The sequence below is a fragment of the Rhizobium sp. LEGMi-198b genome (genome assembly GCF_054114205.1).
The window spans coordinates 287,939-345,609 of sequence record NZ_JBSYVH010000005.1; the positions used below are offsets into that span (position 1 = coordinate 287,939).

The 57,671-nt window shown below is 59.7% G+C and carries 45 protein-coding genes and 5 pseudogenes (1 of these 50 cut by a window edge); 27 read left to right on the forward strand and 23 right to left on the reverse strand.

Translation table 11 applies throughout. The annotated features are described in order from the left end of the window. Nucleotides 1-412 precede the first annotated feature (412 nt). Nucleotides 413-1,900, forward strand: coding sequence for an efflux transporter outer membrane subunit (locus ACXHXG_RS20565; protein ID WP_457900502.1), 1,488 nt, complete (start codon nucleotides 413-415; stop codon nucleotides 1,898-1,900). Between the two features lie 512 nt (nucleotides 1,901-2,412). On the opposite strand, the gene ACXHXG_RS20570 is transcribed toward ACXHXG_RS20565, so the two are convergent. The 4 genes from ACXHXG_RS20570 to glmS form a co-directional block, all read right to left on the reverse strand. Then, nucleotides 2,413-5,583, reverse strand: coding sequence for an efflux RND transporter permease subunit (locus tag ACXHXG_RS20570; protein ID WP_457900503.1), 3,171 nt, complete (start codon nucleotides 5,581-5,583; stop codon nucleotides 2,413-2,415). Next, nucleotides 5,583-6,656 carry an efflux RND transporter periplasmic adaptor subunit gene (locus ACXHXG_RS20575; protein ID WP_457900504.1) on the reverse strand — a complete coding sequence of 358 codons (1,074 nt, stop codon included), beginning with the start codon at nucleotides 6,654-6,656 and terminating at the stop codon, nucleotides 5,583-5,585. The genes ACXHXG_RS20570 and ACXHXG_RS20575 overlap by 1 nt, the downstream gene beginning before the upstream one ends. 427 nt (nucleotides 6,657-7,083) lie before the next feature. Beyond that, a complete protein-coding gene (gene msuE / locus ACXHXG_RS20580; RefSeq protein ID WP_283054493.1) occupies nucleotides 7,084-7,614 on the reverse strand; it encodes an FMN reductase in 531 nt (176 codons plus the stop codon). Between the two features lie 71 nt (nucleotides 7,615-7,685). Next, nucleotides 7,686-9,512 carry a glutamine--fructose-6-phosphate transaminase (isomerizing) gene (gene glmS, locus ACXHXG_RS20585; RefSeq protein WP_457900505.1) on the reverse strand — a complete coding sequence of 609 codons (1,827 nt, stop codon included), beginning with the start codon at nucleotides 9,510-9,512 and terminating at the stop codon, nucleotides 7,686-7,688. A 494-nt stretch (nucleotides 9,513-10,006) separates the two neighbouring features. Between glmS and ACXHXG_RS20590 the strand changes: the two genes are divergently transcribed. Then, complete coding sequence (locus tag ACXHXG_RS20590; protein WP_457900506.1) at nucleotides 10,007-10,723, forward strand: hypothetical protein; 717 nt, start codon at nucleotides 10,007-10,009, stop codon at nucleotides 10,721-10,723. 214 nt (nucleotides 10,724-10,937) lie between these two features. On the opposite strand, the pseudogene ACXHXG_RS20595 reads toward ACXHXG_RS20590, so the two are convergent. From ACXHXG_RS20595 to ACXHXG_RS20605, 3 genes and pseudogenes are all read right to left on the reverse strand, one after another. Continuing rightward, a pseudogene (locus tag ACXHXG_RS20595) lies at nucleotides 10,938-11,402 on the reverse strand (Hsp20/alpha crystallin family protein); the annotation flags it as partial. A 33-nt stretch (nucleotides 11,403-11,435) separates the two neighbouring features. Then, entirely contained in the window at nucleotides 11,436-12,521 is a 1,086-nt protein-coding gene (locus ACXHXG_RS20600) for an extracellular catalytic domain type 2 short-chain-length polyhydroxyalkanoate depolymerase (protein ID WP_457900507.1), read from the reverse strand. A gap of 785 nt (nucleotides 12,522-13,306) precedes the next feature. Further along, entirely contained in the window at nucleotides 13,307-14,383 is a 1,077-nt protein-coding gene (locus ACXHXG_RS20605; protein WP_457900681.1) for a type I restriction endonuclease, read from the reverse strand. Between the two features lie 431 nt (nucleotides 14,384-14,814). Between ACXHXG_RS20605 and pmtA the strand changes: the two genes are divergently transcribed. Further along, a complete protein-coding gene (gene pmtA / locus ACXHXG_RS20610) occupies nucleotides 14,815-15,405 on the forward strand; it encodes a phospholipid N-methyltransferase PmtA (RefSeq protein ID WP_457900508.1) in 591 nt (196 codons plus the stop codon). A gap of 11 nt (nucleotides 15,406-15,416) precedes the next feature. Here the strand turns inward: pmtA and ACXHXG_RS20615 are convergent, their stop codons facing one another. Continuing rightward, on the reverse strand, nucleotides 15,417-15,653 hold the full coding sequence (locus tag ACXHXG_RS20615) for a VOC family protein (protein ID WP_283060782.1): 237 nt from the start codon (nucleotides 15,651-15,653) through the stop codon (nucleotides 15,417-15,419). Between the two features lie 228 nt (nucleotides 15,654-15,881). On the opposite strand from ACXHXG_RS20615, the gene ACXHXG_RS20620 reads away from it, so the two are divergent. The 5 genes and pseudogenes from ACXHXG_RS20620 to ACXHXG_RS20640 all read left to right on the forward strand — a co-directional run bounded on the left by ACXHXG_RS20620 (nucleotide 15,882) and on the right by ACXHXG_RS20640 (nucleotide 24,367). Continuing rightward, on the forward strand, nucleotides 15,882-16,049 hold the full coding sequence (locus tag ACXHXG_RS20620; protein WP_457900509.1) for a hypothetical protein: 168 nt from the start codon (nucleotides 15,882-15,884) through the stop codon (nucleotides 16,047-16,049). Between the two features lie 190 nt (nucleotides 16,050-16,239). After that, nucleotides 16,240-17,151: a DUF3991 and toprim domain-containing protein gene (locus ACXHXG_RS20625; RefSeq protein ID WP_457900510.1), complete on the forward strand. Its 912-nt coding sequence runs from the start codon at nucleotides 16,240-16,242 to the stop codon at nucleotides 17,149-17,151. Between the two features lie 202 nt (nucleotides 17,152-17,353). Next, on the forward strand, nucleotides 17,354-17,953 hold the full coding sequence (locus ACXHXG_RS20630; protein WP_283060788.1) for a DUF1419 domain-containing protein: 600 nt from the start codon (nucleotides 17,354-17,356) through the stop codon (nucleotides 17,951-17,953). Nucleotides 17,954-18,244: 291 nt separating this feature from the next. Beyond that, nucleotides 18,245-23,334 (forward strand): annotated as a pseudogene (locus tag ACXHXG_RS20635) (N-6 DNA methylase). 511 nt (nucleotides 23,335-23,845) lie between these two features. Then, nucleotides 23,846-24,367, forward strand: a complete 522-nt coding sequence (locus ACXHXG_RS20640; RefSeq protein ID WP_457900511.1) for a hypothetical protein — start codon at nucleotides 23,846-23,848, stop codon at nucleotides 24,365-24,367. A gap of 11 nt (nucleotides 24,368-24,378) precedes the next feature. Here the strand turns inward: ACXHXG_RS20640 and ACXHXG_RS20645 are convergent. After that, nucleotides 24,379-24,807: pseudogene (locus tag ACXHXG_RS20645) on the reverse strand (transposase); the annotation flags it as partial. Nucleotides 24,808-25,320: 513 nt separating this feature from the next. Between ACXHXG_RS20645 and ACXHXG_RS20650 the strand changes: the two are divergent. From ACXHXG_RS20650 to ACXHXG_RS20690, 9 genes and pseudogenes are all read left to right on the forward strand, one after another. Beyond that, entirely contained in the window at nucleotides 25,321-27,096 is a 1,776-nt protein-coding gene (locus ACXHXG_RS20650; RefSeq protein ID WP_457900512.1) for a ParB/RepB/Spo0J family partition protein, read from the forward strand. Nucleotides 27,097-27,188: 92 nt separating this feature from the next. Next, a complete protein-coding gene (locus tag ACXHXG_RS20655) occupies nucleotides 27,189-27,665 on the forward strand; it encodes a hypothetical protein (RefSeq protein WP_457900513.1) in 477 nt (158 codons plus the stop codon). A gap of 57 nt (nucleotides 27,666-27,722) precedes the next feature. Next, nucleotides 27,723-27,938, forward strand: coding sequence for a hypothetical protein (locus ACXHXG_RS20660; protein ID WP_283061039.1), 216 nt, complete (start codon nucleotides 27,723-27,725; stop codon nucleotides 27,936-27,938). Between the two features lie 245 nt (nucleotides 27,939-28,183). Further along, nucleotides 28,184-28,774 carry a hypothetical protein gene (locus tag ACXHXG_RS20665; RefSeq protein WP_283060794.1) on the forward strand — a complete coding sequence of 197 codons (591 nt, stop codon included), beginning with the start codon at nucleotides 28,184-28,186 and terminating at the stop codon, nucleotides 28,772-28,774. Between the two features lie 300 nt (nucleotides 28,775-29,074). Next, nucleotides 29,075-29,773, forward strand: a pseudogene (locus ACXHXG_RS20670) (ArdC family protein); the annotation flags it as partial. Between the two features lie 164 nt (nucleotides 29,774-29,937). Further along, a complete protein-coding gene (locus ACXHXG_RS20675) occupies nucleotides 29,938-31,362 on the forward strand; it encodes a tyrosine-type recombinase/integrase (protein WP_457900514.1) in 1,425 nt (474 codons plus the stop codon). Then, nucleotides 31,359-33,146, forward strand: a complete 1,788-nt coding sequence (locus ACXHXG_RS20680) for a hypothetical protein (RefSeq protein WP_457900515.1) — start codon at nucleotides 31,359-31,361, stop codon at nucleotides 33,144-33,146. The genes ACXHXG_RS20675 and ACXHXG_RS20680 overlap by 4 nt, the downstream gene beginning before the upstream one ends. Beyond that, complete coding sequence (locus ACXHXG_RS20685; protein ID WP_457900516.1) at nucleotides 33,143-35,314, forward strand: integrase; 2,172 nt, start codon at nucleotides 33,143-33,145, stop codon at nucleotides 35,312-35,314. Before ACXHXG_RS20680 ends, ACXHXG_RS20685 begins: the two co-directional genes overlap by 4 nt. Nucleotides 35,315-35,632: 318 nt before the next feature. After that, nucleotides 35,633-36,532: an ArdC family protein gene (locus ACXHXG_RS20690; RefSeq protein ID WP_457900517.1), complete on the forward strand. Its 900-nt coding sequence runs from the start codon at nucleotides 35,633-35,635 to the stop codon at nucleotides 36,530-36,532. 12 nt (nucleotides 36,533-36,544) lie between these two features. On the opposite strand, the gene ACXHXG_RS20695 is transcribed toward ACXHXG_RS20690, so the two are convergent. After that, entirely contained in the window at nucleotides 36,545-37,468 is a 924-nt protein-coding gene (locus ACXHXG_RS20695) for a LysR family transcriptional regulator (RefSeq protein ID WP_457900518.1), read from the reverse strand. Between the two features lie 91 nt (nucleotides 37,469-37,559). On the opposite strand from ACXHXG_RS20695, the gene ACXHXG_RS20700 reads away from it, so the two are divergent. From ACXHXG_RS20700 to ACXHXG_RS20720, 5 genes and pseudogenes are all read left to right on the forward strand, one after another. Then, nucleotides 37,560-38,474 carry a DMT family transporter gene (locus ACXHXG_RS20700; RefSeq protein ID WP_457900519.1) on the forward strand — a complete coding sequence of 305 codons (915 nt, stop codon included), beginning with the start codon at nucleotides 37,560-37,562 and terminating at the stop codon, nucleotides 38,472-38,474. Between the two features lie 76 nt (nucleotides 38,475-38,550). Further along, a complete protein-coding gene (locus tag ACXHXG_RS20705; RefSeq protein WP_457900520.1) occupies nucleotides 38,551-39,468 on the forward strand; it encodes a DMT family transporter in 918 nt (305 codons plus the stop codon). A gap of 40 nt (nucleotides 39,469-39,508) precedes the next feature. Beyond that, a pseudogene (locus ACXHXG_RS20710) lies at nucleotides 39,509-39,724 on the forward strand (zincin-like metallopeptidase domain-containing protein); the annotation flags it as partial. 611 nt (nucleotides 39,725-40,335) lie between these two features. Beyond that, nucleotides 40,336-40,647 (forward strand): DUF736 domain-containing protein, encoded by a 312-nt coding sequence (locus ACXHXG_RS20715; protein ID WP_283060797.1) that lies wholly within the window; start codon nucleotides 40,336-40,338, stop codon nucleotides 40,645-40,647. An 804-nt stretch (nucleotides 40,648-41,451) separates the two neighbouring features. Continuing rightward, a complete protein-coding gene (locus ACXHXG_RS20720) occupies nucleotides 41,452-41,625 on the forward strand; it encodes a hypothetical protein (protein WP_283060798.1) in 174 nt (57 codons plus the stop codon). Nucleotides 41,626-42,164: 539 nt separating this feature from the next. On the opposite strand, the gene ACXHXG_RS20725 is transcribed toward ACXHXG_RS20720, so the two are convergent. From ACXHXG_RS20725 to traC, 5 genes are all read right to left on the reverse strand, one after another. Further along, nucleotides 42,165-42,422: a WGR domain-containing protein gene (locus tag ACXHXG_RS20725; protein ID WP_283054764.1), complete on the reverse strand. Its 258-nt coding sequence runs from the start codon at nucleotides 42,420-42,422 to the stop codon at nucleotides 42,165-42,167. Between the two features lie 226 nt (nucleotides 42,423-42,648). Beyond that, on the reverse strand, nucleotides 42,649-42,912 hold the full coding sequence (locus tag ACXHXG_RS20730; RefSeq protein WP_457900521.1) for a hypothetical protein: 264 nt from the start codon (nucleotides 42,910-42,912) through the stop codon (nucleotides 42,649-42,651). A gap of 20 nt (nucleotides 42,913-42,932) precedes the next feature. Next, on the reverse strand, nucleotides 42,933-44,831 hold the full coding sequence (gene traG, locus ACXHXG_RS20735) for a Ti-type conjugative transfer system protein TraG (protein WP_457900522.1): 1,899 nt from the start codon (nucleotides 44,829-44,831) through the stop codon (nucleotides 42,933-42,935). Beyond that, nucleotides 44,824-45,039, reverse strand: coding sequence for a type IV conjugative transfer system coupling protein TraD (gene traD, locus ACXHXG_RS20740; RefSeq protein WP_457900523.1), 216 nt, complete (start codon nucleotides 45,037-45,039; stop codon nucleotides 44,824-44,826). The genes traG and traD overlap by 8 nt, the downstream gene beginning before the upstream one ends. A 4-nt stretch (nucleotides 45,040-45,043) precedes the next feature. After that, nucleotides 45,044-45,340: a conjugal transfer protein TraC gene (traC, locus tag ACXHXG_RS20745; protein WP_457900524.1), complete on the reverse strand. Its 297-nt coding sequence runs from the start codon at nucleotides 45,338-45,340 to the stop codon at nucleotides 45,044-45,046. A gap of 257 nt (nucleotides 45,341-45,597) precedes the next feature. Between traC and traA the strand changes: the two genes are divergently transcribed. From traA to ACXHXG_RS20765, 4 genes are read left to right on the forward strand one after another with little or no spacing between them, the layout of a single operon-like run. Continuing rightward, nucleotides 45,598-48,909: a Ti-type conjugative transfer relaxase TraA gene (traA, locus tag ACXHXG_RS20750; RefSeq protein WP_457900525.1), complete on the forward strand. Its 3,312-nt coding sequence runs from the start codon at nucleotides 45,598-45,600 to the stop codon at nucleotides 48,907-48,909. A gap of 59 nt (nucleotides 48,910-48,968) precedes the next feature. Then, nucleotides 48,969-49,460 (forward strand): conjugative transfer signal peptidase TraF, encoded by a 492-nt coding sequence (gene traF / locus ACXHXG_RS20755; RefSeq protein WP_457900526.1) that lies wholly within the window; start codon nucleotides 48,969-48,971, stop codon nucleotides 49,458-49,460. Further along, nucleotides 49,450-50,613, forward strand: a complete 1,164-nt coding sequence (locus ACXHXG_RS20760; RefSeq protein WP_457900527.1) for a conjugal transfer protein TraB — start codon at nucleotides 49,450-49,452, stop codon at nucleotides 50,611-50,613. Before traF ends, ACXHXG_RS20760 begins: the two co-directional genes overlap by 11 nt. A gap of 16 nt (nucleotides 50,614-50,629) precedes the next feature. After that, a complete protein-coding gene (locus ACXHXG_RS20765) occupies nucleotides 50,630-51,238 on the forward strand; it encodes a TraH family protein (protein WP_457900528.1) in 609 nt (202 codons plus the stop codon). Between the two features lie 268 nt (nucleotides 51,239-51,506). On the opposite strand, the gene ACXHXG_RS20770 is transcribed toward ACXHXG_RS20765, so the two are convergent. Continuing rightward, on the reverse strand, nucleotides 51,507-51,743 hold the full coding sequence (locus tag ACXHXG_RS20770) for a helix-turn-helix domain-containing protein (RefSeq protein WP_457900529.1): 237 nt from the start codon (nucleotides 51,741-51,743) through the stop codon (nucleotides 51,507-51,509). 249 nt (nucleotides 51,744-51,992) lie between these two features. Here ACXHXG_RS20770 and ACXHXG_RS20775 point away from each other — a divergent pair, with 249 nt between their 5' ends. Continuing rightward, nucleotides 51,993-52,307 (forward strand): transcriptional repressor TraM, encoded by a 315-nt coding sequence (locus tag ACXHXG_RS20775; protein ID WP_283060809.1) that lies wholly within the window; start codon nucleotides 51,993-51,995, stop codon nucleotides 52,305-52,307. A 3-nt stretch (nucleotides 52,308-52,310) separates the two neighbouring features. On the opposite strand, the gene ACXHXG_RS20780 is transcribed toward ACXHXG_RS20775, so the two are convergent. From ACXHXG_RS20780 to trbJ, 7 genes are all read right to left on the reverse strand, one after another. Then, nucleotides 52,311-53,015, reverse strand: a complete 705-nt coding sequence (locus tag ACXHXG_RS20780) for an autoinducer binding domain-containing protein (RefSeq protein ID WP_283060811.1) — start codon at nucleotides 53,013-53,015, stop codon at nucleotides 52,311-52,313. Nucleotides 53,016-53,162: 147 nt separating this feature from the next. Next, nucleotides 53,163-54,461, reverse strand: a complete 1,299-nt coding sequence (trbI, locus tag ACXHXG_RS20785; protein WP_457900530.1) for an IncP-type conjugal transfer protein TrbI — start codon at nucleotides 54,459-54,461, stop codon at nucleotides 53,163-53,165. 10 nt (nucleotides 54,462-54,471) lie between these two features. After that, a complete protein-coding gene (trbH, locus tag ACXHXG_RS20790; protein ID WP_457900531.1) occupies nucleotides 54,472-54,909 on the reverse strand; it encodes a conjugal transfer protein TrbH in 438 nt (145 codons plus the stop codon). Between the two features lie 3 nt (nucleotides 54,910-54,912). Further along, entirely contained in the window at nucleotides 54,913-55,725 is an 813-nt protein-coding gene (gene trbG, locus ACXHXG_RS20795; RefSeq protein ID WP_457900532.1) for a P-type conjugative transfer protein TrbG, read from the reverse strand. Nucleotides 55,726-55,740: 15 nt separating this feature from the next. Beyond that, complete coding sequence (locus tag ACXHXG_RS20800) at nucleotides 55,741-56,403, reverse strand: conjugal transfer protein TrbF (RefSeq protein ID WP_457900533.1); 663 nt, start codon at nucleotides 56,401-56,403, stop codon at nucleotides 55,741-55,743. Nucleotides 56,404-56,427: 24 nt separating this feature from the next. Then, a complete protein-coding gene (gene trbL, locus ACXHXG_RS20805) occupies nucleotides 56,428-57,606 on the reverse strand; it encodes a P-type conjugative transfer protein TrbL (protein ID WP_457900534.1) in 1,179 nt (392 codons plus the stop codon). A gap of 4 nt (nucleotides 57,607-57,610) precedes the next feature. After that, a protein-coding gene (gene trbJ, locus ACXHXG_RS20810; RefSeq protein WP_457900535.1) for a P-type conjugative transfer protein TrbJ crosses the window boundary here: on the reverse strand, nucleotides 57,611-57,671 show its 3' end. Its footprint extends 743 nt past the window's final position; only the last 61 of its 804 coding nucleotides appear in the window; its start codon lies off the right edge, out of view — the gene reads right to left on this strand; it ends in the stop codon at nucleotides 57,611-57,613.

The following is a 57,671-nucleotide window of genomic DNA, read 5'->3' on the forward strand; positions in this document are numbered from 1 at the left end:
GCCATTATCAAGCGCAGAAGAAGGATGAAGCCGAAGAAAGGGCGTCGCATGCATGTGCAGATGAGGTGACATTCGGCGTGGCAATTCGTTATCGCTTGACGATCCCATCCTCGCCCAGAGGTGAGCACTTGCGAGAGATTTGCAAGTTGGGGAAGAGTCATGTGCTTGCTGGCGGCGTGCGCGTAGCGCGAGGCTCTCATGGACGCCGGCGTGTCGATCGTTGCCTTGTCCGTCGAGCGGCTCCGCTCGTCGATGTCCTGTTACAACCGACCCCCTCCAATTTTTGTCTGAACCTCAACGGCCTACAGTTCATCAGGATGACTAAAGGCGGAAGAGATCATCGAAGCGCCGACACACGTGGTGTCACGTTTCCCTAAGACAGTGATCATGTAATTCAATTGTGGGTAATGTGATGGTATCCATTCGTACTGCCGCCCCCGCCCTGCTGCTTCTTCTGGCAGGTTGCATCAGCGGCCCCGATCATAAGCCACCGGAAATGCCGCTCGCGGCCAAGTTCTCGGAGGGCGGTACGAAGATCAACGGCGACGTCTCGAGTTCACAATGGTGGACCGCCTTCGGCGATAGGAAGCTGAACGGCTTGGTTGAGCAGGGACTTGCAGAAAACCTCAATATCCAGCAGGCGCTGGAACGCATCAATCAAGCGCAGGCGCAGGTCGTCTCGTCCGCAGCTGGCGGAATGCCGAGCCTCCTCCTGTCAGGCGGTCATAAGACCAGCGGCGAAAAGGGCAGCCAGCGCAACAAGAGGGAAACGGAAAATACCACCGGCGGCGATGCCACGGCTTCGTGGCTGCTTGACCTCTGGGGCCAATACCGCCGCGCCAAGGAAAGCGCCAACGCATCGCTGGATGCGGCCTATTCCAACGTCGACGTGGCTCGCCTGACCTATCTGCAGGATCTGGCAAACAGCTACGTCAATGTCCGCTACTATCAGGCCCGCGTCTCGATCGCACGGGACAACCTGAAGTCTCGCCGCGAAACGCTTGAACTCACCAAGTTCCAGCTCGATGCCGGCGCCGTTTCCCGCCTCGACGTCGTCCAGGCCGAAGGTCTCGTCAACTCGACGCTTTCTGAAATTCCGGGCCTCGAAATCAGCTACCGCCAGGCGGTGCATCATATCGCGACCCTACTGAACGTGCCGTCGCAGACCATTATCGCCCAACTGCACGGTGGCGGCAGCCAGCCGGTATTCCGCGGCCGCGTCGATACGGGCGTCCCGGCTGACCTCATCCGCAACCGGCCCGACATCCGTGTCGCCGAGCGTAACCTTGCCGCTGCGACCGCTCAGATCGGCGTGGCAGAGGCCCAGCTCTTTCCGACGATCACGCTCGGCGGTTCGATTTCGCCGTCCTATACCCATACGAAGTCGAACAACGGCAGCCTAACAAAATGGTCGTTCGGCCCAAGCCTGTCGCTGCCGATCTTCGATGGCGGCGCGTTGCGCGCCAACGTGAAGAGTGCCGAATCCACCAGCCGCGAACAGTATATCGTCTGGAAGCAGACCGTGCTGTCTGGTGTCGAACAGGTCGAAAGCGCCCTGTCGGCCGTCAGCCGCGCTGCTCAGACGGTTGCCGCTCTGCGGGCGCAGGTGAAGTCCTACCAGGAAGCCCTCGACCTCTCGACGGTAAGCTATAAGGACGGCGCCTCTTCTCTGCTCGACGTTCTCGATGCGCAGCGTTCGGTTTCGAACGCACAGGAAAGCCTCGCCGAGGCCGTTCAGCAGAGCGCGCTCGACTATATCTCTCTGAACGTCGCGATCGGCGCCGGTTATGTTCCTGCCGAAAAGCCGACTGTTGCTGCAAGGCCGGCCACGGTCGTTAAGGTCGCTGCCGAGAAGACACGGAACTTACCCGACCAATTGGCCTTGCGCGTGGTCGACTGAATTTAGAAGCTGTAGCCCCTTACTCAGCTCCAGCGCATCCGTTGCTTTTCACCATTCCCTAGACGACCAGAATTGACTGCGGGTTCGGCAACGGTGGCTGCGGCGCGCAGTCGGTGCGACAGGGTCCACGTACTTGATAATGCCACCATGGTTCGGGGGCTTTCATTGCCCCCCATGGGCTGCGGTTCTCGAGCGCCGCGGCGACCTGGGCTTAATTAGCGTCGTGCAACAATGAAGAGACGAGGAAACGGCAGAAGGACCGTACCATCATCCATGACTGGGTAATGCTTCTTTGCGGACTCTGAAAATGCCGGCGGTGTCTCCTTCCCGTAGACGTTGTCAAACGATAGCGGCCTTGTTTGCGCTTGACCGCGTGAAGCAAAATATCAACTCACCGACAGCGATAAGCCGGCCGATTGGCTGAACCACAGAGTCGAAGAGTCGCGTAAAGGCCGATGGCGAGATTTGATCGACAACGAAAAGCGTATGTCAAAAAACACCTGCAGTCCCGATCAAGGCGTGGGTTCGATGACTTTATGCTGAGATGAGATCATCTCGATGGATTTCCCCGTGTCGCCGCCGAGATCGCCCGGCAAATTACTGAACTCCGTCTCTCGCCAGTAGGTCGCGTGGCGCCGAAGCGCCCGGCGACTGAACGATTTGAGCAAATTTTGCAGGTCGTCGACGAAGGTGAAGATGACCGGGATAATGATGAGGCTGAGCAGCGTCGATATCATCACGCCACCAATCACAACGATGGCCATTGGCTGCCGGAAACTTGAATCTCCGCCCGTGAGGCTGAGCGCAGCCGGCAGCATGCCCGAGGCCATGGCAAGGGTGGTCATGACGATCGGCCGCGCGCGCTTGTGGCAGGCATCGACGAGCGCATCGAACCGGGACATGCCTTGGCGACGCGACATGATCGCATATTCGATGAGCAGAATGGAGTTCTTCGTCACCACGCCCATGAGCATGAGAAGGCCGATGACGGCGGGCATCGAGAAACTGGTGCCGGTTACCACAAGCGGCACCAGCGCACCGCCGAGCGAGAGCGGCAGGGCCATCAGAAGTGTCAACGGCTGGAGGAAATCGTGGAACAGCAGGACGAGCACGGCATAGATGCAGAATACGCCGATCGCCATCGCGAGGGCAAAGCTCTGGAACAGCTCGGAGCTGCGCTGAAGTTCACCGTGTTCCACCAGGGTAACGCCCGGCGGCAGATGCTGGAGCGCCGACAGCGCTTTCGCCTCGCGGTTGACATCGCCCAAGATGCGGCCGTTGAGTTCGACGGAAACGGTGACATTGCGCACGCGGTCGATACGATCGATCTCCGAAGGGCTGCCGCCGATGCGGATATCGGCGATCGATCCGAGATCGACATTGCCGTTGGTGCCGGCGACGCGCATGTTCTTGATGTCGTTGAGATTGGTTCGCGTCTCAGGCGAGAAGCGGACGACGATCGGGATCTGCCGCTGCGGCAGGTTGAGCTTCGGCAGATCGGAAGAATATTCTCCGTTCGTCGCCACGCGCACGGCGCTGGCGATCGCATTCGACGTCACGCCAAGCGCTGCGGCGCGGGCAAAATCGGGCGTGATCTGGATCTCCGGCGCCTGCCTGGCCGCTGTCGATGTCACAGCGCCGATGCCCTGCAGCGTGCGCAGTTGCTCCTCCAGCGCTGTGCTTGCGCTGTCGAGTGCATTGGCGTCGTCGCTGGCAAGGGTGAACTCGAGCTTGGTGCCGTTGCCAATACCGACGGCGACTCGCACGCCGGGGAGGACGGAGAGCGCCTGTCGGATCTCGTTTTCGATCTCCGACTGCTTGCGGTCGCGCTCATCAATGGGCGTCAGCGTGGCGACGATCGCGGCAGACCCGACACTGATCGAGGAGGCCTTCCGACCACCGCCGGAGGATGCCGAGCCGACAGCCGCATACACATGCGTCACGTCGGGAACCTGACTGACGATATCTGCGGCCTTCCTGGTTGCGGCGTCGGTCTGCTCGACAGTGGCACCGGGCTGCAGGGTGAGTGTGATCTGCGCGCGTGCGTCGTCAGCGGCCGGCAGGTATCCCGTTCTTAAGAGGGGGATGATGGAAAGCGAAAGTGCGACGACGACGGCAGTCACGGCGACCGTGGTCTTCCTGTGATTGAGAGCTGCCTGCGCAATCGCCATATAGGCGCGCATGATACGGCCATCCTTCTGCTCCGACGGATGGGCCTTCATGAAATAGGCCGCCATCATGGGGGTGAGCAGACGGGCAACGACAAGCGAGGCAACGACGGCGACTGCCGCTGTAATGCCGAATTGACGGAACAGGAGGCCCGGTATGCCACTCATGAATGCCGTCGGCAAGAAGACGGCGACCAGCGTGAAGGTGGTCGCGATGACCGCAAGGCCGATTTCGTTGGCAGCCTCCATCGCGGCATCGATCGGCCGCTTGCCCATTTGCAGGTGGCGGGCAATGTTTTCGATCTCGACAATCGCGTCGTCGACGAGGATTCCGACCACCAGCGACAGTGCCAGCAAGGTGACGACGTTCAGGCTGAAGCCTGCCAGGTACATGACGAGGAAGGTCGGGATGACCGACAAGGGCAGCGCCACAGCCGAGAGGATCGTTGCGCGCCAGTCCCGAAGGAAGAACCAGACGACCACGATCGCCAGGATCGCCCCCTCATACAGCATGTGCATCGAACCATCATAATTGTCGAGAATTGACCCGATCATGCTGTAGACTGCATGGATCTGCACGTTCGGATGCGCCGCTGCGAACTTTTTCATTGCCGTGTCAATGTCGGCTGAAACACTGCTGTCGGAAAAGCCGTTCGAACGCTTGATCTCGACCGCAATCACCGGCTTGCCGTCAAGATAGGCCATCGAAGAGCGCTCCGCGAAGCTGTCGGTAACGGATGCGACATCGTCGAGCCGGACCTGCTGCCCATTGGCGAGAGGTATAGTGAGTTCCCTCAGAGCCTCGACCGACTCTACGGCGCCGAGCGTGCGCAATGTCTGACGAGAGCCGCCGACCTCGCCGAGCCCGCCGGACGTGTCGGCTTGGACGGCCTTCAACTGCGCCGAGACGGTGGCAGCGGTGACCCCGAACGACGCCATCGTCGCCGGATCGAGATCGACATGAACCTCGCGGTCGATCCCGCCGATGCGGTTGACCTGCCCCACGCCGGGCACCGACAGCAGCGCTTTGGTCAGATCATTGTCGACAAACCAGGACAGTTCGGTCTCGTTGAGAGCGGTCGAGCGGACGGCATAGGTGACCAGTGCGGAACTCTGGACCGTGACCTTGGTGACGCTTGGCGTTGCCATCTGCGACGGCAGATCGGCCTTGACACTGTCGACGGCATTGCGGACCTCGTTGAGGGCGGCTTCGCTGTCTTTCTCCAGCTTGAAGGAAACCTTGATCGAGACGGTGCCGTCGGTGATCGTCGTGAGAATATGATCGAGATGGCTCACGGAGGTGAGACTGTCCTCGATGGTACGGGCGACCTCCGTCTCGAGCTGCGTCGGCGCAGCGCCATCGAGCGTGGCGGTGACGCTGATGGTCGGGAGATCCATGTCCGGAAAGTACTGGACCGCCAGCTGTTTGAAGGCCAGCAGCCCGCCGGCAGCAAGCATGATGAACAGCAAGATCGCCGGGACAGGGTTGCGGATCGAGAAGGCGGAAAAATTCATCAGTTTTTCTCCGCAATCTTCACGAGGTCATTGTCCGACAGAAAGGCTCCGCCCGAGGTCACGATCTTCGACGAGGCATCTATGCCGGAGATGATTTCCACCTCGCCATTGTTGCGACGGCCGGTTTGCACGCGAACCCTGCGCACTCGGTTGTCCTCGCCGGCCGCGAAGATGTAGCTGATGCCATCCCGGAACACGATCGCCGTTTCGGGCACGGTCAAAGCCGGCGTGGTCTGCAATTCGATGTTGCCCGTGACGTAAAGGCCGGTGCGCGGACGGGCATCGGCTGGAAGCGCGACATAGACGATTGTCCGGCTCGTGTCGGTACTGACCGAAGGCCCGACAAGCCTCACCTTGCCTTCGATGGCATGCCCATCCGGCCCGTTGATCGCAACGCTCAAGCCTTCGGAAATCCGCGGCAGATAGCGCGCCGATACTTCGGCCTGCCATTCGACACGCTGCTGACGGACCATGCGAAACAGCTCGGTTCCGGTTGAGACGACGGCGCCGAGGTTGGCGGAACGCGAGGTTATGAGGCCATCATCGACGGCGGTGATGGTCGTCTGCCCGAGCTTGATCTTTTCGCTGTCGAGCGCGGCTTCCTCGGATGCCAGGCTTGCCGTCGCCGTCTGCTCGTCGGCGAAATATTCAGTGATTTTCTCGTCGGAGAGAGCCCCGGAAGAGCTGAGCTGGCGCGCCCGATCCGCATTCGCCTTGGCCTTCGTCAGATTTGCCTTGGCGGTCACGACAGCCGCCTCCTGCTTGCGAAGGTCTGCCAGCACGCTCTCCTGCGAAAGCCGGGCCAGCGTCTGCCCCTTCGTAACCACGGAGCCGACATCGACCAGGACGTCAGTGATGCGCAGGCCGCTCGTTTCGGAGGCGATGATCGCTTCCTGCCACGGTTTCAGCCAGCCGCTCGCGGGAACGGTTTCCGGCCAGTCCCGTTTTGCCGGTGTCGTCAGAGAGACGGTGAGAGCGGGTGCGGCGGCCTGTTCGGCCATGCTATTGGTGGAGGGAAGCTGGAGCGCTGCACAGGCAAGAACGGCGGCGAATAGGATAAACGGCTTTCTCAAATGGCAATTCCTCGCAGTTCACGGGTATCCGCGCCTAACTGTGGCGTCAAAAAGCTGGAATGTCGGCCATGGTGCAAAGTTGAAATGTCTGACGATCTCAAAGGTGACAAAACTGAACTGTTCGAAACATCTTTCGGGCACCGGTGATTTCGGGCTTTCCGCCATCCAAGGCAGCATGTTTTTGTCTGCGACACCGTCACAGGTCGCCAATCAGTTGCTGGATACAGCCAGGAGCGGACACGCTCGCCAACTATAAAAGGACCACCTACGGCCGCGGAGAGCCTAGCCTTTTGAGGCCACTGGCACGCGATTGGATCAGCGAAAGAGAGAGCCAAAGTTGTCTGCGAGGCGTTGAGTATCCCTGAATTGCCTCGCAAGGTTCGCTTGGGACAAGAAAGCCTGTTTCGCCGACGTTTGCCGCGTCTGGTCATCCTATTGCGCAGGCTGCTTCCTCGACAGCCCGACCGACGCGCATGCGGACGGCCTCGGAGATCACCTCCCCGTGGGCGAAGTCCTTACGGGTGGCATAGATTGCGGTCGGCATCGCAAGCGCTTCAAAGAACCCGAACAGAGGGCGCAACTGATGTTCGACGACAAGCGAATGACGCTCGCCACCGCCCGTTGCAGCGATGATGATAGGCTTGCCCCTCAGCGATGTTGGGTCGAGCAAATCGAAATAGTGCTTGAATAGGCCCGTGTAACTGCCCTTGTAGGTGGGTGAGCCTACGACCAGGGCGTCTGCCTCCAGCATCTGGTCTACGACGCCGCGTGCTTGAGCGTTGAGGTCGTCCAGCCGTTTGGCTTTCAACAGGGAAAGTCCAAGGTCATCGACATCGAAGGACTGTGCCACAGCTCGCGTTTTGAGTGCCAGTTGCCCGACGATATGGTCGACGAATGTGCGCGTCGTGGACGGCCGTGTTATGTTCCCCGAGAAGCCAAATATCTTCGTTTGCGGCATGTCGATCTCCAAATGCTCAGCAGTGATAAGTCATCTAAACTCTGTCATTCGTCCCTTACGGAAACGCCGGCCTATTCGACGGTGACTGATTTCGCCAGGTTGCGCGGCTGATCGACGTCAGTGCCCACAAACACGGCCGTATGATAGGCGAGCAATTGGACCGGCAGCGAAAAGATCATCGGCGAAATGATCTTGTCCACATTTGGAAGAACGATTGTTTGCATCGTGTCGAGCTTCAAGGCGCAAGCGCCCCTCTCGTCGGTGATCAAGATGATCCGTCCTCCGCGGGCCGCAACCTCCTGCATATTGGAAACGGTCTTATCGAAAAAGCGGTCGTGCGGTGCGATCACGATAACCGGCATGTTCTTGTCGATGAGGGCTATCGGACCGTGTTTCAGTTCGCCGGCAGCATACCCTTGCGCGTGAATATAGGAAATCTCCTTTAGTTTCAGGGCGCCTTCCATGGCCAGAGGGAAGCTGGTGCCGCGGCCAAGATAGAGCACGGCGCGGCACTTTGCCAATTCGCGCGACAGAAGCTCGATCCTTCGTTGGATGCTGTTCAGCACCTGCCCCATGACGCGCGGGATCTCGGCAAGGCGGCCGACCAGTGTTTGTTCCTCCTTCTCCGTAAGGGTGCCACGCGCCCTGCCGGCAGCAACCGCGAGCGCAGCCAGAACGGCGAGTTGGCAGGTAAAGGCCTTTGTGGACGCAACGCCGATCTCCGGTCCAGCGAAGATCGGGAACACAGTGCCGGACTCCCGTGCTATCGTCGATTCAGGCGTGTTGACGACTGCACCGGTCTTCAGGCCGTGCTCCTTGCAATAGCGTAGGCAAGCAAGTGTATCGGCCGTCTCGCCCGATTGTGAGATGAAGAGAGCTGCCGCCTGTGGCGAGAACGGAATCTCGCGGTACCGGAATTCTGACGCGACATCGATTTCGACCGGCAGACGTGCATAGCGCTCGAACCAGTACTTGCCGATCAGCCCGGCCAAGTACGCAGTGCCACAGGCGGAGATCGCCAGGCTTTGCACGTTGGCGAAGACAGTGTCGCGCCAAACCGCGACCACCCGATTGTCGCTGAAGTTGATGTAATGGCTGAGGGTCTCGGAGATGGCCTCCGGCTGGTCGTAAATTTCCTTCTCCATGAAATGGCGATAGTTGCCCTTGTCGATCATATGGGCCGCCACCAGCGAGACCTGCCGCGGTCGCGTGACGACTTTGCCGTCGATATCGAAGATACGGACGCCGGTCTTGTCGATGATCGCCCAATCGCCGTCGATCAGGTAGGTGATCTCGTTGGTGAAAGGCGCGAGCGCAATCGCGTCCGACCCGAGGAACATCTCGCCGCTTCCGTGACCGATCGCGAGCGGCGGACCATTACGGGCAGCCATGATCGTCGAAGGGTCCTCCTCGAAGAGCAGAGCCAGCGAGTAAGCGCCTCGGACGCGCTTCAGCATCGCATGCATAGCTTCGCGCCGGCCCATGCCGTCCCGGCGAAGTCTTGCCACGAGATGCGCGATGACCTCCGTGTCGGTGTCGGTTTCGAACTCGGCGCCGGCCGCGGTCAGCTCATCCTTCAATTCGGCGAAATTCTCGATTATCCCATTGTGGACGACCGCGATGCCGTCGGTTAAATGCGGGTGGGCGTTGCGTTCCGTCGGCGCGCCATGGGTTGCCCAGCGCGTATGGGCAATGCCGATTGTGCCCGACAGAGGCAGTTCTTTCAGCTTTGCCTCGAGATTGACGAGCTTGCCCTCGCAGCGCCGGCGATGGAGCGCTCCACCGTCGATCGTCGCGACGCCTGCCGAATCGTAGCCGCGATATTCAAGGCGTTTCAACGCGTCTATTAGCCGGTCCGAAACCGGATGACGGCCGACAATACCCACAATCCCGCACATACATTCTCCGCGTTTCTTCGCATGTCGGCCACAACGCACTCATGCAGTCCATCAGCCTGGAGTGAGCGAAGCTACATCTTGGATCGCCATGACAGCCGTCAGAGCTCCGTGGCAACATCGTCGTGCTGTCGCGCTAGATTTCGGTCATATTCAGCGCTTTCTAACGGCACTCGACGGATTGGAAAAATTGATTCTTTGGATCGCACCCATTTGCGTTATGGATCGTCGGATGGGTTTTTTACGCTGGGATGATGGGGGCAGCCTCAGACATAAACCGGCCGGTTTCTTGAGGCAGGAGTAACATCCATCATGATGCTCTCAGCAGCCATCATGGGTGTCAGAAATCTAGGCAAACCTCGACGTGGAGTGCGGGACGGTCTAGGACCGCTCACACAGTCTTCTAGAAAAGTCCCCCTCGAGCGTTCTTGTGGGAAAGCCTCCCTATGAATATCGAGACCTTGTCACATCAACGTCGTCACAAAGGATAACTTTTCGTGTCAATTTGCTGTTGGAAGTTCATACGGGTCATCGCATTTGCACCTGCAGCTGCGATCATGCTGGCCGCGAATACCATATTGGCGCAGGAATCATTCACCACGGTTCAATGGCCAGACACGCCAACGGCCCGGATTGAGGCACTTGCGATTCTCCAGACTTTGAATGCAAATCTCCTGAGTAACGCTAGCGCTACCTTGACGCTCGATCGCTGGTGTGCCGGGCACAATCTCGCACCGCAAGGTTCTAAGATCGTTGCCGAGCGCATACGCGGGGGAGACAAGCCCGCCGACAGCCGTATCCGAGAACTGCTGGCGGTCGGCTCTAACGAACCCATCGCCTACCGACATGTCCGCCTCGTTTGCGGCAATCGCGTCCTGTCTGAGGCCGACAATTGGTATGTTCCGGGAAGGCTGACAATGGACATGAATAAAGCGTTGAATACGAGCGACGTCGCCTTTGGAAGAGCCGTCCAATCTCTCAATTTCACCCGCACAAATCTATCTTCCAACTTGCTGTGGTCTCCTCTTCCAGAGGGTTGGGACGTGGAAAAGGAACTACCGGCACCCAAAACGGGATCTCTTACACTGCCGTCATTTCTTCTCGAACATCATGCCGTGCTGAAGCTTCAGGATGGCACTCCGTTCAGTGCGCTGGTCGAAAGCTATACGAGCAATGTATTGGACTTTCCGGCTCCACCTGTGCTTGCGCACTAAGTGCCCCTTGGTGCTACGACTACAAGCGCAGCGCTTGGGATTGGGGTTTCGTAAGACGGCCTCGCCGTTGCCGAAGTTCGTCGCGGGCGATCGGCTGGAACTTCGCGTGCGGCATGAAGTGCTCGGTCAGGCAGGGTACCTGGTCCGCGTCGTTAGGTCGCCGGGTACGTTTGTGCCCGGCGCGCTTGCAGCGGTCGGACCATTCGGTGTTGTCGATGGCGATCCGCCTGACGTTGGCTCGCTCCTTCTCGGTCTTCGGCAGCGTCACGGCAAGAAGACCGTTTCTTGAACGTTGCGGTGACCTTACTCTCATCAACCTGGCGACCTAAAGCCAGCCACGTTCGAAGCGTCCGTAATAACGCTCACTGAACCGGCGATCCTTGTCCCTCGGTTTCCGACTTGTTTTCACCGCGAAGTGTAAGCACGCCGTCTTCCAGCAGCACCTCGATATCCTCTGGATCGATGCCCGAAATTTCCGCTATCACGCGGATTTCGTCATCATTCTCCTTGATCTCCACATGCGGCCACGAGCCGCCAATCGGCGCTGTGCCACCAAACAACGATCGCGACCGAAACCGCGGAAGACTTCATGGAATAGACGGTTGACATTGCGATGAAGCGACAGGAACGGGTCCATGTCGTCAACCACGATTGAGGCAAGGCGCACGGATGTCGCCATGGCGACAACTGCATGTGTCTTGGTGCTTCGCGGTCAGGAAGCACCCAGAGCAGCGATCATCTTCATAATGGCGTCCATTTGGACGGCGCCCTTGATCGCGTAGTTGCTACCTGTAAAGCCCCACCAGTCCCAACAACCCTGGGGATTATACGGCCTCCGGAGTGACTTATCGACTTGCGGATACAGCACTACGATACCGTTGGTATCCGCCCAGTTATTCAGATAGAGCTTGGTATACCAATCGTCCCCGATCGATTGCTGCGATTGGCTGCAGCCATGGATGGACACATGCAGTTTGCAGTTGGCCCCAGGCTTGGCACAGCTGTCGGGGATAAAGACATGCCCCACATCCGCCATGCTCGACACCGGGTTGGCGGCACCGTAGAGTTTCTGGTCGAATGCCTTCAACTTCCCAGTTGGTTTGGCCGCCGGTTGGTTAAGCTTGCCATAGATGAACTGCAAAATCCCGCCAGCCTGATCGTAATTGTTGTCGTTGGCAGTATTGGGTGAATCGGTCAGACATTCGTTGATGTACGGCGTTGCATTGGTCGGGCACAAATTCCCGAAGACCTTCGAAACAAACGAGTGACCGGCAGGGTAATTGCTGACATAGACGAGGTTTGAATCGGGAACTCGGGCCAATTTGAAAAACTGGACGCTGGCATCGACGGCACTTTGCGTGACGATCGTATCGGCCGTACCGCTGAAAATGTAAATCTTCTTCGATTCAAGGTTGGAAAGTGGGTCGATGGCGCCGATACTCGAAGACATTTCCGCCGCAGCGTACAACATCGCAGGATTGGGAGGAACGCGCGGCACTTGGCCCATGCAGATACCCGTATAGGTGAGATTGCCCATAGCGCAAAAATAAGGTCCACCAGCGACAATGCCCGCCCCCATGAAACTTGATGAATACGCGACCTGCAACTGCGAGGCCATAAATGCCCCCGACGATAGGCCGGACACCGAGATGGCGTTGCGATCGATCTTCAGGTTTGGTAGCGCTTGGGTTTGTGCCACCCCGGTCAGCAGCAGCAGGCTGAAACTTGCGGTGACAATTCCTTTAACGAGGCGACAAAACCTGGTTTTCTTCCAATCCAGAACAATCTTTGCGCTCATACCCTCATACCCCTTTGCAGCAATAGCTTTGGTCGCGTCCTTGAATTAGCGAGCAGATTTGTCAGAGGAGGCTTTTCGTGCCGCTTGCGGTTTCATTGCCACTCGTCGCCAAGCCCCAGATTCGATTGCAATTGTTGCCATCTTTGACGGCCAGAAATTCGTGGCGTTGGGCACCAAGATCCGCGCTGCTAAACATTGAAGATGCCCAGCCTCGGATCCAATGTCTTGGTTCATTCCGCCACGGCTGATGTCACGCAAATGCCATGCCAACAAAAACGGCATCATCAAAATGTTGGAGTATGGCTCTCGCCCGTGCGCCGCATCCTCGACGACAATTTCGTGTGTCGCTCGCTTTTGGAGATGTGACGAATTGATTGGTTTGTTGACAGCCTGATCGGGGCGGCGCGAACGATCACTATGGGTGTGCTTTGACTGTGATCGAACTCCCGAAAATATGACAAGACTGGCATCTTTCGAATTATGCCGGTTTGAATCCGTAGGTCCCCGACCCGTTCTGCACCGGGTAATAAAACTCACTATTCGAAAGGTCTCATCGGCATTGGTGATTTCGGCCTACTCTGCCATCCTCGACAGCAAGTTCCCGTAGGCAACACCGATAGCGCTCGTCAACCATAACCGGTCGACTGGCGGTCGCGGCGAGGCTAGCTCTTTCGAGAGCCTGTTAGCCAGCTTATTAAGACCACCTAGCGGGCCGAGGTTTGAGCAATTACGGTCATTTAAAGATGATCAGCTGTTCAATGCCTCGGGCACGCCGGATTGCCTCGTTATTCCGCTGCTATCTTAGCCGCTTCGGCGGCATACTTTCGCGCGGTCGCCCTCAGCCGGTCGGTGTATTCGTAGATCTGGTCGAGCGTATCGACGATTAAGCGCTCTTCGTTTTCCCCGTCGAAGAGCCCGATGTACTTGACCGACCTGTTGAAGTGGAGGCGCGCCAACGGTTTGCGATTGTTGTTGTCGATGAGGATGGCGCAGTAGGACTTAGCGTCGCGCATGACCACACGCTTGGCGCTGATGGTTTCGCGAACGATAGCTTTTACGATCATATAGCCTTCCACTTCCTCTTCGGTCGTTATGACCTCAGGGTCCTCGGCGACGGGGACATCAATCTTCTCGATGACTTCCTGCGTCTCCGCAAGAGCGCTCGATAACCGGCTCTTCACCGTATCCATGATCACTTCGCGAAACGCGGTCCGGACGACGGCTGTCAGCATTTCCCGTACGGGAGCCGTTATCCTGCCCTCATAGACATCGTGCGAGACCATCTTTACGAATTCCTCGCTCGGCTCCTCAACAAGCTTAGAAATGACCTGCTTTATACCCGAAGTGTACTTGAGACGCTCTGCGGTGGCTAAAATGTTCGAGACGTCGAAAGTGGCCTTCTCGAACTTACGCAGCTCGGACAAAATGCCCGACTGGACGTCGCTAATGTCGAAAACCAGGAATGGTCGAGCATCGAGCTTGTTCGGCGCTTCAAGGTCGGTGTAGAAATTGAAGGTCCGGCCATTTGTGAGGATCGCGAACTTGGCATCGGTTACACTGAAGTACCGATATAGCTGGTCGAGGTGCTTGCGCTCCAACGCCACAGAAATTGGTTTGCATTCGATCAGGATTCTGATCTGGTTGTCGATCTTGATCGCATAGTCAACCTTCTCGCCCTTCTTCCCAACAGCGTCTGCGGTGAACTCTGGCACGACTTCTGATGGGTCAAAGACATCGTAGCCTAGAGCCCGGAGGAATGGGAGAACGACCGCAGTCTTCACCGCTTCCTCCGTCGCCATCGTACTGGAATGCGACTTGACGCGCTCCGCAATTGCGCGAAGACTTTCTTCAATCGAACTCATCTTCCCTCCCACGACGGTTGCATAAAAATCCGCCTTCACGCAACTTATCGCAGATTTTACGATAAGTCTTTAGCAACTACAGTGATATTTTAGTGCACCTGGGAAACTGCGTCGTGGTAAGAAGACCGGCCTTCAGCTGTTGCAGCTCCCTATGTCTGCAGCGCCGTCGTAGCGGCGGGCAATGGGGGTCAGCGACCATCAAGAACCTGCCCGATGGGATCGGAGCGTTTCGTGGGCAAGCCTTGCCGACTCTTCGCTATGGAACGCAACCACAGGGCGTCACTTGGCAGCGAAGGGTGCTCGCCACGACTTGTTTTATGAGCAACACGCGATAATCGAATGGAAAATGCCGCCAACGGGCTTGAATTCGTCGCATTTAGACGGTGTTTGTCGCTCCCGTGATTCTGATCGGGTATCAAAGCGGAGGCAAAATGGGCGTGCGGCAGCGGATGGGGTTGAAGTTCAAGGATGAGATCGAGTTCCTGAAGGGCTGGAAGCGCGACCGCACAGCTGTAGGCGCCATAACGCCGACCTCCGTTGCGACGGCAAGGAAGATGGCAAGCGTTATCGAACCTTCCTCCCGCCTTCCTGTGCTTGAACTGGGTCCGGGAACCGGCGTGATCACCAAGCAGATCCTGGCGCGCGGTGTTCGGCCCAAGGATCTCTTGTCCATCGAGTATTCGCCGGAGTTCTGTCGGCATCTTCAGCAGGAGTTTCCCGAGGTCGACGTTCGACGTGGAGACGCCTTTGCGCTGGATCTCGTTCTCGGCGCTGAGCGAGGTGCTAAGTTCGACTGCGTCATCTCCGCTGTGCCCCTCCTTCATTTGCCGCCCTCAAAACGATTGTCGCTGATCCTAGATCTTCTCGAACGGATTCCGACAGGGCGGCCCGTCGTCCAAATCACCTATGGATTGCTCTCTCCAGTCGTCGCGCTTCCCGCCGGATACGAAGTCCGTCATCTGGCTTTCATGATGCGCAACATTCCGCCGGCACAGCTTTGGACGTACCGAAAGACGAGATGACCTCGGCCATCTCATAAACATTGCTCGAACGTTTCGATCGCCGGGCTGATGACGAACGCGATCGATTTGGAAAGCGCTTCGGCGGCATTCGAGACGCGCTCTGCTCTTCGTTCGACCAGCGCCCAGATGTGGCCGACCGGATCGAAGATCGAGGCCACGCGCCGGCCGAGAATGTCCGTCTGTATCTCATCGCGGACGCGGCCGTTGAAACCCGCCCGGCATTCGAGATCGCAGCCGGCAGATCGCAAGCTGGTCGATGCAGCCGAGTGCCGTTGCGTGCTCTCCCTAACCAGTCCAATCCCGCTCTCTGTTGATGGCGTCCTGGCCCGGTTCCGGATCTTCCACGATCAACCCGCGAGGGGTCCGCCAGCCAGGCTGCGGCCGCTTCCGCTTCGCGTCACGGTGATCGCGCCCGTCCTCGGGCCTCTTAAGGCGCCATCGAGCGGGAATTGGCCCGCTCAGAAGGAGCCTCTCACATGTCGCACGACATCTCGCTCGCCCAGTCCCTCGCATCCCAGCTCTCCCGCGACTTGATGGTTCCGGTCACGCTCTTCACCGTCAACGGCGAATATGGCGTCCTGCCCTCCGACGAAATCGACGACGACGAGCTTCAGATCGTCCATGAGTACTCGCCTTGGCATTGAGCCAAGGCAGGGCCTTAGGCCTGCCGCTTGCGAGCGGCAGGCCGCAAGGGAGGCTTCGCCGCGGCCGACCTTGCATGATTCACCAAATTGCCAGCCGCGCCCTTGCGGCCTTTGCTCTTCGCGGCCGCTGAAGTGGCAAATTGGTAGAGCTGACGGATCGGAGGCGATCGCTCTCGCGATCGGAAGGAAAATGGACAGACGAGAAATAGAATCGCTGCGCGACAAGGTAAGCTGCGCCGCTGTGCTGGAGCAGAACGGGTTTGCCATCGACGTCAAGGAAAGCACCCGGCGGGCTGAGAAGTACCGCCGCAGCCTGGAGATCATCATTGTGACGCATGAAGGCCGTGGATGGTTCGATCCGCTCAGCGACGCGAAAGGCGATGTCTTCGGACTGGTCGAGCACCTTGACCGTGTTGGCTTTTCGGCATGCGTCGAGAAGGTCGCGGATCTTATAGGCTTCGAAATTTCCAAGCCTAAGTGGCAGCCCCGCATTTCAAATGACGAATCCGACCTTTCCCTTGCCGATCGCTGGCAGGTGCGCCGCCGACCCTTTCGGGGTTCATCGACGTGGCGGTACCTAAAGGACGTGCGTTGCCTGCCGGCGGATCTTTTGGGCTCGGCGATCAAACGCAACCTTCTTCGCGAAGGTCCGCAAGGCAGCATGTGGGCCGCCCATACGAACGAGGCAGGCATCGTCACCGGCTGGGAGGCGCGCGGTCCGCAATACCGAGGGTTCGCCTCCGGAGGAACGAAGGTTCTCTTTCGTCTGGGGTCGCATGCGGCGGTGCGCCTGGTCGTCACGGAAGCTGCGATCGACGCCATGAGCCTTGCGGCAATCGAGGGCCTGCGCGACGGCACGCTCTATCTCAGCACCGGCGGCGGCTGGTCGCCGACCACGGTCGCGGCACTCGGCGCGCTCGCGTCAGGGGCCAAAGTCCAGCTGGTCGCTGCCACCGACGCCAACCCACAAGGCGAGATGTTTGCCGAGCGGCTACGCGCACTTGCCGAGGAGGCGGGATGTGACTGGATGCGACTTCGCCCGCCAGAAGAGGACTGGAACGAGGTTCTGAAGCTGCGCGCGAAGCGGGGCCGCGAGAAATAGAAATGGGAGGAGGAAGGGAAAGAGGGAGAGGCGTGCCGCATGCGCGCTGCCCGCGTCAAGGGAGGCTTCGCCCGGCTAAAGCCGGCCCTGGACCCGGGAGGTCGCGATGCCGGCGGCAGGAAACGGGTCATGAAGGACTGAAGAAGATGGCGGGGTCGCGAGGACTGTGCCGCGCTTCGTCCGCCCGCGCAAGGAGCCGCAGATGACCTCTTCCATCCGCAAAGTGTTTCAGGGCGTCGTAAGCCGCCCACAGATGTTTCGCATGTTCGACCGTCATGTCCAGCGGCCTGATCGTTGGAACGGTGACACAACGCCGCTTTACGCCGGCGAATGGTTCGAAATCACCGAAGCCGAGCACGATTACATGTTTGAGATCCTGCCGCCGCTCTGGATCCGTGGCTCGATGTTCGCGATGCGGGAATTCCTGACAGGATCGGTGACATCAGTGTTCTTCGCGCTCCGCATCGAGGAAGCGATCCGGTGCTTCCACGGCTATTGCGACCTTTCAGACAAGACCTCCGTCGAAGCCATGCGTGTCGCAATCATCGACCGGGAGAGCCGCCCGATCCGCACCATGACCCGCGAAGAGCGCCTCGATCACATTTGGAGCGCGACGGCTGACGACTATCGCGGCTATGCCGATACATGTTTTCCGGCTGCGGTGCGCGGCAAGCGAACGGTGCTGCTTTATGGCGGGAAAGAGGGCAGCTTCCTTAAGCTGCTCGAAGATCTGACCGACGACGAGATCGCCGCCAAGCTGCCGGTACAGCTGCGCCATCTCCCCTCACCGATCGCGGCATAGAAAGTTTTGCCATGCTCACCTTCCCGATCGCATCGGCGCGCGCGACGACCGCGCCCGATCGACGCCTTGCTACTGGATAATTTGAGGCGATGATTGCGGCGAGCCCAGCCGCCGCGCATCGTCGCATCGTCTTCGCCTCCGACGCCATTCAGATGGTCATCCTCGAGCGCGATCAGCGCTTTGCCGACCTTACACCGGCGGCATGGACGCCGTTTCCTCCCATCCACTGCGGATCGCCTGCTGTCTTTCGCGACAGGAGGACGACACTCGCGCTATCCCAAGGAGCTTTCAATGAGCAACGATCCCTTCACCCTCGATATCTTCGCCGGCAGCCCGCTTTCGTCTGGGCTCGGCATCGGGGTCACTGCATTCGGCGGTTTTGCCGCGAATGACGACGATCCGGAACCGACGCCGTCTGCCCCTGCCCCCGCGCGTGCCCTTCCGTCTGCCATTCCAAAGGCGCAACGAACGCAGGGAGCGCCCGCCAACTTCTACCTCGAAGACGACGATCGCGGTTTGGCCGCGACCTGGAGGGAACGGGCGTGTTTGAATATCGCGGCCATTCTCACAGCCAGTGAGATCGAGAGGCAAGAAAGGCCGGCTACGCGTGATGCGCAGGCCAGGCTGATACGCTTCACCGGTTTCGGCAGCTCTGAGCTCGCCAACGGCATGTTCCGCCGCCCGGGTGAGGCCGGTTTCCGCCAAGGCTGGGAGGAACTCGCCGGTTCGCTGGAGGCGTCGGTCACGAAAAGCAACTATGCCTCGCTTGCACGCTGCACCCAATATGCCCACTTCACGCCCGAATACATCGTCCGGGCGATCTGGTCCGGCCTGCAGCGGCTCGGCTGGCGCGGCGGCAGGGTGTTGGAACCCGGTATCGGGACAGGCCTTTTTCCGGCTTTGATGCCGGTGGAGTATCGTGATTGCAGCTATTTCACCGGCGTAGAGCTCGATCCGGTCACCGCCCGCATCGCGCGGCTGCTGCAGCCACGGGCGCGCATTATCAATGCGGATTTCGCGCGGACAGATCTTCCTGAAATCTACGACCTGGCTATCGGCAATCCGCCCTTCTCCGACCGCACGGTTCGCTCCGACCGGCACTATCGCCCGCTCGGTCTCAGGCTGCACGATTACTTCATCGCGCGGTCGATCGATCTCTTGAAACCCGGCGGGCTCGCCGCCTTTGTCTCCAGCGCCGGTACGATGGACAAAGCCGATAGCAAATGCCGGGAACACATCGCAAAAGCCGCCGATCTGGTCGGCGCCATTCGCCTGCCGGAAGGCAGTTTCCGGCGGGAGGCCGGCACCGACGTCGTCGTCGATATCCTGTTCTTTCGCAAGCGCAAGGCCGGCGAACCGCCAGGCGATCTTGCCTGGCTCGATCTTGACGAAGTCCGCCCAGCCACGGCGGAGGAAGGGCCGATCCGCGTGAACCGCTGGTTCGCGCGACATCCGGGTTCGGTGCTCGGCACGCACGCGCTGACCTCCGGTCCCTTCGGTGAGACCTACACCTGCCTGCCCCGCGCCGACGAGAACATGGAAACGGCACTCAATGCCGCCGTTCAGCGTCTTCCAGAGGGCCTCTACGATGGCGAGCCGACCGAAATCGATGTCGATCTCGAAGACGAGCTGACGGAAATCCTGGACCTGAAAGCCGACAGCAACCGGGTCCGTGAAGGCAGTTACTTCATCGACAACAGGCACGGCCTGATGCAGATGGTCGACGGCGCGCCGCTCGCGGTGCAGGTCCGCAAACCCCGTAGCGGCGACGGCCCACCGGAAAAGCACGTCCGGATCATTCGCAAACTGATCCCGATCCGCGATGCCGTGCGAGACGTCCTCACAGCCCAGGAACTGACCGGCCGTGGCGCGACTGCCAAGTACGGCTGCGCATCGCCTGGTCGAGCTTCGTGCGCGATTTTGGCCCGATCAACCACACCACGGTTTCGATCATCGAGGATAAGACGACGGGCGAGGTTCGTGAAATCCATCGCCAGCCGAACCTTCTGCCATTTCGCGATGATCCCGACTGCTGGCTGGTCGCCTCCATCGAGGCCTATGACCTCGAAACCAACACCGCCAGGCCCGGGCCGATTTTTTGCGAGCGCGTCATCGCGCCCCCTTCCCCGCCCGTCATCACCTCCGCCGCCGATGCCTTGGCCGTCGTCCTCAACGAGCGCGGGGGCATCGACCTCGATCATATCGCCGAGCTCCTGCATTGCAATGCGGACGCAGTTCTCGATGCGCTCGGTGACGCAATCTTTCGCGATCCGACCGACGGTTCCTGGCAGACCTCGGACGCCTATCTTTCCGGCGCAGTGCGGACGAAGCTTGGCGTTGCGGAAGCAGCCGCTGGGCTCGATGCCGGCTACGAACGCAATGTCCGTGCGCTTCAGGTGGTGCAGCCGGCTGATCTCCGCCCGTCGGACATTACCGCACGACTTGGCGCGCCATGGATTCCGGCGATCGATATCGTCCAGTTCGTGCACGAGACGATGGGTGCGGAGATCGCAATCCATCACATGCCGGAACTCGGCTCCTGGACCGTCGAGGCTCGGCAGCTCGGTTGGATGGCCGCCGGCACATCGGAATGGGGCACCGACCGCCGGCACGCCGGCGAGCTGCTCGGCGATGCCTTGAACAGCCGCGTGCCTCAGATCTTTGACGTTTTCAAGGACGTGGACGGCGAGCGGCGGGTGCTCAACGTCGTCGATACCGAAGCCGCCCGCGACAAGCTGCAGAAGATCAAGACGGCCTTTCAGAACTGGGTCTGGACCGATCCCGATCGCACCGACCGGCTCGCGCGGGTTTATAACGATCGCTTCAACAACATTGCGCCTCGAAAGTTCGACGGCTCCCATCTCATGCTTCCCGGTGCCTCTGGCGCCATTGTTCTTTATGGGCACCAGAAGCGCGGCATCTGGCGGATCATCTCATCGGGATCGAGCTACCTTGCGCATGCCGTCGGTGCGGGCAAGACGATGACGATGGCGGCCGCGATCATGGAACAGCGCCGGCTCGGGCTGATCGCCAAGGCGATGCTGGTGGTTCCGGGCCATTGCCTGGCGCAGGCGGCGCGCGAATTCCTGGCGCTTTATCCGAACGCCCGCATTCTCGTCGCCGACGAGACGAATTTTTCGAAAGAAAAACGGGCTCGCTTCCTCTCCCGCGCCGCCACCGCGACCTGGGATGCCATCATCATCACCCATTCGGCATTCCGGTTCATCGCCGTGCCATCGGCGTTTGAACAGCAAATGATCCAGGACGAACTGGAGCTCTACGAGGATCTTCTGACCAAGGTCGACAGCGAGGACTGTGTCTCGCGCAAACGGTTGGAGCGGCTCAAGGAGGGTCTGAAGGAGCGACTGGAGGCGCTCTCCACCCGCAAGGACGATCTGCTGACAATCTCCGAGATTGGTGTCGACCAGATTATCGTCGACGAGGCGCAGGAGTTCCGCAAGCTTTCCTTCGCCACCAACATGTCGACGTTGAAAGGCATCGATCCGAACGGATCGCAGCGTACCTGGGACCTCTACGTCAAAGGCCGTTTCATCGAGACGAAGAACCCCGGCCGCGCTCTGGTTCTGGCATCCGGGACGCCGATCACCAACACGCTCGGCGAGATGTTTTCGATCCAGCGCCTTCTTGGGCACGCCGCACTGGCCGAGCGCGGACTGCACGAATTCGATGCCTGGGCCTCGACGTTCGGCGACACGACGACGGAACTGGAGATCCAGCCGTCCGGCAAATACAAGCCCGTCAGCCGCTTTGCCTCCTTCGTCAACGTGCCTGAACTGATCTCCATGTTCCGCAGCTTCGCCGACGTGGTGATGCCCGAGGATCTGCGCGAATACGTCAAGGTGCCCAACATCTCCACCGGCGGGCGGCAGATCCTGACAGCCAAGCCGACGCAGGCCTTCAGAAATTATCAGACTATCCTTGATGCCCGCATCAAGACGATCGAGATGCGCGAGGGGCCGGCGCAGCCCGGCGATGACATCCTGCTCTCCGTCATCACCGACGGTCGCCATGCCGCCATCGATCTCCGCCTGGTCGACGCGGACAATGACAACGAGCTGGACAATAAGCTCAACCTGCTCGTCCAGAACGCCTTCCGCATCTGGCGGGAGACCGCGCAATGCACGTATCTGCGCCCCGACGGCAAGCTGTTCGATCTGCCCGGGGCGGCGCAGATGATCTTTTCCGATCTCGGCACCATCAATGTCGAGAAGAGCAGAGGCTTTTCAGCTTACCGCTGGATCAAGGACGAACTTGTGCGCATGGGTGTTCCGCTATCGGAAATCGCCTTCATGCAGGACTACAAGAAGACCGATGCCAAGCAGCGTCTGTTCGCCGACGTCCGCGCCGGCAAGGTCCGCTTCCTGATCGGCTCGTCGGACACGATGGGGACCGGTGTCAACGCCCAGCTCCGTCTCAAGGCGTTGCATCATCTCGACGTCCCCTGGCTGCCTTCGCAGATCGAACAGCGGGAGGGCCGGATCGTGCGGCAGGGAAACCAGCATGACGAGGTTGATATCTTCGCCTATGCCACCCAAGGCTCGCTCGATGCCAGCATGTGGCAGAGCAACGAGCGCAAGGCCCGCTTCATTGCCGCAGCGCTTTCCGGCGACACTTCGATCCGCAGGCTGGAAGATCTCCGTGAAGGGGCCGCAAACCAGTTCGCCATGGCCAAGGCGATTGCCAGCGGCGATGAACGACTGATGCAAAAGGCGGGACTTGAGGCCGACATTGCCCGCCTCGAACGGCTGCTTGCCGCTCACGACGAGGATCAATATGCGGTACGCCGACAGATCCGCGACGCCGAGCGCGATATCGAGGTATCGATCCGGCGTATCAGCGAGATCGGCAAGGACATAGAGCGCCTCACGCCGACGGCTGGCGATGCCTTCGCCATGACGGTGATGGGCAAGGCTTACGACGAGCGCAGGCTCGCCGGCCGCGCGCTGATGAAAGAAATCCTCACTCTGGTGCAGTTGCAACAGGAAGGTGAAATGAGAATCGCCTCGATCGGAGGCTTTCACCTGGACTATCATGGCGAGCGGTTCGGCAGGCGCGATGGCTATTATTACACCACCCTTCTTCAGCGCACCGGCACGACCGAGGAGCTCGATCTCCCTGTCACCGTGACGCCGCTGGGTGCCGTTTCGCGGTTGGAACACGCGCTCCACCGTTTTGACGAGGATCAGGAGCATTACCGGCTTCGACTGCACGAGGCCGAAGGGCGTCTTGCCTCCTATCGCACGCGCGAGGGCGGCGTGTTCGCATTCGCGGATGAACTCGCCGACAAGCGTCGGCAGCGCCGGGATATCGACCAGGCGCTGGCGGCCGCGGTGCGCGGGGAAGCGTCAGAGGCTGCCTGATGACAACGCCATGGCTTAGCTTCTCGGTAGGATTTTAGGAGCGGCGCAGCATGCGCATAGCTGCATTGCACAATAATCGCTTTGCCATTCGGTCAAAAAACAGGCATTCTGCACATGGCTGATGCACATGGTGGCAGCTCCTCCCAGTGCCGCCGCAACAGCTGTTCCCTCTGGAGGTTTGTTGACCTTCACACTTCATGGGCCGCGGTTTCCGCTGGCCCATTTTTTTAAAGGCTTATCCCGTTCGCACAGGTCCATACCAGCAATGGCGCAAAGGTTCTTGCTGCGGCACCTGTAGCCCTGAAAGGTGCTAAGATTGCTGTCAGCGGTCGTAGCAGCGAAGAAGCAACTCAAGCGAACGGGACAGATTCGCCTCGACCTGTCGTGTGCAACGACAGCGGCCGTCATTTAATCCACCGATGCTTTATCGGAAGTTGGTCAAAGGCTTTGCGTCGCATTTTGATTTGGCATCGATAAACAGTATCGGGGGACGGGGATTGGAGTTTATCGTATGGTCACTGATGCCAACAACTTGGATCGCCTTCACACCCTATTGGTAGACTGGATTGAAAACGATCCTGTCTTTTCCAGCGGGTACACCTCCAAGAAGAAATCTTTAAGCAAGCAGCTCCTTCAATTTGAAAACGATGTGGCATCACTAACTGGGCCAGCGGCAGACGTTCTTCTTTATCGAGGCTACGACTTAAGGAAGGGGCAGCGTCTGCAAGACGGCTCGCTCTCGATCCAACCGAGATCGAGCGATTTGATCGAAAGTTGGACCACTGACGCAGCATGGGCCTTCCAGCATGCTGACCAATTCGAGAGCGGCATCGTCATCAGGAAGCTGGCGTCGGAACTGGATATCTTCATCGACGTGGATGCCTTTGCGAGAACTGTGGACGCTGAAGACCTAGACCTCGAAGGTGAAATTTTGGTTCGCTGTGGACAGCTCTCAGTTCCTGCAGATGATTGGACTTGGTCGGAGGTCGACTTTCCCAAAGAAGCAGAGCCTTCCGTTCGCGCTTGCAATTAGCAGATCATATTTCAGGCGATGATTTTTGGGGTTTGATCCGCAGACCGTCCGGAACCTGCAATCCTCGATTCGACTGGAACGTGTCGAAGGTAGCCCATTTCGATTTCCTCCAGAGCGAGGCTCGGCGGGCAGACAACCGCCTCGTGTTTCGCTCCTCGCCCGGACGCCTGGGAGGGAGCGCAGATCGCCTTCCGGCGGCGGTAGCGGTGCTTTTTCTCTTCCCATCTGACCGCATCGAGTGCGTCGAAGACGTCGCAATGGTATTCGTAGGAATATCCGATCCGCTGGCCGATGCTGAGGATCGTGTCGACGTTGGTCTGAAAGTGTCTGCGAGGGTCCCAACGGAAGACAAACTCGTTGGCGTAGATGTCGATGTGCTTGTCGCGGACACCGTGATACGTCCCATAGGCCAACCGCTTGAAGTTGGAGAAAAGGCGATGAACCCAGGGGGAAGGGCTTCATGCGCGGGCGGGACCGTCAGCCAAACTTAGGTTGACCACCACATGCTCGCGATGCTGCACACGCCTATAGGCGTTGCTTCCATCGGTGAGGAGAATGCTCCCGGATGAAGGCATGCAGGCTCTCACGGTCGATGTTGACGATCCGTTGGAGGCGGCAGCGCATAGGTTACTTTCTGTCTCGGACTTCGACCGCGCCGATCATGAAAAATCTTGCCGATAGGGCTGCGACCTTGAGAGAAAAGAAGGAAGAGGGAGATGAGCCGGTCGCAGAGCCGTCCGCCGGTCGCCGCTGACGCTCAACCGCCGCCTCCGCATCCCGCCACTCGTCCTTCGCAGGGCTGTCAGCCCCGCTCGTCCTTCGCGGCAGCAATGCTCGGCCGCAGTTGCACCCGGCCGCCCGCTCCGCGGTCCGGGAAGTGTCTTCGAAAAGAATGAAGACGCGAGAGAAGGGCAGGCAGAGGGCCGTGTCCAATCCCCGAAAAGGAGCATCCCATGCAACTGATGAAGGTCGATCCGCGTGCGCTGAAGGACAACCCTGATAACACGCGCCAATCGAAGTCGACGCCGCAGGCCGACGCCCTGCTTTTGGCGACGATCAAGGCCGTCGGCGTGATCCAGCCGCCGGTTATTTTCCCGGAAGCCGGCGGCAACGGTTACATCATCGAAGCCGGTCACCGGCGCACCCGCATGGCGATCACCGCCGGTCTCGAGGAAATCGATGTGATCGTCGTGGACGCGGCCAACGACAACGGCGCCATGCGCTCGATGGTCGAGAACATTGCTCGCGAGCCGCTCAATCCGATCGATCAATGGAGGGGCATCGAGCGGCTGGTCGCGCTCGGCTGGACCGAGGAAGCGATCGCCGTGGCGCTTGCCCTTCCCGTCCGGCAGATCCGTAAGCTTCGTCTGCTCGCCAATGTCCTGCCTTCCATGCTCGATCAGATGGCAAAGGGCGATATGCCGAACGAGCAGCAGCTAAGAACGATCGCGGCCGCCTCGACCGAGGAGCAGAAAGAGGTCTGGAAAGCTCACAAGCCGAAGAAGGGTGACACGGCGGCCTGGTGGCAGATCGCCAACGGCCTCTCTAAGACCCGGATGTATGCCCGCGATGCAAGTTTTGCCGACGACCTTCGCCTCGCTTACGGTATCGAGTGGGCGGAGGATCTGTTCGGGCCGGCGGATGAGGACAATCGCTACACTACCAATGTCGAGGCTTTCCTCGGCGCCCAGCAGGAATGGATGACGGGCAACCTTCCCAGGAAGGCGGCGATCGTCGAGGTCAACAATTGGGGCCAGCCGGAACTGCCGAAGAAGGCCGAACGCGTTTACGGCAAGCCCGGCAAAGGCGATTGCACCGCAATGTATCTCGATCGCGAGGGCAAGGTGCAAAGCGTCCACTACCGGATGCCGGAGCCAAGGAAAACCGATAGGCGCCCCGGTCCCGCCGGTGACGCTTCGACAGAAGCCGATGACGACACTGGTGTCGTCGGGAAGACCAGGCCCGAGGTCACGCAGAAGGGTCAGGACATGATCGGCGACTTCCGGACCGACGCGCTGCACGAGGCGCTGGCCCGCGCCCCAATCGAAGACGACATGCTGATGGCCCTCTTGGTCATGGCCTTCGCCGGCACCAATGTCCGGGTCGATTCCGGCGCCAACGATACCGTGTTCGGGACGGAGCGGTTCCAGCGTCACGTCGCGCGCCTCTATTCCGCAGACGGCAGGTTGGCGTTCGATATGGACAGCGTGCGGGTCGCGGCCCGCTCCGTCCTCATCGATGTGCTCTCTTGCCGGCGCGGCATGTCGAATAGCGGTGTCGTCTCGCGCATTGCCGGTGACGCGATTGGCGCGGATGGTTTCCTCCCGAACATGGGAACGGAGGATTTCCTGCTGTGTCTGTCGCGCCAGGCGCTGGAGGCCGCCGCTAAGTCGGTCAATATGGCCCCGAAGGCACGCGTCCGTGAAACCCGCGCAGCCCTCGCCGACCACTTCGCATCGGCCGACGCAGCCTTTGTTCTTCCCGCGGCGCTGTTCGCACCGGATCCGAAGGACATCGCCGATTTCATGAAGTACGCCGATGGCCCCGAGGAGGAAGAAAGCTCCCCTGATGCTGCCATCGGCAATGGCAGCGAAGGTGCACAGGGCGACGGTGTCGGTCTCGACCGGTTCGATCCGCCGGCGGCGGTTGACGAGGACCACGTCGGCGAGCCTGCCACCGATCACGCCTCCGACCAGGAGGAAACCGCCCACGGGATTGCAGCGGAATAGCCGCACCGAGCTCCTCCGCTTGACCTTCCGCCGCCGGTTGCCCTGGCGGCGGTTTCGTTTCCACAACCCCAAAATCTGAAGGAGGATGCGCAATGTCCGCGTCTCTGATCTATCGCCTCGCCCCGATCGGCTCCATCGTCGCCTGGTCGGATGGCACCCCACGGCCACCCGCGCGATTCAAGCAAAAGCTCGCCGCGTGGAAGACCTGCAACAGCCAGGGCCGGTTGATCCGAAAGGAAGGCGAGCGCAACGTCGGCCCCACGAGCCTGTCACCGTATTTCACGTTGCATGAGGGCGATCTCGGCGCAAACGGTGTCATTGCTATCCGTATCCACCGGACCTTTTCGCTCGACAGCAATCTGACATTCCAAGTCGTAGAGCGTCCGGCGCTCGGATCTGTTCGCGTCTTCGATCGGGCCGGGTCGAGCGCCGAGCTCATTCACCTGGCGGACAACCGGCAAGCGGCCGAAGAATGGCTCATCCGCAATCGCTATCCCCACGCCATTGTCGAGGAGGTGACAGCCGACGAGGTCGCAGCCGATCACGTCGAAGGGAGGGCCGCGGAATGATTATGCTCCCTCTATATTCCTCCGAAGTCTCCACCCCTGACGCTTCAGGGTTAGAGTTTGGCAGAAGCGCCGACGGATTGGTTGTCGCGCGCCTCGACGATCGTCTTCGCCATGGTTGCGGTCCGTGATGGCCGATATTTCCTCGCCAGTGCCTGGCGCGGGTCGCGGGCGCTTGAAGCCCTCCCAGCGACAAGCGGGGCGCCTGGCGTTTCGTTCGAGGAACTCCATGGTTCTCCCCGTGCCGGATCGCCCTTCGGTTTTACTGCGGTCTGAACCGGCGGACGTGCGCTTCAAGGCCGCTGGCGCGCCGCGGGCGGCCGGACCCCGCCGTCTTCTCGGAGCAGGCTCGCGTGCTCGTTCGAGGGCAGGTTGCCCTCTTGGCACTCAAGCCGGCTCCGCTCGTCCAGGCAGGGCCGGACCCTGAAACGCCCGTCTTCCTCCGGTTCGGGATGACCGCACCGAAAGGCAAGCCGGCATGGGGCCGGAGCTATTTCGGACGACCTCGAAAGGAAACGACCATGGCCAAACCCGCTCCCCCCTCCTCGCGCCAATCCTCGCGCGCCGTACAACTGCGCAAGGGCGCCACCATCGAGATGGTCCGGCTGACATGCCCGGACGCCAGCCAAGCGCTGAAGATCGCCGAGAGTTTCGGAACTACAGTCATCGACAGCGACGGCATCCGCGACCTGCATGAACGGCTGGTCATCGAGACCGCCGATGCGCTCGGGGAGGGACTTGGCGACAAAGCGATGCAGATCCACATGCAGCGCATCGTCGGCGCCTTCGTAGGCTCTGCCCACGGCGCCGGTCAGTTCTACAGCCGCGCGGTCACCGAGGCGCGGGATGCCACGGCCAAAGCCGCCAACGACGCTCGGGACGAGGACCTTGACGGTCCGGTCGGTTATGACAGCGCCGCCCAACGCAAGCGGGAATTCGCCGCCGACATGGGCATTCAGGCTCATTCGCTCAGAATGGCGGCCGAAGGTGCCGTCGCCGCTTATGCGCAGGTGATCGGCGAGACCTGGAAGCCGTTCGATAGACCGGTCGAACACCCGGGCACAACGCTGAGCCGTAAGGCTGCAGAAGCCCAGATATCGGCCTTCGACTAGCCTTGCGGGCTGGGCTCCGGTGCCGCCTTTCCCATCAACACCCGTAGGGCCGACTCCAAGGCGGAGCCGGCCTGTTTTCATGTCGGCGACCTGGCCAACCGAGGAAACGAAACAAGACGATGGCGCGCCCGGCGGCCCGTTCCGTTCGTCGGGTCTGCAGGAGCCGCCGGCGGACGCAACGGCTCCGCCGTCCTTCACTTCGTTGCGGCCGTTCCTGTGCATCCACCGGCTGACTTGCTCCTGCCCTTCGTCCCTCCGCAACGGGCCGCGACGGGCGCGGCTTCAAACGGAGGCTAAGATATGAGCAGTACAGAAAAACAGCGTGTTGATCTCTACAGCCGCATCACCGACAAGATCGTTGAAGACTTGGCGAAAGGCGTGCGGCCCTGGATGAAGCCATGGAACACGGCGAACACGGCTGGCCGCATTACTCGACCGCTGCGTTACAACGGGCAGTCCTATTCTGGCGTTAACGTGCTGCTTCTTTGGTCGGAAGGTATCGCCCGAGGATATACGTCATCCACGTGGATGACGTTCAGGCAGGCCCTCGAACTGGGAGCTGCCGTCCGCAAAGGCGTGACCGGCACAACCGTCGTCTTCGCCAGCCGTTTCATTAAATCCGAAACCGATGGGAATGGTGGTGAGCTCGAACGGGAGATCCCTTTCCTGAAAGCCTACAGCGTCTTCGACGGACTTCCCGACCAATATCGTCACCGGCAGGCGCCGGTCCTCGATCGGGCCGCGCGCATCGAGAATGCCGATCGGTACTTTCGCAACACCGGTGCTGCAATCCGCCATGGCGGCAACCAAGCATACTTTGCGCCGTCCGCCGATATAATCCAGATGCCGCCGTTCGAGAGCTTCAAGGACCCGGCAAGCTATTACGCGACCTTGAGTCATGAGGTCACCCATTGGACGGCGCCGGCCCACCGCGTCGGTCGTGACCTCAGCCGCTATGCCAAGGACAAGACCGAGCGTGCCCGCGAGGAACTGATCGCCTTATCTTGACAGTCTGCACCGACTCTCTGCCTCTTGCTGAGGTTGATGCACACGCTGACGGAGGCGCTTTCCAGGCCGGACGCAGCGCTCCCAAATAGCTGGCGGAGGCCGGCCTGGAGAGTGCCGGGCAAGTTGAACTCCTTCGTTGATGCTGGGCTCCCTGGATGGGGGTCTGGGGGAAGGTTGAACAACTTGTGGACAATGTAATCGCAGCTTCAAGCATCACCCTTCAGGAGCGAAGACCTGCGGCGGGACTTGATGCCTATGTCCCAATGATCCTCCGCGACGGGGCGCTATACGATCCTGATCTGGATCGCTTTCTCCGCGATCTTCCTCTCAACGGCGTTCGCTCACGCCATTCCCTTCGTGCCTATGGCTACGACGTTCTGGTCTGGGCTCGTTTTCTTTCGGAAGCCTGCGCGAAGACGATATGGCAAGCCGACCGCCATGATGTCCTTGCCTATCATCGCGTTCGCCGCCGTGCAGACGCCGAACAACGCATTTCCGCTGCGACCTGGAATCGCGCTGTTGCCTGTCTTGATCGGCTATACCGCTGGGGTGTGCAGGAGGGACTGATTGCGGAGGCGCCCTTCACGCATCGCTCGGTCTGGAGGCAGGGGTACGCCGGGCGTCGGTCGCAGGTGGCCGCGCGGAACGATGCCTATGAACCTGCTGCGCATCGAGCGGCCGTCAGCTTCGTCACGCTCGAGGACTATCGGCGTTTTCGGGATGTCGGCCTCAAGGCGCTTTTGCCTGACGGCCGCTCACGCCCCGGCGCCCGCGATCGCAACGGTATCCGCAATGCGTTATTCGCTGATCTCCTCGTGACCACAGGGCTTCGGCTGGAAGAAGCATCATCCCTCTTCACCTCCGATCTCGTTTTCGCCGGTCAGCGCCTGGGCCGTCAGGTCTGGCTGGACCTGCCGGATGCCCAGACCAAGGGCGATCGCGGTCGCCAGATCCTCGTTCCCGCTCGACTGCTCGAACAGGTGCGCGCCTATGTCGATGTCGAACGTGCTCATGCCGTCACGAAGTTCCAGCAACGCTCTGCGTGGCGGTCGATCGACCGACCGATCTTCGTTCATCGGGATCGGCATGCTGCCCGGCTGCGGTTGCTTGATGGCGGCGATATCGCACTCGACCTGCTAGACCCCGAGGAGCGCGGTAGGATCATTGTCTGCGACAGCGACGGCACACCGGGCGAACCGGCGATATTATGGCTTTCGGAGATCGGCTTGCCGGTGCAGCCGAACTCCTGGGAAGTCGCTTTCGCCCGTGCCTCCAGCCGGTGCAGATCCTTCGGTTTCGATATCAGCATCAGCCCGCACCAACTCCGTCACACCTTCGCCGTTCACATGCTGGCGATGCTCATCCAGCACCGCCTCCGCGATGCTGCCTTGCCTGCCGGGCCGATGGAGGGATATCGGCAAGTTCTTGGTGATCCTCTCCAGCAGGTGCAACGGCTTCTGGGCCATGCCAGCCTGGCGACAACATATATTTACCTGGACCACATCGCGACGCGCGCTGATACCGTCGATGCGGCTGTCGAAGAGCTCCTGGGACTGCTCCCCTCGGAGGCCACGCTATGAGGGGGCGCCCACGCAAGGGAACTGCGGTTCGTTTTGCGCCAGCTGATGGCGTTGTTCCTCCACACGCCAGCGATCCGGTGCTGGGTCTGCGCTTCAACATCGAGGCGCGCTATGGCGGGACCGTCGAAGTTGATCTTGTCGGCGAGCGTCCGAGACCCTTCGTCCTCGCGTTTGCAGGGGCTCTACGCCGGCAGTCCGAGCTTGGTGGTCCGCTCGGCGCGCGGAGCACGATCAAGCAACACCTCCAGGCCTACCTCCGGTTTTTCGCATATCTGCGCGAGCACTCCACGGTAAAGACGCCCGCCGATCTGCGCGCAGACGATATCGATGGGTATGAGGATTTCCTCGCAGCCGTCGGGATGACCCCGATCCACCGACACACTGTTCTCGCCAAAGCCATCCTCGCCCTGCGCTCGATAGACGCCGACCAGCCAAGGCTTCTGGATGAAGGTGTTCGTCGTCGCCTCAGCTACACTAGCTCACAATCCGCCGGTCGATCCCGACCGCGTGATGCCTATAGCCCGTTCGTTGCACGGCAGCTTCGCGACGCTGCCCGTGGCGATATCGCCAGGATATTCCGGCGGATCGGGAAGCCGCTGGATGAAGACGACAACTATCCCAACCTTCGCAGAGTGACCGACGAGGCCAATGCCCGGATCGTCGCGTCCGGCAGGCTCAGCAGCGCAGACCCCGCCTTTAAAAGCCTCTATTTCATGAGGCTGCGGCGCGGTCTTCCGGTCTCGATCCTGTCCGAGAATTTGCACGCACGTTTCCATCTGCGTGCAATGGATATTCCTCCTTTGCTGACCTTCCTTTCCCTAGAGACCGGCCTTGAGATCGAGTGCTGCAAGGCATTGACGGTCGATTGTCTCCAGAACCCTGGACCTGGCACCGTCGAGATTGCCTATATCAAGCGCCGTGCCCGCGGCGCCGAGCACAAGCACATTCGCGTCCGCGACGGCGGGATTGGAACACCGGGCGGTTTGATCCGCAAGCTGATCGAGGCAACGGCCTTCACCAGGCAGTTTGTCCCGAGCAATTGCCTTTGGCTTTACTACTACACCGGGCCCACGCAGCTCCGGGCGGGTATCGAGCATCCACATGAGCTTGTCGACCGATGGACCGCAGGCCATGGGATCGTCGATGACAATGGTGAACCTCTTCGTCTCGTTCTTTCCAGGCTGCGCAAGACCCACAAGGCGCTCTGGTATCTCAAAACCGAGGGGCACATGACCCGCTTCGCCGTCGGGCATACGCCGGAGATCGCCGCTCGCCACTACGCGGATATCCCCTCGCTGCGACCGCTACACGAAGCTACCATTGCCGAGGCATTCTCAGAAGTCGCGGCCGCTGCAGCTCCGATCGTTCTGGCGCCTGCCGAGGAAGATTCCTGGCGGCAATGCGATGCGATGCCCGAAGGGCGCGAGACCCGAGACGGTATCCTGAGTGGCGAGCAGGACGTTTGGCTGGCGGCATGCTCCGGGTTTGACCGCAGCCCGTTCGGAGACCCAGGCGAGTCTTGCCCGCAACCCTTCTGGGGCTGTCTCGAATGCCGTAACGCTGTCATCACCGCGCGCAAGCTGCCGGCGATCATTGCGTTCCTACGGTTTATCGAAGAGCAGCGCGCGGGTCTCTCAGCGGCGGACTGGGCCATGAAGTTTGGGCGTGCCCATGCTCGCATTGCTGGGCAGGTTCTGCCGGCATTCCCCGATAGTGTGGTTGCCGCAGCCCGTCGCGAGGCGGAAGTGCATCCCCTCTATCTCCCGCCGGAGGCCGGCCAATGACGGGACTATCGCCAGCAGCTTCATCCCGGCAATACGATCTGCGCCCGGTTCTAGCGACCGCTCCGCTGAAGCCTGGTTTCGATCGGGGCGCTCTGTCGCGCTACAGTGATCCGAGCTGGGATCTCGGCCCGGCCGTGTTTCGCGAGAGCGCCCGTCGCTGTCATGTCACCGTGCATCTCGGGTCTGTCGAGGATACGAGCGTCCGCGAGGTGTTGCGCGAACTCCTCTATGCCCGGCTGAACGTCGATCTGCCGGGTCACCGCAAGATACTTCCTCCCGGCAGTGTTCGGCAGGCGTTCAACCGAGCTCGGCGCTTCTTCGATTTCGTTCGTGATGAACTCGGTGTTGTCGATCTTCACCGGGTCGATCAGCCGCTTCTGGACCGCTATGCCCGCCATCTCAGTGCCGATCGTGCCCGCCGGCCCGTCATTGTCGCGCAATTACTGGAAGTACCTGCCGATCTCTTCCTCTATCGCGACCATCTGCCCTCCGGAGGACTGCGGTTTCAACCTTGGACCGGAAGATCACCAGCGCGTGTCGCGGGCTATCGTCACGTCCGCGAGAACCGGACGCCGCGCATTCCCGAGACAATCATCTCACCGTTGCTGGCCTGGTCGATCCGGTATGTCACCGAGTTCGCCGCCGATATCTTCGCAGCCCGCGAGGAAATGGACAACCTCGAAGCCCATTGCGCCTCACTCAGCGAGCAGGACAGCGTTCTCGAACGTAAAGACCGGCGGCGCCAGCAGCGTAAGCGGCTTGAGGACTATTTCGGGCGGCTGCGCAGTGAAGGTCGCGGGGTGCCTGTCTGGGGCACTGCCCATAACGGCATATTTCTCCGGCATCCCGAGACAGGAGAGCTGTCACCACCCGTCAACGCCCACCTGCTTCACCTGCACATCGGTATCGACACGCTGGCCGAGCCGAAGATGCACATTCAACTCACGAACGGCGCTCCACGCCAGATCAGAGCTGCGGTGCTCGAGCTCGGTGTCGAGACTGGCGGCATGGATACACCCATCTCCATTCTCCCAGAGACCGGCAAGCCCTGGCGGTCTCGCTTCGACGCCAAGACCCTGGCGGCGGAAGAGCGCATGCTGCAATCAGCGGCCTATATTCTCTGTGCTTATCTGACCGGCATGCGAGATTGCGAAGTCCAAGCGATGCAGCGTGGATGCGTTTCTCTGACGCGCAGCGACGACGGCGTGATCATGCGCCATCGCGTCCAATCCGTCGCCTATAAGGGCAAGTCTGCCCAGGGTGAACCTGCCGAATGGGTCACCATCGAGCCCGTTGCCAGAGCTGTCGAGGTTCTGGAACGCTTGTCTTTTCGGGTCGCTTCCGCCCGCGGCCTCACGACGCTCTGGCCCGTTCTGATCGCAAGGCCTGTTTGCAAGGACCACCTCTCCGCCGAGATCGTCCGCCAACTCAATCATTTCCGTGACCACCTCAACGACCTGTTCGGCACGCCGGACGCGCCAGCGATCCCGGACGGGCCAGGTGGACAGCCATGGCGCATCACGACGCGGCAGTTCAGACGCACGATCGCATGGCATATTGCCAACCGTCCGTTCGGCACCATCGCCGGCATGATCCAGTACAAGCATGCGTCAGTCGCGGCGTTCGAGGGATATGCCGGCTCCAGCCGATCCAGCTTTCGGGCCGAAGTCGAGAACCAGCGTAGCCTCGGCCAGCTCGATGACCTGTTGATCTATTTCGACGAGCGGCAGGCCGGAGCCAGGCTGTCGGGGCCTGCGGCGGCACGGATCGCGAAGACGCTCGACAGCGTATCGGATGATCTCGGGCCGCTTCCGGCCATGATCGCTGATCGCGCCCGACTGCGCACCATGCTCGCGAGCCTCGCGCGGACCCTTCATGTCGGCGTGCTGGCCGATTGCTTCTTCGATCCCGGCACGGCCGTCTGCCTGAAGCAGGCCACCGGTGTCAAAGGGCCGCTAACCGCACTCTGCCAGCCGACCCACTGTCCAAATGCCTGCATCACCTCGAGGCACCGGTCAGCATGGGCCCGGTCCGCACAGGAAGCCGCAGACCTGCTGAAGGAGAAGCGGCTGTCCACGCTTCAACGAAGCATCCTTCAGCAGGATCTTGAGCGGGCGAACACGGTCCTCGCCGGCATAGGCGACGCCCGATCCGCACCCGGTTCCTGAGGGGAGTTGGGTGCTGCTTGCGCCGGTGGCCCGCCCGGCGTGCTCGGAGCGCGCGATGCCCGACGCGTCCGCGCAACGACTGACGCCGTCCTCCGCTTGCGCTTCGGCTCTGCGAGTGCGCGGCCGCGCCTGAGACATCGCAATCCGCTGCTCCGACGCCGGGACAGGCCCCGGCGGAAAGGAGCAACAATCATGACAAGACAAAAAATGAGGAACAGCCGCCCGAATGGGCGGCAGGAGAGGAAGAGGAAGGCCGGAGTCGGGCGGTCGGTTGAGGGGGCGAAAGAGACTCGCGCCGCCGGCCGCGGAGATTCCCCAATGTCCAGCACATCATCCGTCCAGCGCGCTGACGTCTATTCCCGCGTCACGGCCGATATCATCGCCGCGATCGAGCAAGGCGCCGGCGAATGGCGTGCGCCCTGGTTCCACAACGGCACCAGCGTCGCGCGTCCGACCAACATCTCATCCGGCAAGCGATACCGCGGCATCAATACGCTCGCACTCTGGGCCGCGGGCTTCGCCGCTGGATATGGCGACGGCCTCTGGGGCACCTACAAGCAATGGCAGGATGCCGGCGCGCAGGTGCGTGAAGGCGAACGCTCCACCACGGTCGTCCTGTGGAGGGAGATCCAGTCTCCCCGGCAGGCCCACGACGAAGACGACGATGACGGGCATCGGCGGATGTTCGCCCGTGCATTCTCCGTCTTCAACGTCGCTCAGGTCGACGGCTACGAGCGCCCGGCGACTCCTTTACTGCCCGAGGCCGAACGTCTCGCCCACGCGGAAGCATTCATCGCAAACCTGGGCGTCAAGACCGAGTTCGGCGGGTCGGAAGCCTATTACCGTCCATCGGCCGACACCGTGTTCATGCCGCCCTTTACCTCGTTTCGCGACGCCGCGTCATTCTACGGTGTCTGGCTGCACGAGACCGGCCATGCCAGTGGTGCAAAGCACCGGCTCAACCGAGATCTTTCCGGTCGCTTCGGATCAGCGGCCTATGCCGCCGAAGAATGCTGCGTGGAAATTCTCAGCGGACTCGTCCTCGCTGATCTCGGCATAGCTCACCATCCACGGCCCGATCATGCAGCCTATGTCGCCTCGTGGCTCAAGGTCCTGAAGGACGACCCTAAGGCCATCTTCACCGCAGCGAGCAAAGCGCAGCAGGCAGCCGACTGGATGCACGCCCAGCAAACTGAGATAGCGTCGATCGCCGCATGACGAGCACCGCTGTCAGGCGACTGATGGGGCGTCAATGATTGGTCTGGACGGGTGCGAGTTAAGGCTGCGTGCCTCGGCATCCATCCAGCTACAAAATCGCCGGACTACTCTCGATTCCGAGCGGCGTTGGTAGCGATATGACCCGATCTCAACCGGGGCATATTCCGGCAACGCTGCTACCAACGCACCCGATTCAAATTCCTTGGTTGTGAGGATCGACGGCGCAAGCACCATACCGAGACCCGCCACACAAGCGTGAAGAGCAGCGTCATCCGTGTCGAACTGATCGGCAAACGAAAGCTCGCTCATCGGAATATCGAGCGTCTGGCACCAAAGCTTCCAATCCCAATTGCCGGCTGCGCATTGTAACGCTGGCACTGCTCGCAGAGCTGAGCCTCGGCGATCGGCGTTCTTTTCGAATACACTCTGCGAGACGACCGGACGGCTTAAATCCCGCTCAAGCAATTCCCAGCCTTCCGCAGTCTCGCCTGCTCGGAAGTACCGAATGCTGACATCGGAGATCGCTACGGCCGGAAAGCCTTGCGCGGAGCCGGTCTCTATCCGCACCCGAACGTCAGGGTACAGAGCTCGGAACCTGTGAAGTGACGGAATAAGCCAACGTACCGCTAGAGACGTTGATGCCTGCACACTGATCTCAGTCTCCTGACGATACAGAGCATTGGCAGATCGTTCAATCAGCATGATCGCAGGCCCGACCTCCTGGTAGAAGTCTTCGCCGGCGTCGGTCAGGGAGACAAAGTTGTTTCCTCTGTTTAAGAAGCTCGCGCCGAGCTCGGTCTCCAACTTCTTGAGCTGATGGCTCACGGCTCCTGTCGTCACGCCGAGTTCACCAGCAGCCGCTGTAAGGCTTCCGGTGCGTGCCACGGTGACGAAGACCCTGATAGCGTTGAGCGATATGCGACGTCCGATCTGCATGAGTTTTTCTAAAGCTCCCCTCAGATTCCTCGTTTGAGCGTCACACGCAAATCCAGCATAACGTTCAAGCAAAAACAATTAGGAACCCTCAATGCGTTCACGTCAGCTTTATACCAATACCAAGGCCATAGCATGGGTGACTGTAGGGACTGCTTTATTTTCTTTGATATTTGCATCTGGTAAGTTCGCTGACGGAAGCGCCGCTTCACTGCAGATCCTGCTCCTTCGGTACATCGGTGGGTTAGCTACGCTGTTGGTAGTCGTGGCAGTGCGACGCCAAAGTCTATCTTCCTATCGCAGCTCCAAACCACTATCCCATTTCATGCGGGCGATTTTCGGTGCTTCAGGAGGAGGAGCGTTGATCTATGCCTCGGCAAATATGCCGATCGTGGACGCTACGGCTATCGGTCTCCTCTATGTCGTGTTCGTCATCCCTCTTGGAGTGCTGATCCTGAAGGAACGCCTTAACGGACAGCACCTTGGTGCTATCGTGATCTGCTGTACTGGCGCCGCAATCATCATGGGATCACGCGGTGCATTTTCCGACTTCCGCCCAGCCTATGTCTTCCCGGCTGCGATCGCGGTACTCGGCGCGGCATTGTTGGCGGTTGAAGGCCTTATGATTAAGATGCTGTCGCACTCGGACCGCGCCATGACTGTCCTGCTGCATGTCAATGCGTTCGGTATCCTGCTGATGGCTGGGCCTGCTGTCATGCATTGGGTACCGCTTTCTTTCGAAGGTGCGATATCCTTCATCCTGCTCGGACCGATTGCCGTAACAGCTCAATATTGCATCGTGCAAGGCTATCGCCTTGCCACCCTGTCGATCGTGGGCCCGGTCGATTATACGTGGTTGATATTCGCAGGACTGATCGGCTTTCTGTTCTTTGACGAGCAACCGACATTGGGTGTCGTCGCAGGGTCAGCGATTATCGCTGTCGGTGGCATCCTGCTCGCGGCCATCAAGCCATCTGCCAGCGAGCGCGAACGCACGTCGCCAGCGTAATACATGCCCCGTAATCCGGCCGGCTCTGCATCGGGAAAGCAGGGTATGGGTTTTGATGATTTCCCGGACACGGGACATGGATATGCGGCTGACCTATCTGGTATTCGCTTTGCTCGGGCTCTTTTGGGGATCAAACTTCATCTATATGAAGTGGGCGGCAGAGCTAATCACTCCGGCGCAAATTACGCTCCTACGGGTGTTCTTCGGTTTCCTGCCCCTTGTTTTCGTCGCATGGCGAAAGGGTGTGATCCATCGAGATCAAATTCAGCACCTGCCGCATTTCCTGGTTATGGCAGTGTTAGCGACCGCCTTTTATTATTTCGCGATCGCTGAAGGTACAGCGCTCCTTCCGTCCGGCATAGCCGGGGTGCTCGGAGGCTCCATCTCTCTGTTCACAACTGTTGCCACTCTACTGTTCCTTCGCACGGAGAAGCCTAACGCCTTAATGTTGATGGGCGTTTTTGTCGGCTTTGCCGGTATCGTGCTGATTGCTAGACCATGGCAAGGCTCAGACAGAACTATCGATATAGCCGGAGTGCTCTGGATGCTGGCTGCAACCACCATCCTCGGTGTTTCCTACGTCTATGTTCGCCGCTTCCTGTCTCCTTACAACCTTCCGCCCCTTGCGCTTGCCACATGGCAAACAGGCCTCGCTCTGCTGGTGCTTCTGATCACCGTAGATCGAACAGGCACAGGCAACATTCTGTCAAACTGGCACGCGGCGGCTGGTGTCGCGATCGGTCTCGGCGTCCTGGGAACGGGAATGGCCTTCCTGATCTACTATTATCTCCTGCAAGAGCTGGGCGCGGTCGCGGCCTCGGGGGCGACATACATCACACCCAATGTCGCACTATTGATCGGCTGGGCGACAGGTGAAAAGGTTGGCGTGCTGGAGATCGCGGCCATCATTCTTGTGCTGACTAGCATCGCAATGTTGCAGCTTGGGCGTCAGCGGGCAATCAAGCATGCAGAGCGAGCAACGGCCGTGCGTTAATGGCCCTATATGCAACTGAGCCGCTTGACTGTCAGGATATATCGCCGAACTCGGCAGTTGCTTCCTTTGTGCCGACCTCGGGATTGCTCCCGAGCTCGAGCCCCGCCCCGATCATGCCTCGTACCTTGCCTGCTGGCTCGAGGTCTTGTCCAACGACAGACGGGCGATCTTTCAGGCGGCGGCGCATGCGCAGCAGGCCGTAACCTTCCTGCACTCCCTGCAGCCCGAAGGCGCCGACGAACGGCTTACCGCGTGAGGCTCATCAGCATCGGTCGTTGCCCTCGCACGCGGCCGGAACTCTTGCCGATCCGTTGGTGAGCGTGTCAGGGTCGGTCGTGCGGTCCAGTTTGCCTCAGACCGAAGCTTTCCGGTCGATCGGCTGAGCTCCAGACGGCTTGATTTCGGGGTTAATGACTTTGTCTGCTGACGCGTAGATCCTCCAGACGACGAATCACAAGCGCGAGACGAAGAATGGCAGCGCAACGCCCCGCGCCGGCTGTTCTGGGACTTCGATTTTAACATGCGGACAGGGGAGCGCACCCACCGTAGCAAGGTCCGGGCAGGCAGTCAGTGAGCAGTTGCCATTGCCATTTTCCTTCAATCACCGCGCCGGCCACGTCCTTCGCGGGCTCGATGAGGCTTGTCTGATCGAAGACCGGCTTCGCCTCGATCGTCTTCCCGCAACGGCCTTCCAAAACTTTCTTCCCCTGAGCGCTATGCGCTCATTCCTCGCGGAACAAGAAAGTTTCTCCTGGCCGCCCTCCATTCCATTCCGGCCTTTCAGGTGCGGTCTGATCGTCCCCGATCCTTGCGACAGCCATCGAGGCCGCGATGGGCGTGGCCCGAAACAGCGAAAGGAATACGACAATGGCAACTATCGGCACTTTCACCACCTCCGAAACTGGCTTCAACGGCGCGATCCGCACCCTGGCCCTCAACGTCAAAGCCCGCATAGCCCGCATCGAAAACCCCTCCGACAAAGGCCCGCACTTCCGCATCTACGCGGGCAATGTCGAGCTGGGCGCCGCCTGGCAGAAGCGCTCCGCTGAGACGGACCGCGACTATCTCTCGGTCAAGCTCGACGACCCGAGCTTCCCGGCCCCGATCTACGCGACGCTCACGGAGGTCGAGGGTGAGGACGGCTACCAGCTGATCTGGTCGCGCCCCAACCGGGACTGAGGCCCGGAGGCCCCGCCGCCAAGGCGGGGCCAACCAGCCACAAAGACAAGCCGGTAGGTGGCATCGAGCCCGCCGTCGACCTTTTCGACGGCGATATGAATCCGGAAAATGTCTGCTCAGATGCCGCTGCTGCGCCGGGAAGAAATCCCGGCCTCAGGACGCGATTAGAATGGATTTCCAAGAAGGAGCCTGATTGTCTCGTCGCGGTGCTTTCATCGCAAAACCACGTACTGCTTTAAATTCGGGTTTTGATCGGGCAGCTTCAGGAGCAAAGGCATTTGCTCGCGACAGGATCCAAGGCTTTTCAAGCGGCGGTCGACGCGGAGAAGGCGCTCGCCCGTCTGGAAAACAGAATCCTAAGCTCGTGCAAGACCTTGGTGTAGCCCGTCGGCAGGGATATGAGACTTGGTGGAGCAACTCCTGTCCAAGCAGGCTTCCAGGCGGCGCGAATTGGATGGCGTGCTTGATGCTGAAGTTTGGGCACAAACCAACGAGTGGAAGAATACGGATGAATAACCGGCAGCCGCTTGCTTGTGCTGTGATGATCCCCCAAGCATCCCACCAGCGTATAGGCAAGCGGTTGGCATGTCTATGAATGAAACCGTTGAGAACCAAAGGTCTGTCACTTCAGATATCCCAGTGTACAATGCCGGACCAGACCGCCTCGAGTACGAGCGGTACCCCCAAAATGCTGCGCATTTTGGCTCCCCCACTCGCCGGCTCCGCCGGTCGCCTATGGCGATCCTCGACCCAATCCAGTCCGGCATGGTGCACGTCTCTCGTCTTCAAACAGGAGAGAGACTCATGCTTACCATCTACGACCAAATCCAACAGCTACGCACCGAACTCGCTGCCTGCATCCTCACGCCCAGGGAACGCGCCACCGCACGAACGGAACTCGACAAGCTCCTCATCGAGCAAGCAGCAATCGACCGCCAGTTTGAGGAGATGATCGCCGAGAAGGAGCCGCCCGAATGACGGGACGATAGCACCAACGCCGAACAGGACGAAGGCATCGAAAAACAGCCCGCTTTTGGGGCTGTTTGCCTGTTTCATGAGGGGTTCGCCGCATCGACCCAGGCCTCCCGCTGTCAGGGATTGCACCCCTCGCCCCCTACCCCGACTTTTCCATCCGATATGATCAGATCGTGGCGGAATTTATGAAGTCCAAAAAAAGCGGCGGATGCGATGGAGTATGACGGAGTATTGCCGGAGACCTTGGTGAACCTCACACAATCTTAGCGGGAAATCAGGGGCCGTGTCGAGAAGGTCGGTTCGGGATTTTGCGATGATGCCTCAGTATCGGTCAGAGAATATTGATTGTCGGCACTGTGACACGACCGCTGCCGTTGAGCGGTGGCGCGATTCACGCTGACCGGCGAAACCGGAAGTCGACGCCGGTGGCGCGAAGCTGCCACGCACTCCCTTCGGCTGATGACATCTACTACCGAATTCCGCAATTCTCCGCCCCAGCCTGGTCCGAAAAATCGGAAAAATTCGCAATCAATATCCGCTTCTTAATCGGATCCCGGAGGGCGCGGCCGATAACCGCGTTTTCGCTTCTGACGGAGCACATCGAGAAACAGCTGGACGGCTTCGTCTTCCCGTCCGAAATGGTGCACCATCATCTGTCCCTTCGATCCGATCCGACCCCACCTGCGCAACAGACAGATGTCTCCGAACAGGTTCGGTTCGATAGACATCGCATAATAGCGTGCCATGTTTCTCCTGTCGTCCAAGCGTTCGACATAAAGGTTATAGGGTTGAGATAACATGAGATCAGAATTGCTGATCCCAGTACTCACGTCCAACGACACTTATGAATCGGTCGGCAGGGATCGATTCACATCGGTGATGATATGCGAACGTCGGACCTGGAGGGGAGCCTTCGGCACATGCTTGCCCGCAGCGCTCACGAAGCGCGCTCGGCCTGCGCCCATTCCGGTAACGCCGATTGTTGCGGCGGAATTCTCATTCAGACAAGCGGTGGATTAATATAGCCTATTCGTGGCCACCGCCTGGCTTAAGCTCGGCTTCGAGCCTGTCATTTCGCAGGCGAAGGTGGCGAACGCGCTCCTTTATCAAATCTTCGTAGGCATTAATCATGTCAATGCACTGAAATAGAAGGACTGCGATGCCCGCGATCACCAGAGCGCCAAAGAGCAAAATAAAGTCCATCCCCGTTACCTCGTGCGTTTGTATCCATTTGTCTTGCGAAACAGTTGCCATCGGCTCAAGTCCGGTGGCAGCCGATGCTACGATCATTAGCTCATGGACTTCCGCCCTTATTGAAACGACTGCCCTTTGATGCAGGCTTCCATGTCGCGGCGCCGAAACCAGATCGCACGGCCACACCGGAGTGCGGGGTTTCCGGCTGTGAATACGATTTGCTCGTCCGCGCGCATGCGCAACACTTCATGCGGCTGGATCAGCGGCCGTGCGGCAAGTTGTTTCGATCGCGTTCGCGACGATCCCCTGGATTGGAAACTGCGACTGACCTGGTCGATCTCGACCGTCGTCATGCCGCAGCGGCGGGAAATGTAATCGGCGGTCTCAGGGTCGTTGATCGCGGCAAAGGATATCCAGCTTGCGCTCTCGAACCATTTGCTTGTCGCGTCCCGCCCGCCATAGGTTTCGCGCATCTGGCCGATCGACTGGTAGATCATGGTCAGCGTGATCCCATACTTGCGGCCGGCGTCGCGCGCAGTCTCGAGGATACGCATGTAGCCGAGGCGCGCCACTTCATCGAGAAGAAAAAGCGTCCTGCCGTGCATCTCGCCGTTGCGGTTGCAGATCGCGTTCAGAAACGAGCCGATGATGACACGCGCCAGACCTGAATGCATCTCCAGCGTCTTGAGGTCGATGTTGATGAAGACGTCCGTCTTTCCTGCGGCAAGATCGCTCGTCGTAAAGGTCGTTCCCGAAACCAGGGCGGCGTAGTTTGGGTACGACAGCCAGTGCGTTTCCTTTACCGCATTGGCGTAGACGCCAGAGAAAGTTTCCGGCGTCATGTTGACGAAGACCGCCACATTTTCCTTGACGAAATCCGATTCCGAATGATCGAAGATCGATTGCAGACGTTCACGCAACTTGGGCTCTGGCTCGGAGAGATTCTTGCGCACCTGCCGGAGGGTCTGGTCGCTTTGCGTGGTATGGCCAGAGAGGCAAACGTCGGCGATCAGAGCCGTCAGCAATTGCAAGGCCGAGGCACGGAAGAAGTCGTCGCGGAGCCCCCTCCCCCCGCTGTCGCTCACAACCCACGACGCAACAGACGCGATGTCCTCCTCTTTCGTTCCACCGAAACGGCCGATCCAGTCGAGCGCATTGAAGCCGATCTCCGAATGCTTTGGATCGAGGACGAAGACATCTCGGTCGGCGTCGCCGCGGTGCTTCGACACCATTGGCGCGACCTCATTCGATGGATCGAGGACGACGAGCGCACCTCCCCATTTGAGCGCCGTCGGGATCGTGACTGAGGTCGTCTTGAAGCCGCCCGAGCCGGCAAAGACTATGCCGTGCGAAGAGCCGAACGAGCCGTCGAAGCAAAGAAGCGGTGACATGCCGCCTGCGCCCCACGTCTCGCCGCAGTCGGCGCGAAACGACTGTGCGGCGACGCTGTCCCTGTCGACCCGGTAGCGCTCGCCAATGACGATGCCGCCGCTGCCGGCAAACAGCTGTTCGGCTTGCGACATTTTCATCCAATCGGCCTCGCCGTGCAGAGCCCGCTTGCCATAGATGCGTTTCGGCTCGGCCTTCGCGAAGGCGGCATTGCCGGCGATCGCCACCCGCAGGCCGAATAGCGCCGATATCAGGACGGCGGCGGCGCCGATCCCCGTCGCGGGGTCAAGATAGTTGAAGATGGACTTGCCGGCTGGAACCTGCTCGCGAAACACCGACAGCCGCATTGCTTCACGTATGGCTGCGATGAAAAGCGTCGCCATCGCTCCGGCGACGACGCCCGATCCTGTTGTTCTGACCCGCACCGACCCGGCGCTCGCAAACAGGAAGACGATGCCGACGAGCGACGCGACGACATAGGGCAAAGCGATGCCAGCGCGGCCCAGCATCTGGCGCGCGGCATCCGTCTTACCGAAGGCTGAAAGCCAATGTTCGATCCCGGTCATGCCCATGGCCGCCAGGATCATCAAACCACAAGGTACGACGAGCAGAAGGATCCTAGTCATTGGTTTCTCCAAACGCCTCAGCGCCAATTGCGGTGAGCCGTGAACGCTCTTGCGCGTCTCCTTTCAGCCGCCGAGCGGCCTCCATGAGGAGCCCGAGCAACAGTGCCCGCTTCTCGTAGCGCAGACCCGCCTTTACGATCAGGCCGCCGAGCTCGATCTTTTCGCGCGTGTCTTTCTTGCGGGCGTAGGACGTGGTGGTTTTTCGCATCCGCTCAAGCCTCGCCAGTCCTGCTCTCAGCCTCGCCAGACGAGTTTTGCGCTGGGGGCGAGCTGCTCTCTCGGGCGCCGCCAGCCTTTCTATCTCCGGTCGAACGGGCCTCGCCGTAACGAAAGCGTTTCGCCAGGTACTCGAATGCCGCCTGCAGTTCACCCTCATCGATTTCGATTTCGCCGAGCCCGGCCTTGAGCGCGATCCTCCCGATGCGCTCGGCTTCACGGGTTTCGGCGAGCTTGAGCTGCTCCTGGAGCTTGGCGATTTCGTCGCGGATTTTAGAGGACGGTTTCTTCATCTCAGGATGTCTCCTTGGGTGCGAAAGCTTGTCTTTCGGATCCACTTTTCCGGATGTCGGTGCGCAACGCACTACTGTGAATCCTACAATCGCCAACGGCGATGCTTTCGTGGATGATCCCGGCCGCTCGACAAGAGCGGCATCCGAAGGGCGCAATTATACGTCGCTATCGCGACGTTCTTCTGACGAGCGCCTGGCGGGGCCGATTTTGCCTCCGAACACCTTGATTTTGCTCACTGTCGCGAAAGAACTCCGCCTTGGCCGTCCCTCATTTCTCCGTCAGCATCGTCGCCCGCGGCTCCGGCCGCAGCGCCGTCCTGTCGGCGGCTTATCGGCATTGTGCCAAGATGGACTACGAGCGCGAGGCGCGGACCATCGACTATCGCGCCAAGCAAGGCCTGCTGCACGAAGAGTTCGTTGTTCCAGTCGATACGCCGCAATGGCTGAGGGCGATGATTGCCGATCGCTCTGTTTCGGGTGCCTCCGAAGCCTTCTGGAACAGCGTCGAAACTTTCGAGAAGCGATCAGATGCCCAGCTTGCCAAGGACGTGACCATTGCGCTGCCGATCGAACTCTCGACCGAGCAGAACATCGCACTTGTGCGGGATTTTGTCGAAAGGCATATCACCTCGAAAGGGATGGTGGCGGACTGGGTGTATCACGACGCGCCGGGCAATCCGCATGTGCATCTGATGACGACGCTCCGGCCACTTGCCGAAGATGGTTTCGGCGCCAAGAAGGTCGCAGTGAAAGGACCGGACGGCAAACCGATGCGCAATGACGCAGGCAAGATCGTCTACGAGCTTTGGGCGGGAAACCTCGACAACTTCAATGCGTTTCGCGACGGCTGGTTTGCCTGCGAGAACCGGCACCTGGCGCTCGCCGGCCTTGACATCCGTGTCGACGGGCGATCCTTCGAAAAACAGGGGATCGAGCTCACGCCGACCATTCACCTTGGTGTCGGCGCGAAGGCGATCGAGCGCAAGTCGGCGGTGGCCGCCCGAGACGTTTCGCTGGAGCGGCTGGAACTGCACGAAGAGCGTCGCGCCGAAAACACCCGCCGCATCCAGCGCCGTCCCGAGCTCGTGCTCGACCTGATCACCCGCGAGAAAAGCGTTTTCGATGAACGCGACGTCGCCAAGATTCTTCACCGCTACGTCGACGATGCCGGCCTTTTCCAAAGCCTGATGGCAAGAATCGTGCAGAGCCCGGAGACGCTCCGCCTCGAGCGTGAGCGGATCGAGTTTTCGAGCGGCGTCCGGCTGCCGGCCAAATATACGACGCGGGACCTTATCCGGCTGGAAGCGGAGATGGCCAACCGGGCAATCTGGCTGTCCCAACGATCTTCCCACGGCCTTGCCGACGCCGTGCGGGAAGCGACATTTGCCCGTTACTTGCGCCTGTCGGACGAGCAGAAGACGGCGATCGCACACGTCACCGGCGGCGAGCGCATCGCCGCCGTAATCGGGCGTGCCGGCGCCGGCAAAACAACGATGATGAAGGCGGCGCGCGAGGCTTGGGAAGCCGCGGGATACCGCGTCATCGGCGGCGCGCTCGCCGGTAAGGCGGCCGAGGGCCTGGAGAAGGAGGCCGGCATTCTCTCTCGCACGCTGTCATCCTGGGAACTGCGCTGGAACGAAGGTCACAATCTGCTGGACGACAAGACAGTGTTCGTCCTCGACGAAGCCGGCATGGTGTCGTCGCGGCAGATGGCGGTGTTCGTCGAAGCAGCGACCAAGGCAGGCGCCAAGCTCGCCCTCGTGGGGGACCCTGAGCAGCTGCAACCCATCGAAGCCGGGGCTGCTTTCCGCTCAATTGCCGATCGCATCGGCTATGTTGAACTCGAAACTATCCACCGCCAGCGCGAGCAATGGATGCGCGATGCCTCGCTTGACCTGGCGCGCGGCAATATTGGCAAGGCGATTGATGCTTATCACGCGCAAGCCCGCATCAACGGCTCGGAACTCAAGGCGCAAGCAGTCGAAAATCTCATAGCCGACTGGGACCGGGAATACGATCCGCAAACATCCAGCCTGATTCTCGCTCATCTTCGGCGCGACGTCCGCATGCTCAACGACATGGCTCGCGCAAAGCTCGTGGAACGTGGCCTCGTCGCCGAAGGTTTTGTCTTTCAGACCGAAGATGGGCACCGGAAATTTGCCGCAGGCGACCAGGTAGTGTTCCTGAAGAACGAGGGTTCGCTCGGCGTCAAGAACGGCATGTTGGCAAGGCTCACAGACGCAGCGCCCGGGCGGATCGTTGCAGAAGTCGGAGAAGGCGAACACTGCCGCCAGATCACGGTCGAGCAACGCTTCTATGCCAATGTCGATCACGGCTACGCAACCACCATCCACAAGAGCCAGGGCGCCACCGTCGACCGGGTGAAGGTCCTGGCGTCCTTGTCGCTCGATCGCCATCTCACCTACGTTGCCATGACCCGTCACCGCCAAGATCTTGGCTTCTACTACGGCCGCCGATCTTTCGCGAAGGCGGGCGGCCTTATCCCGATCCTGTCGCGCAGACAAGCCAAGGAAACAACGCTTGATTACGCGAACGGCCGTTTCTACGGCCAGGCCCTTCGCTTTGCCGAGGCCCGTGGCCTGCACCTTGTCAGCGTTGCGCGCACGGTCCTTCGCGATCGCCTCGAATGGACATTCCGCCAGAAGTCGAAGCTCGCCGAGCTTGGCGCACGTCTGGCAGCGCTCGCCGGCAAGCTAAGTCTCGCCACCGCTGCCGCCAGGACCTCTCAATCGCACACCATCAAGGAGCCGAAACCCATGGTATCGGGCATCACCACGTTCTCAAGGTCGCTGGAACAGGCTGTCGAAGACCGGCTTGCTGCCGACCCCGGCTTGAAGAAGCAATGGGCGGAAGTCTCCGGCCGGTTCCACATGGTTTACGCTCAGCCGGAAGCGGCGTTCAAGGCCGTCAATGTCGATGCAATGCTGGGGGACGAAACGACTGCGAAGTCCACCATTGCCAGGATCGGTTCCGAACCGCAAAGCTTCGGTGCTCTGAAAGGTAACATCGGTTTCCTCGCGAGCCGCGCCGACGAGCAAAATCGAGAAAGGGCCGTCACCAATGCGCCTGCGCTGGCGCGTAACCTGGAAAGGTATCTGCGTCAGCGGACGGAGGCCGAACGCAAATATGAAGCCGAGGAGCGCGCGCTCCGTTTGAAGGTTTCCCTCGATATCCCGGCCTTGTCGCCGGCGGCAAAGCAGACGCTTGAACGCGTCCGGGACGCCATCGATCGCAACGATCTTCCGGCGGCCCTCGAATACGCGCTCTCGGACAAGATGGTGAAAGCCGAGCTCGAAGGGTTTGCGAGAGCAGTATCTGAACGCTTCGGCGAACGCATCTTCCCGTCTCTTACTGCGAAAGCCCCCAATGGACAGACATTCAATGCCGTCACGACGGGGATGACGGCCGGACAGAAGGCGGAGGTGGAAGCGGCATGGGATTCGATACGGACAGTGCAGCAACTTTCTGCGCATGAGCGGACGTCAGAGTCGCTGAAGCAGATCGAAACCCTGCGCCAATCAAAGAGCAAGGGGTTCTCCCTCAAATGATAAAGCGAAATGAAGTGAGCCTGCCGTTTCCCTTCCATAAACGACTGGCGGTCCTGAGCATGGCTATCGCGACAGTGCTCGTGGTGGCCGTCTTTTACTGCGGTTATCGCATTAACTTCACACCGAGCGAACCCGTCGGTCTCTGGCGTATCGTTTCTCTCGAACGTCCAGCATCCGTTGGGGATCTCGTCTTCATTTGCCCCCCGCTTACGGCGGCAATACGGGAGGCGCGCGCGCGAGGGTATCTCCGCGTTGGATCCTGCCCGGGCGCGATCGCACCGCTCATCAAGACGATCATCGCCGTAGCCGGGCAGCATGTCGAAATCGGTGCGCACGTGACGATCGACGGGCGCCCGATCCCATTTTCCGATCTCGCTGAGCGGGACGGCGCAGGTCGACCGATGACGCCATTTCCCGGCGGTGTCGTGCCGGCTGGAAGCGTCTTTCTCTATTCAGCGTTCAGGAGTTCTTACGACTCCCGTTATTTCGGCCCCCTGCCAGCTTCCGGCATCGTCGGCCTGGCGCAACAGGTGCTCACCTATGCGCCTTGACCACCTTCAGTCCGCCCTGCCGATTGCCGCTTCAATCATCGTCGGAATGGTGGGATGGAGTGGCCAAGTTCTGCTTCTTCCGGTCACCTTCGTGTTTCCGATCCTCTGGATGCTTGCGCGAACGCGGTTGATTGCCGCGTTTGTCGCGGCTGGCTATTTCCTGGCGGCCTCTCGGGGATTACCACAAGGTGTCGCGACCTTCTACGTCTCCGATCTCTGGCCGGGCCTGTTGCTCTGGCTATGCGCATCGCTGAGCTTTATCGGCGTCCACACATTGTTCTGGACGAGATGCGGCTTTACGCGGCCATTTCGTTATCTCGCGGCGTCGGTACTTATGGCCATTCCACCATTCGGCATCACCGGTTGGGCACATCCGATCACAGCCACGGGTGTACTGTTTCCAGGATGGGGATGGTGGGGACTGGTCGCGGCGACAGCCGGCCTCATCGGCCTTGTAACCCGTGCTTGGCCGGCTATCGTCATCGCCCTTTCAGGTCTGTGGCTTTGGTCCGCCGCAATCTGGACCGCGCCGGCCCTACCGGAAGCGTGGCAGGGCGTCGATCTCGAATTGGGCGCTTCGCTTGGCCGCGACATCAGTCTAGAGCGCCACCGTTATCTGATTGCCACGGTGAAGGATCGAGTATCTGACGGCCGCCGTCGGATCGTGCTGCCCGAAAGCGCCCTCGGCTCTTGGACACCGACCACGGAGCGGCTGTGGGTAACAGCTCTACAGGGAACGGACATATCCGTTATCGCCGGCGCCTCGGTTGTCAATTCGGGCGGATACGACAATGTTCTGATTGCCATCTCCGGTAATGGTGCGCAACTCCTTTATCGAGAGCGCATGCCGGTTCCTGGTTCGATGTGGCAACCCTGGCGTCCCTTGCTTGGTCAGAGTGGCGGCGCGCGGGCGCATCTCTTCGCAAATCCGACCGTGACGGTTGCCGACCATCGGGTAGCACCACTGATCTGCTATGAGCAACTGATCATATGGCCGGTCCTCCAGTCCATGCTGTATCGTCCGGATGTCATTGTTGCCGCCGGCAATGGATGGTGGACCAAAGGAACCCCTATTGTCGCCATCCAGCGCGCCAGCACGGAAGCCTGGTCGCGCCTGTTCGACAAACCCCTCGTTATCTCCTTCAACACCTGACTTACAAGGAGACGTCATGCTTGAAGCTGCCCTAATCCAACAATGCGCCGACCCTTCATTAGCATCCACGATCGTCGAGCAGTTCGTGACAGCCGCTGGGTCGTCCGACCCCCTTGCGGTCACAGTCAAATCAGACGGCCGATTGATTCTAATTCCGAAGGCAACGTCGGCCGACGAAGCCATGGCGATCGTTCGCCAGTATGTTGAGCAAGCTGAGGTTCGCGTCGGCCTGACCCAGTTTCCGGCCGGTGTCGGCGTGAAGGAGGCAGCCGATCTGACGCCGGATTTGGTCGATGCCTGCGAGAATCTGCGCAAGGGCACGACGATGTTCGCCAAGGTCCTGCGCATTGTTGCCAAATGGTACGGCAATCCGAAGAGCGATGACGTCTTCCGCCAGATTTTCGAGGACGCGCTCTATGCCTGGAAGACCGGGGAATTCGAAGGAGTGCGTGTATTTCAAGCGCAGGATCCAGGAGCCTCCATCGAATTGCCTCAGCAAAGCGAACCGCGTTCCATCGATGAACCGCCAGCCGCCGTGACCACTCCCGAGACGCGGATGAAGGTGAACGAGGATATTGGCCAAGCCGGAATTCGTATCGATCTTTCAAGGATTGGAGGCAAATAGGCACTCGTTTCTCACGTCGGAATCGGTGCGACGGATGGAACATCCCCGGCATGCATAATTATTCCTCGAGGGCCACAAAGTTAAAGGGCAATTCCAAAGTGCCGACGCCACCGGCGAAAAAGGATACCGCGTAAACGTTCGCCGAATGGGATGACCTTTTGATGGCCGTATAATAATTCTTCAGGAGGCTGTTGGACGTTCGGGGTTGAGGACGCGCCGAGCATTTTGTCCTTGTTTGCCCTGTTTCCGGTTCCCAGTTCGATACTCGTTATCCGAGCGGCTTAATTTTTGTCTCAGGCCGACGTTTCAGCAATTCAGACGCCTCAACACCTAAGACCGTCGCCAGGCGATCGACAACGTCGATGCTTGCATTATAGACACTGCGCTCCAAAGAACTGATATAAGTACGATCGATACCTGCCCGAAACGCAAGCTCTTCTTGCGACAGGCCTTTGGCTTGACGCGCAACTTTCAGATTCCGTGCAAACACCTCTCGAATCTCCATGGTGGAGAGAGCAGCGGCTTGCAGAGTATTTCTCCACGGAGTATTCTCTACAGCCGTATTCCGGATATGGAATCTGCATATGAATCAGAGTGATGACGCGTTCGCTGATGCCCTCTTCGTGCGAGCAATGGACTGTCGAGTTTGTGGGTACCTATCTTACTGAAGGATGGGATCTATTTTGCAAAGCGTATACGCTACCGGAAGGTCTCGATCCTTGGCGGGTCGCAAACGAGGTAAGAGGAGAAGCGGATGGACAACGAGGTCTCATTTGAGACAGGCGGCAAAAGAGGGTCTCGTTATAGCGCGATGCGAGAAGCCGATTTGAAAGCATTAGCAATTTCTGCGATCCAAGAGCACCGGCGACTTCTAGCCGCGGATGAAGCCGTCTACGAAGCGTGGACTCTCGCAACCGCCAACGCCTCGACTTCCAGCGACGTGCTCAAGAGCCTGCAAGATGAGTATCTCGATCGTCAAAAGAAGTCAGAAGCGCAGCAGGAAGAACTCTCGGAAATCATCGATGCGCTTGGATATGTTCCTGATGTCCCCTCCGAAAAAGACGAATGATGGTTAAACCAAACCGCGGTCTTTCGCGATTGCCACGAGCTGAGGGATCGTCGCGGCATTCAGCTTCTTGCGTGCGCTATCGAAATAGTGCTGCACTGTTCTTGGGGTAATTCCCATTAAAACGGCAATCTCCCACGCCTTCTTACCCTTTGCCGCCCACGTAAGACACATCGCTTCCCTTGGCGAAAGGAGCCGGCTGGGGGCGACGATCGTCGATGCAGCTATAATCTTCAGGCGATAGTGAATTGCCAGCACCGCTTGCAGCGGGTTTAGATGCTTCTGACATTTTGAAATATCAGCTTTGTGCCCCGAGGAAGCAAATGTCAGCATAATGATCGAGCCGAAACTGCCTTGAACGGGAACCGTAACCCCACTGCGAATGCCATGTTCGACCGCTTCATCCCGAAAACGCTTGAATTCAGAGCTCCCCCGAGACGGCCAGTCATCGATCGCCCAGGAAAACATCTCCATCCGGCGTTTGGCTTCCGTAACGACCGGATCCACTCGAGAATATTGGTTGCGTAGGTAAATTTTCTGCCATTTCTCAGGATAGGAACTGAGTGCGCGGGCGCCAAGACCTTCCGTTTGCAGGTATGCAAAGAATTGAAATCCGCACGAATGAACGAAGCCTTTGAGCCCGCGTTTGATCATCCGTTCATCGTATGAAGCTTCAACCATGTCAATGAGAGCGCTTAAGGCTGGATCCACAGACCTATCTCCTTTCCGTTGTACGTGAAGGCGCCCCCGCTCCTTCGGAAGTGATACAGATCTGCGCTCACCCGCGCAAACATCTATTCACCTCTATTCCGCAATCAAAACCTTCTGAGATGGTGTTAAACAAAGATTTTTGCTGTCTCAGTGACTGCTGTACGCGGAGGGAAAGACGATATCCTGATCGACCAAGACATTGAACTCGTATCCCGGCCGGATCCGGATTGTCGGCTGAACGTTCAGGTTCTTCGAGATGGTTTGCTCGGCAACGCGACCGAAAGTTTCCGCGAAATTCCGTCTGGCGGCATCGGAGGCCGTGTCCTGGGTGGCAAGCGTCGAGCTTTCGGGCATCGACATGTCGATGCCGGTTCCAAGTATCGCGACGAGTGCTGCCGAACTCCACGTGCGCCAGAGATGCCGATCGACCTTATCCTTGAACCCGCCATATCCTTCCCCATCGGTCCCAGCCATGCCGCCGATCTGCAGCGTCGAGCCATTCGGGAAGATCAGATCGGTCCAGACGACGAGCAAGCGCTCCTGGCCAAACGAAACCTTGGAATCGTAACGGCCGAACAACTTGGCCCCCTGCGGGATCAGGAGCCGGTAGCCGGTGGCGCTATCATAGACATTCTGGCTGACCTGCGCGGTGATCCGGCCCGGAAGGTCCGAGTTGAGACCTGTGATCAACGTGGCTGGAATGACCGAGCCGCGCTTCAGCTCATACGGCGACATCTCCGGCACGACCTTATTCGGCAAATATCCAAGATCTTTGATGTCCTGATTGAAGAAATCCTCCTTCGAACTTTGGGCATTCTGGTCGACGTTCTGGCCCATCAGCCCGGATTTCGATGCGGCGGCGTAGAGATCCGCGGCATTGTTGGCTGTCGTCGTCGTCTGACGGCCGGTGTCTGTGGAATTTTTAGCGGTTTTCTCGACATCAGAAATATCCACCTTCAAAGGCGAGTCCAGAGCCGTTTCCCGCGCCTGCAGGCGAGCCATCCGCTGGCGTTGAGCTTCACGGAGATATTGTTCATCCTGCTCCCGCTTTAAGCGGGCTCTCCATTCCTCCTCTGATTCGAGCTGAGGGCGTCTTTCTTGCCGTTCCGTGGGCCGGCGGTCCATAACAGGTGCTTCCTTCTCGAGCTTCTGTTCGACGGTGGGTGTTGGCCGGAACTCTTCGCGTTCACCCGGCTCGCCGATGATGCCGTCACTGATGCCGCGCTTGAGCTGGTCACCGAAGTTCGTCGCCGGTGTATTCAAGGTGCTGACGATATCGTTGCTCCAGTTGAAGGGAAGTCCTCGCCACGATAGGCCAATCACGACCACGCCGAAGAACAGCGCGATGAGGATGGTGGCGGTAATAATTGGCAGCCGATTGAGGCGGCGCATGCCTTTTTGATCGTCGGCTTGCTTTGAAGGGCCGAGCTGGAGCGATTGGATCATACCCCTCCCCTCAATTACGCTGCATGATGGAGAGCGGACTTGCCGGCGTCGCACCGGCTGCCGTTGCTATGTATGCGCGGCCAAGGGCAATGGAGGGTGTTGACAGCCGCGCAAGCACCTGATCTTGAGTGCCATCGATCGAGTAAGTGAGCTCGATCGGTTTCACGTCCTTTCCAACTTTGCCGTCGGTTAGAACGGTGTAGCCAAAGCCCTTTAGGGCCGCCTTTAGGGCCGTCGCAAACTCCGACGTGTCCTTTTCCATCTTGATTGTCGTCGAGCTCACGGGGCCGATCTGCTCGGCGAGCCGGCTTGCCAAGTCGCCGGCGATGGCATTTGCGGCAGGCCCGGAGACTGGCGCGGCGTTTGACCTTGGGTCCAACCCATCCTCAGCAGTTTGGCATGCGGTGAGAAAGCCGCTGATGATGATGACAACGAGAAGCTTGTGCATAGTTCAGCCTCCCCGCCGAATGGTGATCTTCTGCTGGCGCCAGCCGACGCCGGAGACGAGGATCGCCTGGTCGACGGCATAATCGACGATCATCAAATCGTTCTTCATTCGGTAATTGACGATGCGGTTCTGGCCGCCGTGGATCACGAACAGCACCGGTGCATCCTGACCTGAGATCGACTTCGAAAACTGGATGTAGGTTTTCACGCCATCCGAATAGACCCGCTTCGGCTTCCATGACGCGCTTCCGCCGATGGAATAGGAAAAGTTCAACTTGTCGGGCGCCGTGCCGGGAACGCCGCCGGTCTCAAGCCGTGAATTTACATCTGCGAGCTTGGCCGAGACATCCTCGGTATATTCGAAGCCGACACGTGCCATGTATTGGCTCGGATGTGACTTGAGCTGGATGTGATAGGTGCGCCGCGACGTCGTGACCACCATCGAGGTGACAAGACCTGCTTCCGACGGCTTGACGATCAGATGAATCGCTTGGCCGCCGATTGCACCGGAGGTGGCAGGCTCCACCTTCCAGCGAACAGTGTCTCCAACGAGAACATCGCGGACGATCTCGCCGCCCTGGAGTTCGATATCGCAGACCTGCAAGGGCGAGCAGACGACGGACGGCTGGGTTTCGCCGAAGAGAAAGGTGACCTTGCCATCGGAGCCGGCCGTCACCAGTCCGGGCGCGACGCGCCATTTCCTGGAAATGGTCGTGCCATTCACCTCATTTGTCGTCATGGTCTGCGCCTCAGCGCTGCCCATAAAGACGAGTCCCGCCAAGCAGCCGGTGGCTGCAATTAGTGCTGTTCTGTGCATGTCAAATCCCTGCCCTCAAAGCTGTGCCGTCCAGTCAAAATCCCTAACGTAGAGGCCGATCGGATTGAGGCGGATGGTCGCCTCGTCCTGCGGCGCGGTAAGCGTAACTGTCGCGATTCCGCGGAACCGGCGCGTCCCGGTTTCCTTGCCCTTCCGGTCCCGTTCGTATTCGGTCCAGTCGATCTGATAAGTCTGATTGGAGAGCGCTACTATGTTGTTGACCTCGACGGCGATTGTCGACGACTTTGCCTTTTCGAACGGCGAATTGCTGCGGAACCAGTCATTGATCTTCTGGGTCGACGGATCGGACGCTCGCAGAAGCGCATAGGTTCGATCGATATATTGCTTTTGCACCACGGCATCCGGTGTGATGCTGCGGAAGCTCGTTACGAAGTTGCCAAGCGTGGCGCGCACCACCCGCACATCCGCGTATTCGATCTGCCCCGGGAACCCTGAGGTGACCGAGGTGCCGAGCTTGTCGACCTGGACGATATAAGGCACCAGTTTCACCTGGGTGCTTAGGTATATCGCGTAACCGAAGCCGATCACGGCCATGGTCAGACCGAGGATCCCAACGATCCGCCACGCGGCGGCTGCCTGCACATAGGAGCCGTATCGCTCGTTCCATTCCTGGCGCGCGGCAAGATACGGGTTTTCGGGGGCGCGGTTCGCTGCCATCGATTAATCACTTTCTGACTGCTGTTAGTCTTTGCGTTCGGGAAGCGGCTTCGGTCCGCTGTGCCCACTGCGCGCCTGATCCAGCTTGGCGTTAGCAAGACCCAGAATAGACCCGGCGTAGGCGCCGGGAGACCCGATGGCCTTCTCCTTGGCAGCCGAGCCCGCCGCTTTTCCTGCGGACCCCATGCCTGAGCCGAAACCTCGAAGCATCGCGCCTGCGACGGATGACCCTGCGGCCCGAGCGCTTTGAGCTGCCGCGACGCCCGCGCCGGCGGCACCAGCCGCAAGGAATCCCGCGCCTGTGGCAAAGGATGCGGCCTGCCCACCGTGTCTGATCGTCTCCATCCCGCCTGAGGCCGACGCACCTTGGACGACGCCTTGCATGATATTCGGCACGTAGATCGCGACGATGAAGACGACGACGGCAATGCCAGCGATTGCGAGCGCGGTCTGGAATTGATCACCAATATCGGGCTCGTTTGCCAATCCGATCAGCACTTCCGACCCAATGCGCGAGATCATGACAAGTGCCATGAGCTTCATTCCGACCGAGAAGGCATAGATCAGATATCGAATTGCGAAGTCCTTGGTGTAGGACGAACCACCCAGACCGAGCATGATCATGCCGGCAAGCAGGCCGATATACATTTCGACCATGACGGAAACGAAGATCGCAGCAACAAGTGAGAACGAGATGACCACGACGACCATTGCAAAAGAAGCCGAGATCGCCAACGCGTTGTCTTCGAAAAGACCGAACTGTATCTTTTCCGACATCTTCGTTGCGACGGCGAGTCCAGCATTGAAGACGTCCGCTGGGGAGGCCGTGCCGCCTCCAGCCCCAATCTGAAACAAACTATCCACCACTGCCTTCGCAAAGGTCGGTCCCTGTCCCAAAACGAAGGCAAAAAAGCCGACGAACATGATCCGCCGGACGAGCTCGGCAAACCAGCTGTCTAGCGAGGCTGCCTGTAATGCGAGCCAGACGGCGGCGATGCCAATCTCGATTGTCGCGAGGATCCAGAATAAGGATTTCGCCGCATCCATGACAGTGGTTTCCCACCCCTTTGCGGCCGTGATGATCTGGCTCTGTAATGAGGTCAGCACTGAACCTTCTTGGGCGAGTGCTGGCTGTGCTGCCAGCATGCAGAAGGTGGCAATCACCATTGTGGCGCGGAGCCGCCGAAGAGATATTGTTGTCATGTGCTTACCACTCGACTTTCATCTTCTCGCCGCCGGAGGTGGAAGGGGCAGTCCCGCTGAAGAAT

Excerpts from the sequence above, each read along its gene's own strand:
- ACXHXG_RS20565 (WP_457900502.1), top strand. The coding sequence starts at position 413 with ATGGTATCCATTCGTACTGCCGCCCCCGCCCTGCTGCTTCTTCTGGCA.
- ACXHXG_RS20570 (WP_457900503.1), bottom strand. The coding sequence starts at position 5,583 with ATGAATTTTTCCGCCTTCTCGATCCGCAACCCTGTCCCGGCGATCTTG.
- msuE (WP_283054493.1), bottom strand. The coding sequence starts at position 7,614 with ATGCCGCAAACGAAGATATTTGGCTTCTCGGGGAACATAACACGGCCG.
- glmS (WP_457900505.1), bottom strand. The coding sequence starts at position 9,512 with ATGTGCGGGATTGTGGGTATTGTCGGCCGTCATCCGGTTTCGGACCGG.
- ACXHXG_RS20600 (WP_457900507.1), bottom strand. The coding sequence starts at position 12,521 with ATGAGCGCAAAGATTGTTCTGGATTGGAAGAAAACCAGGTTTTGTCGC.
- ACXHXG_RS20605 (WP_457900681.1), bottom strand. The coding sequence starts at position 14,383 with ATGAGTTCGATTGAAGAAAGTCTTCGCGCAATTGCGGAGCGCGTCAAG.
- pmtA (WP_457900508.1), top strand. The coding sequence starts at position 14,815 with ATGGGCGTGCGGCAGCGGATGGGGTTGAAGTTCAAGGATGAGATCGAG.
- ACXHXG_RS20620 (WP_457900509.1), top strand. The coding sequence starts at position 15,882 with ATGTCGCACGACATCTCGCTCGCCCAGTCCCTCGCATCCCAGCTCTCC.
- ACXHXG_RS20625 (WP_457900510.1), top strand. The coding sequence starts at position 16,240 with ATGGACAGACGAGAAATAGAATCGCTGCGCGACAAGGTAAGCTGCGCC.
- ACXHXG_RS20630 (WP_283060788.1), top strand. The coding sequence starts at position 17,354 with ATGACCTCTTCCATCCGCAAAGTGTTTCAGGGCGTCGTAAGCCGCCCA.
- ACXHXG_RS20640 (WP_457900511.1), top strand. The coding sequence starts at position 23,846 with ATGGTCACTGATGCCAACAACTTGGATCGCCTTCACACCCTATTGGTA.
- ACXHXG_RS20650 (WP_457900512.1), top strand. The coding sequence starts at position 25,321 with ATGCAACTGATGAAGGTCGATCCGCGTGCGCTGAAGGACAACCCTGAT.
- ACXHXG_RS20655 (WP_457900513.1), top strand. The coding sequence starts at position 27,189 with ATGTCCGCGTCTCTGATCTATCGCCTCGCCCCGATCGGCTCCATCGTC.
- ACXHXG_RS20665 (WP_283060794.1), top strand. The coding sequence starts at position 28,184 with ATGGCCAAACCCGCTCCCCCCTCCTCGCGCCAATCCTCGCGCGCCGTA.
- ACXHXG_RS20675 (WP_457900514.1), top strand. The coding sequence starts at position 29,938 with ATGGGGGTCTGGGGGAAGGTTGAACAACTTGTGGACAATGTAATCGCA.
- ACXHXG_RS20680 (WP_457900515.1), top strand. The coding sequence starts at position 31,359 with ATGAGGGGGCGCCCACGCAAGGGAACTGCGGTTCGTTTTGCGCCAGCT.
- ACXHXG_RS20685 (WP_457900516.1), top strand. The coding sequence starts at position 33,143 with ATGACGGGACTATCGCCAGCAGCTTCATCCCGGCAATACGATCTGCGC.
- ACXHXG_RS20690 (WP_457900517.1), top strand. The coding sequence starts at position 35,633 with ATGTCCAGCACATCATCCGTCCAGCGCGCTGACGTCTATTCCCGCGTC.
- ACXHXG_RS20695 (WP_457900518.1), bottom strand. The coding sequence starts at position 37,468 with ATGCAGATCGGACGTCGCATATCGCTCAACGCTATCAGGGTCTTCGTC.
- ACXHXG_RS20700 (WP_457900519.1), top strand. The coding sequence starts at position 37,560 with ATGCGTTCACGTCAGCTTTATACCAATACCAAGGCCATAGCATGGGTG.
- ACXHXG_RS20705 (WP_457900520.1), top strand. The coding sequence starts at position 38,551 with ATGGATATGCGGCTGACCTATCTGGTATTCGCTTTGCTCGGGCTCTTT.
- ACXHXG_RS20715 (WP_283060797.1), top strand. The coding sequence starts at position 40,336 with ATGGCAACTATCGGCACTTTCACCACCTCCGAAACTGGCTTCAACGGC.
- ACXHXG_RS20720 (WP_283060798.1), top strand. The coding sequence starts at position 41,452 with ATGCTTACCATCTACGACCAAATCCAACAGCTACGCACCGAACTCGCT.
- ACXHXG_RS20725 (WP_283054764.1), bottom strand. The coding sequence starts at position 42,422 with ATGTTATCTCAACCCTATAACCTTTATGTCGAACGCTTGGACGACAGG.
- ACXHXG_RS20730 (WP_457900521.1), bottom strand. The coding sequence starts at position 42,912 with ATGATCGTAGCATCGGCTGCCACCGGACTTGAGCCGATGGCAACTGTT.
- traG (WP_457900522.1), bottom strand. The coding sequence starts at position 44,831 with ATGACTAGGATCCTTCTGCTCGTCGTACCTTGTGGTTTGATGATCCTG.
- traD (WP_457900523.1), bottom strand. The coding sequence starts at position 45,039 with ATGCGAAAAACCACCACGTCCTACGCCCGCAAGAAAGACACGCGCGAA.
- traC (WP_457900524.1), bottom strand. The coding sequence starts at position 45,340 with ATGAAGAAACCGTCCTCTAAAATCCGCGACGAAATCGCCAAGCTCCAG.
- traF (WP_457900526.1), top strand. The coding sequence starts at position 48,969 with ATGGCTATCGCGACAGTGCTCGTGGTGGCCGTCTTTTACTGCGGTTAT.
- ACXHXG_RS20760 (WP_457900527.1), top strand. The coding sequence starts at position 49,450 with ATGCGCCTTGACCACCTTCAGTCCGCCCTGCCGATTGCCGCTTCAATC.
- ACXHXG_RS20765 (WP_457900528.1), top strand. The coding sequence starts at position 50,630 with ATGCTTGAAGCTGCCCTAATCCAACAATGCGCCGACCCTTCATTAGCA.
- ACXHXG_RS20770 (WP_457900529.1), bottom strand. The coding sequence starts at position 51,743 with ATGGAGATTCGAGAGGTGTTTGCACGGAATCTGAAAGTTGCGCGTCAA.
- ACXHXG_RS20775 (WP_283060809.1), top strand. The coding sequence starts at position 51,993 with ATGGACAACGAGGTCTCATTTGAGACAGGCGGCAAAAGAGGGTCTCGT.
- trbI (WP_457900530.1), bottom strand. The coding sequence starts at position 54,461 with ATGATCCAATCGCTCCAGCTCGGCCCTTCAAAGCAAGCCGACGATCAA.
- trbH (WP_457900531.1), bottom strand. The coding sequence starts at position 54,909 with ATGCACAAGCTTCTCGTTGTCATCATCATCAGCGGCTTTCTCACCGCA.
- trbG (WP_457900532.1), bottom strand. The coding sequence starts at position 55,725 with ATGCACAGAACAGCACTAATTGCAGCCACCGGCTGCTTGGCGGGACTC.
- ACXHXG_RS20800 (WP_457900533.1), bottom strand. The coding sequence starts at position 56,403 with ATGGCAGCGAACCGCGCCCCCGAAAACCCGTATCTTGCCGCGCGCCAG.
- trbL (WP_457900534.1), bottom strand. The coding sequence starts at position 57,606 with ATGACAACAATATCTCTTCGGCGGCTCCGCGCCACAATGGTGATTGCC.